Origin of the sequence: Metabacillus sp. Hm71 (genome assembly GCF_051842955.2) — a bacterium.
GTDB lineage: Bacteria > Bacillota > Bacilli > Bacillales > Bacillaceae > Metabacillus.
Genome location: NZ_CM200278.1, coordinates 5,532,767 through 5,590,437, shown reverse-complemented (window position 1 = coordinate 5,590,437; position 57,671 = coordinate 5,532,767). Strand labels below are relative to the sequence as shown.

Genomic DNA, 57,671 nt, shown 5'->3' with positions numbered 1-57,671 from the left:
GTAGAAGAAAGACAAAAATCGAATTCAAATGAAGCAAATGTGTAGTTTTACTTTAAAAAGGGAGCTGTTTTGCCTATGTAGGAACCAGACCGCTCCCCTTCTGTATTAAGCTATTAATAAAAGTTCCTCCACCGCATACCTCTTCAGGCTAGCATTCCGTATCCCAGTGTTACGGTAAACATTAAAGTTAAAACTTTCATTTATTATCCTTTCTTATAATCTGTTTTGATCCTTTTTATGTTCCCAAAAATTTTTATATGAATCAGTAATAAAAAGGGCTTCAACCGATCTCCTTTTAATTGCCGATAACATCGCTTGGGAACGAGTGTATACAGGATCTTTTTCAGCAATCAGGTGTGAACCAATTCCTGAAAAATGGGATAGATTACTTATTCCCTATTGACTAGTTATAATTCATATTGAACAATAACCTTTATGCAGCTAGTAGATAATCAACAACAGACTAGAAGGTGGGAATAGAACGTGGGGAGAATGGATAGAAGGCAACAACAAAAATCAATCAAGACGATTTGGAGCAATTTTAAGAATAAAAGTATGAAGGTAAAGGTTTTAGTAGCGAGTTCAGTATTTGTTTTATGCTCTTTTCTTATATTAAATATGTTAATTTGGACAAGCGACGTCAGCAAACTAGAAGATCCAGCTCCACAGCCAACGATTATTTATGATCAAAATGGAGATGTTGCTAGTAAGATTGCCGTTTCAAATATTGAAGGGGTAAGTATAAAACAGATTCCCGAGGACCTAATCAACGCAGTAATTGCAACAGAAGATCAGCGTTTTTACAAGCACGAAGGAATTAATTTTATAGCCATTGCTCGGGCATTGACCCAAAACATCATACACGGTGAAATTCTGGCGGGTGGAAGCACAATAACACAGCAATTGGCAAAAAATGCCTTTTTAACGCATGAACGTACCTATACACGAAAATTTAAAGAATTAATTTTAACAAAAAAAATTGAACAAACATATTCTAAAGATGAAATTATGGAACGGTACTTAAATCAGATTTATTTCGGGGAAGGTGCATGGGGAATTCAACGTGCTGCCCAAACCTACTATGGCAAAGATGTTAGCGAATTAACCTTAGCTGAGTCTGCTATGCTCGCGGGATTGATAAAAGCACCATCCATCCTGTCTCCATTTAAAGATATGAAAAAATCCATTGAACGGAGAGATCTTGTCTTAGCATTAATGGAAAAAGAAGGATATATCAGTCAACTTGATGTAGATAAGGCAAAGGAACAGACTATCGTATTAGAGGGCAAAAAGATTGATGATTATAAAGGAAAATACCCTTATTATGTCGATCATATTATAGAGGAAGCGATAAAAAAATATGATCTAACAGAAAATGAGGTTCTTTCGGGTGGACTTCATATTTATACAGAATTAAATCCTGCCATTCAACAAGCAGTCGAACAGGTGTACAGGGATGAAGAGATGTTTCCAGAAGGACAGCCTGATCAATTCGTTCAAAGTGCGGCCATATTTATCAACCCCTCAACAGGTGGAATCAGTGCACTTGTTGGCGGAAGAGGGGAACATACTTTTAGAGGATTTAATCGTGCGACTCAGCTTAAACGACAGCCTGGATCTACAATGAAACCGTTGGCTGTCTATACTCCGGCTCTAGAACAAGGATACGAGATTTATGATCAATTACAAGATTCGCCTATTAATATTGACGGTTATCAGCCAATGAACTATGACAAGCAATTCCGTGGAGAAGTTACAATGTATGAGGCCATAGTGAATTCATATAATGTTCCTCCAGTATGGTTATTACAGAGAATGGGATTGAAATATGGTGCGAATGCAGTTGAGCGCTTCGGTATTAAATTAAAGGAAGAAGATTATACTCCAGGATTAGCACTTGGCGGCTTGAGCGAGGGGGTATCGCCTTTATTAATGGCTCAAGCATTTTCGACCTTCCCTAATCAAGGCGTTAGGGTAGAAGCACACGCTATTCAAAAAGTTGAAGATGCAGATGGTGAAATCATTGGAAAATGGAACAGTCATTCTATAAAAGTCACGGATCCTTTAGTTACCGAGAAGATCACTTATATGCTTAAAGGTGTTGTTGAAGAAGGGACAGGAGCAATGGCTCAAGTGAAGGGCTGGGAATTAGCCGGTAAAACGGGAACAACCGACCTTCCTTTTGCTAATGAAGGAGGTTCAAAGGATCATTGGTTTGTCGGATATTCTCCAGAAATTGTTGGGGCAGTTTGGATGGGCTATGATCAAACAGATGAAAATCATTATTTGTTAGAATCCAGCGGCTCTACTGTCACAAAAGTTTTTAAAGAGATAATTTCTGAGTCTATTTCCGAATTTTCCCAACGTAAATTCAACTTAACTACATTAGAAAAACAGCTGTCAAAGGAAGAGGAAAACCAAAGAGTGAAAAAGGAAACAGAGGAAGAAGAGAAGAAAGAACGGGAAGAAGAGAAGAAAGAACGGGAAGAGGAGAAGAAAGAACGGGAAGAGGAGAAGAAAGAACGGGAAGAGGAGAAGAAGGAACAGGAAGAAGAGAAGAAGGAACAGGAAGAAGAGAAGAAGGAACAGGAAGAGGAGAAGAAGGAACAGGAAGAGGAGAAGAAAGAACAGGAAAAAGAGAAGAAAGAACGGGAAGAGAAGAAGAAAGATGATTAGAAGGAAAAAGTTAGAATAGAAAATGTGTAAGTTTCCTTGGTACCAGCTAATTTGAAAGGAACAGGTTAGGGAAGAAATAAGAGGTACAATATAATCCACATTACGTGAACGTATAAAAGGTGACAAAAGCTGATGAATAAGATTTTACCTACATATTCTTTATTCAAATGGCGCTATCCTGGAACAAGGATAAGCGCTCACTTTTCATTTTAGGGCCATCTTGTTAAAGATCGAAGTTCTAATAAGAAAGGAGTTGAAAAAGTGAATATCAAAATGTTGAAACAAAAAAGAAGGTCTGTTCCCAGGGTTTTATGTTAGGGATAGACCTTTTGTATTAGTAATAGGTGTTGATTAATTTTTGTATCCCTTCCCCAATTTTTTTCACCCCAATTGGAATTTTCCAATCCTCCACCTGAGATACGCTCAACCGGATTCGATTTTCCTTCCTATATACAGGAAGATACATATTGGTTGCATCCTGGACAAGAACATTCTTCTTTTTAAGATGATTGACAAGCTGCGTCGCTTTCATTCGCTTTGGAAGTTCTATGGTCGAATAGAAACCGGAGTTACCGCCAGTAAAGGAAGCCTCAGCTGGGAGATACTCGAGAAAAGCATTTTTCAGAATAGTGCCTTTCTTCTTGTATTGCCTTCTGAGCTTTTGGATATGGGCTTTATACATTCCGCTGTTCAAATAGATCTCAAGTGCACCTTGAGTGAGGACTGGCGTATGAACATCTGCAGCAAACTTTGCTTTCATGAAATCCTTCAGCAGAGCTTCTGGCAAAACGGCCATTCCTAATCTTAACCCTGGCAGCAAGACTTTCGAAAAGCTTTTTGTATAAATCACTCTGCCAGATGGATCATTAGCAAACATGGGATCAGCCTTTTTATTTGTATCCAGGTCTCCCATGTAGTCATCCTCAATGATGTACACATCATATTTCTGTGCAAGCTCTACCATTCTCTTTTTTTCATAATTGGAATAACTGTAGCCTGTGGGATTTTGGAATCTTGAAACCGTGTAAAAGAATTTGATGCTCCGTTCCTTAAATATTTTTTCTAAATAATCGAGGTCAATGCCATTTTGTGTCATTTCTATTCCAATTGCATTCAATCCACGGGAAGTAATGGAATCTATAAAACTGAAATGTGTTGGCTGCTCTAAGCAGATTTCTTCTTTTCTATTAGGGAAGGGAAGAGAGACCAAAAGATCTAGTGCCTGCTGGGATCCGGATACCACACAAATCCTTTCTGGGGGCGCAAATACTTGAAGGTCCTGAAGCTGCTTTGAAAGCTGATGACGTAGACTTGGCAAACCAAGAGGCTCGGAATATTGAAACATTTCCTCCCTGTAAATCTCTATCGCCTGATTCATGCAATGTTGATAGTCCCGATAAGGCATTTTACTCTTGTCAGGGCCTGCTGAAGAAAAATCAATGGTTGTAGGGGGTGTCTTGCTGCTTAATTGATCGCTTCCCACTAAAAAGTAGCCGCTTTTCGGAACAGAATAGATTCTATGTGCTTTTTCAAGCTCATTGTATGCCTTCAAAATAGTATTAATACTGTAGTTTAATTCTTTTGCAAAGTTACGGACCGAAGGGAGTTTATCCCCGGGCTGAAGACGTCCATCATCGATTCTCGACTGGATTTCTTCCATGATTTCTTCGTATTTATTCCTCAGAGTCTTTCTTCCTTTCTTAGAAACTGTATGGGTACAGACTGCTAAAATGATCCTTTTCTGTATCTCATAGGTTGCTTATAGTATAAGGGAACATGAGAGGAAATGAAACGTTATTGAGGGAGGAAGTAACATGAGAATGATGAGAAGTTTTGGCTTAGTTTTAATGTCTATTATTTTGCTATTGGCTGGTACGGGTGCATCCCCTATTGCTGGACAGCAAAAAACGAAGCAACTGCACATTGAAAAGGTTTTTAACGGGAAAGAGGGTACGATGGTGCTTAAAAATCTTAAGAATAACAAGGTATATGTGTATAACAAGGAGAGAAGCACTGAGAGATTCACCCCGGAATCCACCTTCAAAATAGCAAATGCTCTAATCGGATTAGAAACCTCAGCGGTAAGAGATGAGTATGAAGTGAAACGGTGGGACGGTGTGAAACGAGAATTCGAAAACTGGAATCGTGACCATACACTAGCATCTGCCATGAGAGAATCAGCAATTTGGTTCTACCAGGACCTGGCGAGAACCATTGGGGAAGACAAGATGAAAGAGTACGTTTCAAAGATGAGTTACGGAAACCAAGATCTTTCAGGAGGAATTGATATGTTTTGGCTTGACAGCAGCCTAAAAATTTCTGCTATCGAGCAAGTCGACTTTATGGAGAAGCTGGTTAGCGAAGAACTCCCGTTTACTGAGAAGTATCAAAAAACTGTCAAAAGGATGATGATCCAGGATGAACAGGACGATTACATCCTACATGGAAAAACAGGAACAAGGCTATCAGACCTCGGATTGGGCTGGTACGTTGGTTTTATTGAAAATGAAAAGGGAACTTGGGCTTTTGCCGTTAATATTAATGGGTCCGGAACAGAAGCTAAGACTATTGCGGTAGAAGTTTTGAGGGAAAAGAATATTATTCAGGAGTGAAATTCATTTAAATAAAAGAGCAGCCAATGGTCTTGGCTGCTCTTTTAAGACAAAAAGGAGAAGTGTATGCCATTTCTATCATATCATTCTATAATAAGAATCAGATAAGAAGCTGCTTACGTGATATTCCAGACTAGGGCGCAAGGATTGCGTAATTTTATACTTAACGTAAATTGCGGCATGAAAAAAGGACTCATCGATACGAAATAAAAAGGCAGATCACGAAAGTAGTCTGCCCGCCTAACTAGAACTAATTTTTAAAAAGTCCTGCTTCCACAGCTGCTTCAAAGCTTTCTCTAGCAAAATCAAACGGATCCATGCCAACATTCTCCCAATGCATATACATTAATCGTGGTTTATCAAACAGCCAATGGTTATGAACTGCTGTTACGATAATTCCTCTTTTTCTTAATGCAGACATTAATGGGTTAATTTCTTTCTGAAGTACAACAGATTCACCAAGATTAAGACCATTATTTTCAAAGGATAACATAAATGGAAGTGCTAGTGGAGATTGAGTGCGACGATTTAAAATCGTTGCTTTAATATCTCGAAGACGCATAACTACACAAACAGGAGTCGATTGAATAACTTCTCCTCCAATAATATTTGCAAGTTGTTGACAGTTTGAAGTGCTTATGTTTTTACCTTTACCACTATAAACCTTTTTCTTTTTATTTATATACACTTAAAATCATCTCCCTTCTACTATTCTTATAAATAGTTTATTCAGAGAGGGGAAAGATGAATGGGTGGACGATAGAGGAAATCCACCTATTTGAAAGAAAGAATGCTTTTTAAGATTATTATTTAATGTCGTACTTCGCTTAAATTTTGTAATAGTCTATTCAAGGAAAGAGCGTTCTTATCGAGTAATGTGCCTTTTAGTTAATTTATAAAATTTAACTTGAATAGCCTGTAATGCAAAAAAATGCAAATTAATATTCAAAATAAAAGGAAAGATCCATTTTAGAACGAATTATTTGGAAAAAGAGAACGGATAATGGCATTTTCGATGAGCTTTAAGGAAGGTCTATTTATGCTAAAAATAAAACCACAATTTGCAAATCTTTTTCCAATCTTTATAACTGGAGTAATCTTAGGAGCTTTCTTTACTGGACTAGTTTGTTTTATCCTTTTTCAGTTTGGCATTTATAAATTTTAAATGCTTAAATTCATCTTTTAGTTATTCAAGAAAAGGGCGGAATAAACCCCGACACATCAGGTATGCTTACATCATCAGCGAGACCATCCAATGTTAAATAAACGTTTGTTTAACATGAATTATGGCATGTGGAGGGATTTTAATGAGAAGTGAACAAGAAATGATGGACCTAATATGAAACACTGCCGAGAAAGATGAGCGAATTCGAGCTGTTTACATGAATGGTTCCAGAACGAATTCAAACGCACCGAAAGACATTTTTAGAGTAACGAAAAAAGCCCAATTTCTTAATTTTATTACTGAGAAACTGGTTATTTATCAAAAAAATTACGATATTTTAACGGGAATTCATAATTGAACTGAGGGCAGAGCCAATTGGCTGGAATCTAAGTTGTAGACTTAGAGATTGAAGCAGGAATTACTTATTTGGTTCCTATTTCTGTACATAATTTCGTGGGGAAGAAGGTAAAACTGTGAAAACAACAGAAAATTTCACCAACAAGGCCGATCTATATGCGAAATATCGCCCCAGTTACCCTAATGAATATATTGATTATTTATTTTCAGCTAACCAACTGAAAGAGGATCGGATCGTGGCCGATATTGGTTCAGGTACGGGGATATTTAGCCGCCAGCTGCTTGAAAGAGGTTTAAATGTTATTGGAGTTGAGCCAAATGATGACATGAGAAAGATGGCTGAGCAATCGTTAAAACTTTATTCTCGTTTTAAATCAATAAAAGCAACTGCTGAAAATACTACTTTAAATGGGAAAAGTGTGGATTTAGTAACTGTTGCCCAGGCATTTCATTGGTTTGATAAAGAAGCATTCAAAATCGAATGTCAACGGATTTTGAAACAAAAGGCAAATGTCGCTCTTGTTTGGAATAGCAGAGATTTAACTAGTCCGATTATTAAAGAGAATGCAGAAATTTGCCAAAAGACCTGTCCAAATTTCAAAGGATTTAGCGGTGGAATGGAGGAATCTCCAGAAATATTTAACGGCTTTTTTAAGAATGGAAAGTATGAGTTTAAAAAGTATCAAAATGATTTGCTTTTTGATTATGAAGGATTTTTAGGAAGGAATTTATCAGCGTCCTATGCTCCGAAAAAAAATGACGAAGAGTATGAACGTTTTGTTTTTCTCCTGTCAGAGTTATTCGAAAAATACAGTAAGAATGGAAAAATTGTTCTCCAAAACATAACGCGAAGCTATCTAGGCAATGTCTAGACAGCCGAACATAAGAGGGCTTTATTTGAAGTTCCATTTAGAATTTTAAATTATTATTTACTAATTTCGATCTTCAACAAACTGGCGCAATTCTGGGGCAGAGGCTACTGCAAAACACCATTTTTTAATTTTGACACACAATTTGCAGAGGGTAGCAATAGGGTGAAACACTACCAATGGTAAGTGATCACCTTTTTTCATATATTTAGTGATCACCTTTTTTCATATATTTTTGGAAGTTTTCAGTGCTTTCGGTGCAAGAATTGTGCTCTTTCTTCATGTTAAGGATCATTTAGAGGAGGAAGTATTTCAAAGGAATTTTTTTCATCAAAACTGTCTCCACACGGTGATAAAAATTGCAGAATCTATATTCCTAGTGATTCAACAAGCAATGACAATGCTTTCTTAAAGAAAAGTATGGTATAGTGATTTTAATATTAATTGATTGCTGCTGTGGAATGAAAGGTGGCGTACTGTGAAAAATAACATATTTACTAATATTAAATATGCAAGAGTATACGAACAAATTGTGGAGCAAATTAGAGTACTGATTCAAGAAGGAAAGTTACTTCCAGGTGAGCGGCTGCCTGGCGAGCGGGATCTTTCTACAATGCTTGGGTGCAGTAGAACTTCCCTGAGAGAAGCTCTTCGGGTATTGGAAGCTGAAGGAATTATTATTGCAAAACCAGGCGGCGGACGTTATGTACAGAATGTCGACCAACGTCTTGTTATGGAATACAGCTTTGATCCTGTAGATCTCATGAAAACAACATCCATTATTTATTTTTTAGAAGTACGTGAAATGATTGAACCTAATATTGCAGCGCTTGCTTGTGAGCGAGCTACTGAAGAAGACATTTTAAAAATGGAAAGAGCTTTGTTGAAAGTTGAAGCAGAACGAAAAGATATTGATGAAAAGCTGGTGCGAGATAGTATGTTTCATTTGGCTCTGGCAGAAGCAACTGATAATTTTGTGCTTGTAACTACACTAGAAACAAATTTAAATATGCTTCAGCAAATAAGGCTGAAAACATTGTTATCACCTGACAGGCTAGAACGCTCAAGTGCAGAACACCGAGCTATTTTTGATGCAGTGAAAAGCCGGAACCCAAGAGAAGCATCGGAAGCGATGGCTGCACATTTGCGTCGATTGCGAGAAAGTATTTTAAATAATCAATGATCTATTTCTTTGACCCTATCATTATTGATAGGTTTTTTTATATTAAAAATTGTTGACGTTTTCAAATGAGAAGGTATAATTAAAATTAATTAAACTGGTCAGACCAGCAAACCATAGGACCGATAGGTCAAGAAAAGATAAGAAAAGGTTTACTGAGTCTTTTCTTTTCTATCAGAATGAAAACGTTATCTAAAAAGAGGGGTGAAGAAATTGTTAACATTTTTAGGGTTTTTAATGATCGTCGTTTTTATGTATTTAATTATGAGTAATAAAATGAACGCTCTGAATGCTCTTATTTTCATTCCAGCATTATTTGCTCTTTTTGCAGGCTTCACAGATGTGGGCGACATGATTTTAAGCGGAGCTGAAACGGTAGCTTCAACTGCCATCATGGTGACTTTCGCCATCTTGTATTTTGGAACTTTGATTGATGCGGGAATGTTTGATCCATTAGTCAAAAAAGTGATTAAAATTTCAAAAGGTGACCCTCTGAAAATAACAATGGGAACGGCCCTTCTGTCTTTATTGGTAGGTTTAGACGGCGATGGAACGATTACGTATCTAATTGTTGTCACAGCATTTTTACCCCTTTATGAACGTTTAGGCATGAACAAACTAATCCTCGCTTGTTTACCTGCGATGTCGATGGGGATTATGAATGTTCTTCCTTGGGGCGGGCCGACTGCACGTGTTATGTCTGTTTTTAACTATGACGCGATGGCAGTACTTACTCCACTGATTCCTTCAATTATTGCAGCGGCTCTTTATGTATTAGGTCTCGGCGTTTTTTTTGGCTTGAAAGAAAGAAAAAGGCTGGGCATTCAAAATGTTTCTGTCGATCATCAGGTGGAAGAGGAAATGGCAGCAACTGTGGTGGATGTATCAGCTGAATCATTAAAAAGACCTAAACTATTTTGGTTTAATTTGCTTATAACCGCTTTATTGGTTGTAGGGTTATTAACAGCTGTCCTTCCATTACCTGCCTTGTTTATGCTCGGATTCGTTATCGTAACCATTGTTAATTATCCAAAGTTAAGCGATCAAAAAGCAAGAATAGAAGCACACGCTGGGAATGTTTTGACTGTTGTTTCACTTATATTTGCTGGCGGAGCATTCGCCGGGATATTAGAAGGGACTGGCATGGTAGATGCCATGGCAACCTCTATAGTCAATGTGATTCCTGATTTCCTTGCTCCTCAACTTCCATTACTTGTGGGTTTAACGAGTATGCCATTCACTTTCTTTATGGCAAATGATCCTTACTATTTTGGTATTGTTCCTATTCTAGCTGAAACAGCTTCACAAATTGGAATTAGTAAATTAGAAATTGCACAAGCATCACTTCTTGGACAGCCTCTCCATTTGTTAAGTCCGCTTGTTGGCTCTGTTTATGTATTAATTGGTCTTGTAGGTGTTAATTTTCAGGATCATATTAAATTTTCTACTAAATACGCAGTCGGCAGCGCTCTTGTCATGATAGTGGTTGGTATTATTACAGGTGCATTGTCCATTTAATTGAATACTGTTTTCTAAAAAAACTGAGCAGAACACATGGATTAACGAACTGTCCTGCTCAGTCTTTTATGTTTGAGGGAAAATTTGGCATCAATGCACACAAGAGCCATTTCGGAATTGTATGACTTGGTTTGTCCCAAAGGAATTTGGCCCATATTCTTGAGGAAGGTTTTCAAATATTTTTTTAGAATCATAATTGAGATTGAAGAGATTTTACCTGACTCACGAAGCAGTATAGCAATAAGAAAATTTACTTTGGTATTATAAGTAGACTAAATAGATGTTGTGAAATTAAAGGAGGTATGAAAAAATGCTTGGACCACCAAAAGGTAAAGTGTTTTTAGTTCCTTGGACAGATGAGTGGGAAAAGGCATTTAAATTAGGGGAAGAAAGATTACAAATTGAAACCTTGTTCCACTTACGGGCGCAACAATAGAACATTAATGGGCTGTTTTAGTAGACTTATTTTTTGCTATTTACAGTTAAAGGATAGTTTTAGGGAGTTGAAGAAGAAAGAGAAAAATAATCCTGATTAATGGTAAAATTGTACAGGTAGAACATTTATGTTCATTATAGTGAAATTTTAAAATAACAACACACAACTTATAAAAACAGGAGTTAATATGCAAACGATAACGGAATTATCTAAAAAGCCATGGTTTCTTGGGAGTCTAGTTCTAGTTTTTGTTGTCGTGGTCTTATGGAGCATCCCGATTGAAAAAAGAAAATATGGACTTTCTCAAAGTAATTTAGTAACAGACTATACAGGCCTTCTTCCTGAACGTGTTGAACGAGTAGTTAAAGCGGAAAATCGCACTAAATTACAAAAGATTGTAATGGAAGCAAACGAAAAAGGTCAGCAAATTTCAGTTGCTGGATTACAGCACTCACAAGGAGGCCATACTTATTACAAAGATGGTGTCGTTCTTGATATGCGATCATTCAATGATGTGTTAGAAATTGATGAACAGGATAAAACCATACGTGTAGAAGGTGGAGCAACATGGGAAGATGTTCAAGATGCCATAACACCTTATGGTTTAGCCTTAAAGGTGACCCAATCACAATCGATTTTTTCAATAGGAGGTTCCCTTTCAGTAAACGCTCACGGGCGAGATATTCAGTTTGGCCCAATGGCAGGAACGGTAAAGGAAATGACATTATTAACCCCTACAGGAGAAATTAAAAAAGTAACCCGAGAGAGCTCAGAGGAATGGATGCAGTATGTTTTTGGAGGATATGGATTATTTGGTGTGATTTTAGATGTGACATTGGAATTAACGGAAAATGACGTATACACCATCCATACAGAGGAATTAAAAACAGATGAGTATGAATCCTACTTTAAAAATTTATTAGATCATAATAATACAGCTATGCACTATGCAAGGGTTAGTGTTGCTCCAAGTTCCTTTTTAGACGAAATGTATGTGATTAATTACAACTACACAGGAAAACAGGATCATAAAACTCCGCTCAAAGGAGAACAAGGTGTTCGTCTAAGTAAGCTGGCGCTTGATCTAAGTAGACAAGGTGGATTCTTAGAGGAACTTTTCTGGGAAACTCAAAAACTATATATTGATTCAATCGACGGCAATACGATTACTCGAAATAACGCTATGCGCTCGGAATCCACATTCATGGAATTTACGACACCTGGTCGAGTCGAAGTCTTGCAAGAGTTTTTTATTCCAGTCCACTCTTACGAAGAATACATAAATGATTTAAAGCAATTGCTCTCATCAAACGACAAAAATGAAGATTTTAAAGTACATAATATTACGGTCCGCTATGCAGCAAAAGACAACCACACAAGTTTGAATTATGCCAAGGAAGATATGTTTGGTCTAGTTATTTTGATCCAACATGGATTAAAAGAAAAAGAGATTGCTAATGCTAAAGCAATTATCCAAGATTGGACCAGTTTAACCCTCGACCATGGAGGAACTTATTACCTCCCTTATTATCGTTATCAAACAAAAGAACAATTCATGAAGTCTTATCCTGAATGGGAAAGGTTCCGGGAAGAAAAATTACGAAGAGATCCAAACGAAGTCTTTCAAAACTTATTTTATGACTATTACATCAAGTGAAGAGGTAAACATGAAAAATAAAAGTAAACGGTATGTCCCCCTTGTTGTAACTGTTGGACAGGTCGCTATTTTTCCATATTATATTGTGTGGTTAAAAGAAATATCTTTGACCTTCACCTTATTTGCATGGTTATTTGCCGCTTTTTCTTTTGCAGCTGCTTGGGGCTATCGTGTCTTTCAGTCGCAAAAGAATAAAAATAATTCTAATATCCCTTTTATATATGCAGGGATGGGTTTTGTATATATAGTTGTAGGCTGTATAAAAAATTCGTTTGAATTTCTTCCCTATGCTGCACTTCTATTGCAAATCATCTTAGGATTTTTACAGGGTTACTTTCGTGCATGGCATATAGAGCAGAAGAACTATCGATTACATGCTGTTAATCACTATTTAATTGTCGGTGTTACTATGATTGGGTTTTCTTTTGTGAAAATAATTTCTCCTGCTGTCTTTATTACTTTTTTTGGGAACGTGTTGTGTGTTTGTGGCTTTTGGGACTATATTCGAAATAAGAAAGCTGAAGTTATTTAGGAACAGACTACGTGAAACTTATATCTCACTGGGGGTAAGAAAGGGTTAATCTCCCATACGTGCTATCCGTGCTATCCATATAGGGTGCTACAGTCAGTGGGCATCGTCGATCTTGTGCTGCATGGCTGACTAACGGGAGCGATTATCGAGCACGCGTCTTTTTGTATAGGGTTATATTCTTGAATAAAAGTTTGGATAAAACACATATTTTTTTACACATGAATTATGTAAATTAGAAGTCAGGTTAGAAGCTAGGATTACCCTACCAAGTAACGAATTTAATTAATATGGTTTTCTCATATTTTTTATTGGAGGATTTACCTATGAAACTATTCCATTTTAGTGAAGATCCAAAGATTCCTTTCTTCGAACCACATGTTCCCAAAACTGATTTCAAGGAACAGCCATTTGTCTGGGCAATCGATGAAGAGCATGCACCACATTATTATTTTCCTCGTGAATGCCCACGTGTGGCTTTCTGGTCATCTTCAGAAACTACACGTGAAGACCTAAATCGTTTCTTTGGCCATACTTCTGCCCATCGAATTATCGCTATAGAGACAACTTGGCTTAAACGAATTCGTGAAACACAACTATACGCTTACACGTTACCATCTGAAACTTTTGAGTGCATAGATGCAAATGCTGGTTACTATGTTTCTCGAAAAGCAGTTAACCCTAGTTCTGTTGAGCCCGTTGGAGATTTATTAGATAGACTTGTAGAGACAAACATAGAATTACGTATTACACCGTCTCTTTGGAAACTGCATGATGAAATCATAAGTTCATCAATAAGCTTTTCTATAATTAGAATGAGGAATGCATCCACTAATATTTAATTGAATTTAGATTCTTATAGAATGGGGGAGTAAAGGAATTTATCATGAGTGATTATCGATGGATAGGAAGCCAAAAACATTATATAGATGAAGTTTACACTGAATTGTTGATCAATAATATTGTAATAGGTCATTTTGGTGGTAACTCTTCAACTGGGCAATTTAAGAATGAAGATGGATGTTTAATTTGGATTAATCGAGAAGAGGAATGGGAGTTTGTCATTATTCTTGATGCTCATAATACAGCACAAAGTGCAGAATTAGTACTTAAAACCTTTGAAAAAGAAAGAGACTCAGTTCAACAAATCTTAAAAGTACAGACTGGAGAAGCTTTCGACAACATATCCACTTTCATTCTAAATATTTTTAAGGGTAAAAGCTTTCGAGAAAATTGTAAGAATGTCCAAGGAGAAACTGCTTGCCTTTTTGTTGTTAGGAAAGGTAAATTTCTTTGGTGGCTATCTATAGGAGATTGCATTCTTTATTTATTTCATCCTGAACTTAAAGCACTAGGAGAATTCCAACAGAATCATAGAAGTTTTTATGAGTGGGTTGGTCAAAGGAATACTTTTGATTTAGCAGTACCTTGTTACAGTTCTGGAAGGAAAGAATTACGGAAAGGAGAAAATCATATTTTCTTAACAACTGATGGACTTATTGAGTGTCCAAATACTAATTTTTACAACCCAATTGAAATATTTAATAATTTCGAAGGGATATCAAATCAAAATGGTGTTAAGAAATTATTAGAAGAAATTAAGGAAAATAATGTACGCGATAGTACAACAATAATTTCTTGGAAAGTAACTATCAACAATTCGGCTATGTTACCTAGTGATCTTTAGTCCCACAACTAAATTTTTATAAATACTTTGTATTTGATATTAAATAGTGATATTCAGCAATGGGGTGCTTATTCGTTAGGTTTATTTACTAGGGGGATTTTAATGGAGTATAGAGGTCCATCAGCTTATAATGATGATCAATTTTTCGAAAATTATATCACTAGGAGAAATCGAGAAGTAAGTCCAAACAATATTATTGAAAAACCAATATTGCTTGAAATGATTGGTGATGTTAAAAGGAAAAAGGTATTAGATCTAGGTTGTGGTGATGCTAAATTTGGAGTTGAGCTTTTAAAAAAAGGATGTATCTCTTATGACGGTGTAGAAGGCTCAGAAAATATGGTCAAAGAAGCGATTAAAAACCTAAGTGGAACAGTAGGGAACGTTCAATTTTCTTTTATAGAGACCTGGATTTTTAAAGAGAAACAATATGATCTAGTTGTTTCTAGATTAGCTCTTCATTATCTTTCCGATTTAAATAAAGTATTTCAAGGTGTATATAATACCCTAGAAGATAACGGAAAATTCATATTTAGTGTTCAGCACCCTGTTTTACTTTCATCAGTAAAAAGTGCATCTGTTTCTGCACTTAAATCAAATTGGATTGTTGATAATTATTTTAAAAGTGGTGAGCGAGTTGAACCGTGGATCAATAAAAAAGTGGTTAAATATCATCGAACAATTGAAGAATATTTTCAATTGTTAAAGCAAGCGGGGTTTAAGATTGTCGATATTAAAGAAGGTACTCCTAGAATTGAACAATTTAAGAGTGAAAGTGAATATGAACGTCGAATGAGGATTCCACTCTTTTTAATGTTTTCTTGTGAAAAGTAGAAAGTTTTCGTACTATTCACGTGCTTTAATTTAATAAAGAGCATAAATGGGTCTTCGATCGAAGGTCCTTTTTCATATATACCGATAACATCGTTTATTTTGATTCATACCCCTCTGTGGTTTTCTTTTACAAAAATCTGCTACTAGGTAATCAATTTTTCATTAAAGGGGCATTTCCAGATTAAGCCCGAATTATAAAAAATAAGCGCACCTTTCCGGTACGTATCACAAATAGCCGTATATCCTGATTTTTTTCAATCGAATAAACGGCTTATTTCATTTATTTACTACATTCTGCCTGAATCATTTTTGACCAGGGTATGTATGCCGTAATGTAAACTTAGTTGTTCTCCCAGATGTTGAACATTTCAAGATAATTGATCCTACTTCAACAGCTTGGGAATCAGTAATTGATGTCATTTAAGCCAGGCTTCTTTAGAAGTTAAAAACCTTGATAAATCAACGATGTATAAAATCATGCATAATTGATAAAAAACAGATAAGAGCCAAACCTTTGATATGACGGGGATTGGCTTTTTGGCTTACTTCCTATCATTACAATTATGTAAACAAAAAATGTATAAAGTATTCATAAGTTATCATTTATACAGAACAATTCGGTGAGTTTTAATTGTTCGTAAACATCGATTTCTGAATCAACCCTCGAACGAAGTTCGTAACCTTCCAATAAACTGATAAGCATATTGACCATGACACGAACGTCTATATCGGTACGGATTTGTCCTAACTCTTGTCCCCTACGAATAATCTTTGACATAAAGTCTACCCAAGCATGATATTGTTTTAGCATCCATTCACGAACGAATTGATTTTTCCTTGAAAGAACAACCATTTGATAATAAGCAGCAGTCCATAACTCTCGATCTACTCCACCTGTACCTACATGTACTAAATGCATTAATCGTTTTAATACCAATTGAACATTGCATGTTTCATCCGATAATTCTTTTAAAGTCTCTTCTACAATGTGATCAAAATTTCGATCTAATCGATTTTGTATAACTTCATATAGTAAATCTTCTTTATTCTTAAAATGAACATAGAATGAACCTTTTGTTTTTCCTGCTCCTTTCATAATTTCATCAATGCTCATTGCATCATACCCCTTATCTGCAAGAAGTTGAAATGCAGAATCTATAATTTTCTTTTTAGTTTCTTCACCTGTTGTGTACTTCATAAAAGCTCTCCTTTAACTTATGCTATAGGTTAATGACACGAACGAGTGTTTGTTAATTAACCCACATTAAAACTTATGGTATTTTATTGAATTAAATAAAATATTTAGGAGATTAGGTATTGACTTAATGGATAATTCTGTATATTATGAAATCATTATAACCGGTTAGTATGATTTTGTCTAATCCCGATTCTTGTTGTTGAGACAAATAAAGTGAAATTAATAAAGAGGGGAGGGTTATTATTAATAAAAGGATGACTGCTTTATATTTAAACTCTAATGTTGTTACACCCACATAATTTATAAACAAAAAACACTCAATCATTGTTAATGGTAGAGAAATAGGTAGCATTTTGATTGAAACATTTTTGAAACGGAGTGGAAATGTTGAAAAAAATCTTCTATTGGATCATCCCAATTTTATTAATTGTTTTTTTAGGAAATGCTGTGTATGCTACAGAACAACTCGAAACATCTAAAGTGAAAGAATCTTCTGTATTAAAGGGGCAATTCTACCTTGAAGACGTAGTGAAACTTTATGTACCATCTACATATAATGTTGATCAACCAATTGATAATACTCAATATGTTAACAAGTCGTTAGAAGAATTTTCTAGAATGTTTGGAGGAGCAACAGCTATCGATGGGACGGGATCATGGCTCTCTGATGAAAATCAGTTAGTTAAAGAGAAAGTAACAATTGTCTATAGTTATGCAGAAGATTTAGACAAGGAAAAAATTAATCAAGTAGTTGCCTATACCAAGTCTTTAAAAGAAGAGATGAAACAATCATCCGTATCACTTGAAGTAAACGGAAAGATGTATTTTATAGAATAATAGTATAGTAATTAGGTACTTGTTAAACAATAAATCTTAAGAAAAGCAACTTTTAGTGGGGTAATGTTAGGTGAGCTTTTTTACAACTAAGTAAATTTTCATTACGATTACCCCATCTATAGGGTTTAGATCAAAGTTTAAGTTTGATCGTTTAATAAATATTGCATAGAAGTTGTCTTATTATTCTTTCTTATTAGGTTCTTGTAATTGAAACAGTTCAATAATTACAGGTATTGCGTCTTGTATTTGAATTCGATTGTCAATAAAGTGTTGCACATTAAATCCATTAAAAAGAGCCATGCCTGCCGTTGCTAAAGTTCTGGCATCTAATGGGCTTCCAACAATACCTTCATTTTTCATTTCTTGAATAAAATGTGTAAGGAATGACCTCCATTCCTCCATTTGAACAGTAAGCATTTCTTTTATCTGTGGTAATTCATTCGAAATCATACATCCTTGAAGAAGCATAGGAGAAGACCCCTTTTCATAAGCTTCATTTAATAAACGCTTTGAGTATTGTAAAAGCTTATTAAGCAAATCACGATCTTTTTTATTAAGAACTGCCTGCAGATCCTCAAAATAAAAATCAATACCTTCTTTAATCAGTTTTAGCATGAATTCTTCTTTGCTTGAAAAATGAGCATAGAAAGCTCCTTTAGAGTAACCAGCGTGTTTTACAAGTTGATTAATGCTTGTACTAGAATAACCCTGTTTAGAAAATAATTCTATTCCTGACTGCATTAATCTGTTAATGGTGTCTTCTGATTGCTTTTGAAAATAATTCAACGTAAAAGCCCCTTTTTAGAAAATTTTGTATAAAATATGTATAATTTTTACATTTCGTATTCCAAAATATGGTGTTTGGAGTTATAATAAATACAAACCGGTTGGTATTTATTATAGCTATAATGTTACTAAATCAAAAGGAGAAAGGAACATGAAAAAATTAATGATATGTTTAGCTTTAATAATGAGCTTAACATTTTTTGGAGTTTCCAAGGTAACTTTTGCAGGCGCGATTGATACCACTCGTGTTGATTTAGATCGGGGTGAATCTCTTGTTAGTACGAAACTTTGGATAGCTTGGTATAATAATGTGAGTTTGAGGGGAAGAGTTAGTGAATATAGTAATCACTCGGTGATTGTTACGTTTAAAGACCCTTCTGGTAAGGTAATTAACTCAACTGTCGTCGGGCCAGGTGGAAGAGTTTTTCAAGATATTTGGTGGCCTAAAACTGGGTATTATTATGTAATTTTAGATTGCTATGGGACTAATAAGGATTGTTTAGCCTCGGGATATATATCCGAATATTAATACAGTCCCATAAGTCTCTATACTAAAAAGTCTTACTTTACAGGAGGAGAAAAAATGACAGTATCTCAAAAGATTGTAAAGAAATGGCTGTTACCGTTTGTTTTATGCTTTTCGATGATTTTTGCAATTTTCCCTCAATCTAAAGCAGATGCGGCTACTACAACATTCTATGGGACTATTCCTGCTGGTACAAGTAAGTATAGCTTTGCGTGTTCAACTTCTCACCGATATATAAGTCAGAGTGTGAACGTGAAAAACGTTAATGGAGCAGTTAAGATTTCTTACTGGCAGTACTATGACGGTGCATGGCATCTCAAAGATTATAGCGGTTGGGTGGCACCAAGTCAATTAACGTACTTTAATACACCTTATACTTATAGTAAATATAGTTCAAGTGGATATAAACATCGAATTAAAATTGAGGCTCTAAATACATCTACAGTGCAAGTTAACTGTTGGGGTAGCCCATCATAAGCTTGACTTAAACAAGTAGCATAAAAGGATCTTCCAAAATTGGGAAGTCTTTATGACCGCATAAAACAGTTGCCACAAAGTGACAAAACAAGAAAGACAATTGTTATTGATCGTACCATTGGTAAACGTTTAGATTCTTTACGAAGCTAAGTGTCAACTTTCGATTAGGCTGACACTTAGCTTTTTAAACATGAATGGTAATCTTTACTTTACAAGAGAGGTAAACCTTTTAATAAACCTTTTACATAAAATCTATCAAAACTTAAAATATCACCTTTACAATATAGCTAAAAAGGAAGGTGAAAGAACAACATGTACAAGTATACAATCAATGTAACATTCAAGGGGAAAATTTATCAAACGAATGTAATAGCCCCAAAAAACAAATCAGAAAAAGAAATTTATCAAATTGCAAAAGAACAAGTTCTGAAACAATGGGCAAGTTAAACAACTACATGTTCATTCAAATGATTAAAGGGAAGTTTTGCTTTTTTACTTATACATATTAGGTCTGCACCATTGTTTGAAAGATTAGTCAAACCCACTCGATACAACGGGTGGGTTTGACTTTATAGTTGAATATTATTAGCACACTTCAAAAGGATTCATAACATAGAAGATTAGTAAAATAAGACTATCCATAGGGAGAGAAATATAATACTATAAGAATAGATTTCCGGAAAATGTAAGGAGAGGAATTATTTTGACGGACCAGGGGGCAAGTGCATCCGAACAGCGTGTGCTAAAAAAATCAAGATTTATCCGAATTAATGTCTTATTCTTTTTTATCTTTTTATTGTTTGTTGCCATCATTATTCGTCTTGGAATTGTGCAAATCGTCCAGGGGGAGGATTTTTCTAAAGAAGTATCACGAACCGAATCAGATTTTGCCAGTCTTCCAGCTCCTCGTGGAAAAATGTACGACCGTTACAATCGGGTTGTTGTTGATAATAAAAGTGTACAAGCTATTACATACACCGTTGAAAAAACAACAAAAACGGAAGACAAGATAGAAACTGCAAATAAACTTGCGAAATACATTAGCTATCAGCCTGATTATTTTAAAAAAGAGTTAAAAGAACGTGATATTCGTGACTATTGGATCGCATCACATCCTGAAGAAGCAGAAAAGCTGCTTACAAAAAAAGAATTAGAGTTAAAACCAGCTGAAACGTACAAATTACAGGTAGATCGTGTACCGAAAGAAGCAATAGCAGCAATTAAACAAAATCCCGAACAACAAAAGCTTGCTTATATTTACACTCGTTTTTCATCAGGCTATCAATATGAGCCGCAAATCGTAAAATCATTAAATTTAACAGAAGAAGAAATTGCGACAGTCGCCGAAAATTTAGAGGATCTGCCCGGAGTCGATATTATTACCGATTGGGATCGCGCATACCCTTATGATTCTTTAAATACGATCTATGGCGGTATCACATCACCTGAACAAGGGATTCTCCAATCACGTGAGGAGTTTTATACGGCAAGAGGATATTCACGTAATGAGCGGGTAGGAAAAAGCTATCTTGAATATCAATATGAAGATTACCTGCATCCAAGAAAAGCAAAAATTGAATATATCACAGATAAAAATGGAACGATCGTTTCTAAAGAAGTCGTTGATCAAGGACAAAGAGGACATGATTTAAAGCTTTCGTTTGATATCGAACTGCAAATGGAAGTAGAGAAAATTATCGAAGAGGAATTACGTAGGGCAAGAAGCAGTTATGGAAACTACTTGTTGGATCGTGCATTTGTCGTGATAATGGATCCTTTCCAGGGCGATGTTTTGTCAATGGCAGGTAAACTAATAGATGAAGAGGGTGAAATGCTTGACTATGCATTTGGTGCCTTTACTTCCCAGTATGAAGCAGGCTCAACTGTAAAAGGAGCAACCGTTCTTTCAGGATATCAAGATGGTATGTCCCATGGTCACGGTGAATACGATACAACCCTTTATTTTAGAGGTACACCCCCAAAGGGATCTTACAGTAACCTGGGATATGTTAATGATTTAAGCGCTTTAGAGCGTTCTTCTAACGTTTATATGTTTTATGTCGCAATGCGAATCGCTGACATTACCTATGTGAAAAATGGGCCGATTAATGTAACACAAGAAGATTTTCAGAAGCTGCGAAACTATTTTGCGCAATTTGGTTTAGGGGTACCAACAGGTATAGATTTACCACAAGAATCTGCAGGTTTAATAAGCACCCCAGATACCGGCGGTAAACTCTTAGATATTGCAATCGGCCAATTCGACACCTATACGCCGCTCCAATTAGCTCAATATGTATCGGTTATTGCGAATGGTGGTTATCGTGTTCAGCCGCGAATTGTAACAAGTATTCATACCCCGTCTAATGACGGAGAACTTGGTCCAATCGCTGTAGATAAATCTCCTGCTATATTAAATAAAGTAAAAAACACATCAGAAGATATTGAACGAGTACAACAAGGATTTAAACGAGTTGTTTCTGGAAGTCGCGGGACAGCTAAGGCATACATTAAATATGATGTGGCAGGTAAAACAGGTACGTCACAAACACTTTATTATGGACCTAAACGCGCTTATTGGGGAAGAGAAACAAATAACTTAAACTTTGTTGGCTATTATCCCTCTGAAAATCCTGAAATTGCATTTAGCGTTGTTGTCCCTTGGGCTGGCTCAGACCAAGACCCCGTAAATAAAAAAATTGCAAATCGAATAGTTGGCGTTTATATGGATCTTCAGAAGAAATACGTAACAAGTACGGAAATTAAAGAAGAGAAATAAAGAAAAAATAAGTAGGAATTTATATTAAACAAGTAGTAATAATCTTGAACAAGCATTAAACAAGGATCTTCGTTTGAAGGTCTTTGTTTAATGTCAATAATGATTAGTGTGTGGCTTCATTCGTCTAATAGCTAAAATTATTTACACTCCCCATTTTTAATTAAATTCATTTAAGGTGCAGGTCGGAGGAATTCATCTATAAATTCCATTATTAGAAAATAAACTAAAAGACTGACCGGCAATGAATTTACAATTAAAGCAAAAATTCTAGAGGTTCATCTTCTTTTTTATTTGAAGAGGTATTTGTCAACAGCCCCATAATAGCTTTAACATTACTTTTTCTTCAGTGATTCCAAAATCCTTATTAATAAAGTAATTATGATAGACAATAACAAAAACAAAATAATCCCGACTGAAAAAGCACCTGATTGATCATTAAATAACCAAACGAGTAGGTAAAACAGTATCACACTACCAAAAAAAATTAACATAGATATTGAAATGGCTCTTCCCATATAAAAACCTCCTAATGTATATGTTCCATTTTATAACAATTTAAATTTTTAAAGGGCGAAATTTAAGAATATGGAAAATCCTTTTCTCAATCCTAGAACATCGCATTTATTGACTAGGTTTGTATGCATATTCCTTTGGGGATCTTCTTCAACGAAAGGAGCAGTTTACTTGAAGAAGGCTTTTTAATTATCTAAGGTGAATTAGTATAAATTATCTTTTTATTCATAATTCGCTGGGGGAAAGAATATGAATGTTAAATTAAATGAATTAAAAATAAGTGACGATAAATCACTTTTAAACATTGAAACAATTTACGATTTTATGCAACGTAGTTATTGGGCAAATAAGAGACCAAAGGAGAAAATTAAGAAATCTATTGAAAACTCTTTATGTTATGGGGTTTATTATGGTGGTAAACAAGTGGGCTTTGCCCGTGTTGTTACCGATTGGGCAACTATGTACTATCTATGTGATGTATTTATTGATGAAGAATACAGAGGACAGGGGATAGGAAAGAAATTGATTGAAGAAATATTAAATTGTGAAGACTTAAAGAATTTATTTGGTTATTTAGGTACTAAAGACGCACATACACTTTATGAACAATATGATTTTATTCGAGAACAAGAAAAAGTAATGACTCGGATACCTGACTTTTTAAGAAGAAAATAAGGGTATTCTTGTTCAACGTGAAGCGATTCTTAATAATGGAGGATCGTTTTTTCTTATTCGACTAACGTGGCAGTATAGTTGAAGAAAGAACTGAGAAATTCTCAAAGAATTAATACTTAATTTAACTATTGGAGTTGAAAAGTATGGATTTAGTAATAAGAGGAATTTCAATGAGTGAACTAGAAGAATTCTCTTCTATCCTTATAGAGGCTGCAGAATGGTTGATAAATAATCATAAAGAAATGTGGACCCCAAATCAGTTAACAATTGAAAACTTATTAAAAAACAATGTAATTGAGGAGATGTTTATGGGGTTTATCAATAACCAGTCAGCGACAGCTATGATCCTACAAGAAAAAGACCCTATTTTTTGGACTGATTCAACCCCATCTTTGTATTTACATAAGTTTGCTATCCGACGGAAGTATGCACAAAAAGGGTTATCCGAACAAATGATAAATTGGGCTAAATTAAGAGCAAAACAACATAATAAAAAATATTTAAGGCTTGATTGTGATGCTGATAGACCTAAGTTATGCAATTTTTATGAAAAACAGGGTTTTATAAAAGTAAGAGACGAAGTTATGTTTGGTAAGTATCCAACGTATTTTTATGAAATCGTGGTTATTTAATAATACAATTTGTTGTTCAGCTGACGGGTGCTAGTTCAAGAAGGGATTGTAAAAATATTAATAGAATAAATTGATATTAGCGAGATTTAAAAGAGAGTAGGTGTTAAAATGCTACAACAGATTAGAATAGCAAATTGGTTATTAGAAGTTGATATTGATAAGACACGAGAGTTTTATAATAAAGGTATAAATGTATGTAGTTGTCTAGACTGCGACAATTTTGTGGAGGCCTGTAAGCATTTAGATACTTCCGTAGCAAATTTATTCAACGATCTAGGAATCAATCCTGCTATGCCAGCACATCTTTCTCAATTTCCAACCGAAGAAACTATGACAAAATTATACATAGGGAATTATCATTTGGTAGGCAAAGTGTTAGAAGGAGAATTGAGTACAACATCCAACTGGAATGAAACTAATACTACTGAAATAAAGAATTTCATATTTGGGTTTTCAGACGACCTTGAGTTTGTTCCAGGAGGTTTTCCTAATCCTGTCCTTCAGTTAGATTTCGAGGCTGAAATTCCTTGGGTTCTTGATGAGAAGCCAGATAAAATTTAAATAAACGAGGATTCTTGTTCAACTCCCTCAGTTAGATACATTTATCTCTCGAATGCTCACTTATTCGCAGGATTTCAAACCACTTGATCGAACAATAACGGATGAATGGAATGAATTTTGATACTTTTGGCTACATGAAGGCATGCGGAAATAGAGGAGGTAGAAATAACTCCAATTATTACCATATGATGCACGCATTCTTCACGCCGCCCCTGGAGGCTATCCCTCCCATGTCTCAACGGGTCTAAGCCCTCTCATTCCTTCGTCATGCCTATCCAAGGGGTAGAGGCCGGTTTTGCTAACGGAACGGGTCGGTGCCCTTTGGTTGAACACATCCAGTACTCCGTGCTTTCTTTGAGATCCTACGAATAAGGCAACATTCGATAATATACTAATCTAAATATTAATTTGATAGGTATTTAATTTATAAAGGTTCAGTTATGCTGCTAATGGTGTTAAAGGTTGTACTTTTTGAGGACAATAAGATTCATTACGTCGGGCCATTCCTACTAATATTCTTGCAAACTTACCAATCAGTTTCATAATTGATTTCATTTTCTTCATTTTTTTCACTTTAACATTGTTGGAGTGAAGCTCCTTGAACTCGGGATTGTTCATGACAAGACTCATTGTCGCTAAATACAAGAAACGCCGCAGTCTGGATCTCCCACGTTTAGAGAGAACGATTTGTCCTTTCCATTTACCCGAGCTAGCCTCTGCTAGATGTAATCCTCCATGTCGTAATAGAGAGTTACCATGGGCGAAACCACTTAAATCTCCTGCTTCTCCTAAAATGCCTGCTAATGTAATTTCACTAATTCCTTTAATGGCAAGTAATTTCCTTGAGAAAGGAATTTGTTTAAGTACGTCAGTAACTTCTTTTTCGACTCTTTCGAGTTGGGCTGTAGCGAGATCAAATTCTTCAAGTAACTGTTCTAAGTGTAAAGCCCATTTCATTATTTTCGAAAGAGAGAGGATTACCAACCACAATACCACGATAATTTACAGCTCGAGCTACATGGACTTGTTGTGCAATATCAACTCCGACAACGAGATGACGGTTTGAGATTCTTTCAATAAGTTGATTTTGTTTGTCTTGCATTTTATACTTCATAGTAGAGCTTCCTCCTTAAGATTTGAGTTTAGAGTGGTGTCTATATTCAATCTTACTGAGGAGCTCTTTTTTTATCAAAGTCAATAATTAACTCTCTACAGGAATGCTAATGGGTGCAAGAGTTGAAGATCAGGGCTGTCGTTGCGGCAGCCTTTTCTTATTGTGCTAAACTGGGCAGCTCTGTTAACGAAGGAAAATAAATCCAAATGTCGAAGTTAGATAGTTATAAAGGAAATGACTTATGGAGGTTTATTTATGAGTACACCAAAGCATATTATTTCAGCAGCTACGATTGTATTGAATGGTCAAGGAGAAATTTTATTGATAAAAGGCCCACGTCGAGGATGGGAAATTCCTGGTGGACAAGTAGAAGAAGGGGAATCGCTTAAAGATGCAGCAATCAGGGAAGCAAAAGAAGAATCAGGAATCGATATTGAGATTACAAAATTTTGTGGAGTATTTCAAAATGTAGATCGTTCAATTTGTAATACATTATTTTTAGGAAAAGCAATTGGCGGGGTACCTACTACTAGTTCTGAGAGCCTAGAAGTAGGATTCTTCCCAATAAAAGAAGCATTAGAAATGGTAAACTGGAAAAATTTTAGAAAGAGGATTGAATATTGTTTAAATGAAAGTATTCAACCATTTTATTTAGAGTTTAATGGTAAAGATAACGAAGGAATTATTTATGAACTCTAAAAGTAGTCTAGCTTATTAAATGGGCAGATCTGTTTGGAGAGAGGGGACATTAAGAAGTGCAAAAATGGTTTGGTTCCTCAGGTGTTTGTATTAATGAAAATGGTCAATTGTTAATGGTCTTGCAAGGAAGACCCGAAGAGAAAAAAACGTGGTCTATTCCATCGGGAGGAAGAGACCACGATGAGACATTCGGAGAATGTTGTATTAGAGAAATTGAAGAAGAAACGGGATATACAGGCGAAATTGTTGAAGAAATTAAGATTAAAAGAATGACTTATGAACATCTTAATATATCTGCTGAAGCTCATTATTTTTTAGTGAAGATTGTGGGTGGAAAAAGAAATTTTCAAGACCCTGATCAACTTATTTATGATATTGCTTGGAAAACCTTGGACGAAATAAAAACTTTAGAATTAACCTTCCCTGAAGATAGAGATTTTCTTATTAGCTATATAACGGAGGTATTCCATTCCAAATCCTTATTCAAATAAAGGGTGGAATAATTTAAGAATCAAGTTTGTCTTTTCGGCAGCCTTTTTCTTATTGGACTAACGGGGTAGGTTAATTAAAGAAGGATTTTGTAGATCAAATATTGAATTTTACAAATTTGGTAATGGATAAAAATTGTATAGGGGGTACTAAATGGGACGTTCTATTAGCCATGTGCAAATTCCAGTCAAGAACCTTGAGAAAGCAATTGAATGGTATGTAAATAATTTAGATTGTGAGTTTCTAGCGAATTTTGACGATTTCGCAATAGTAAGATTTAAAAGCGATAACGTAAATATTTTTATGTGGAAGACATCTGATGAAACACATGCGACATTTAATGTTAGCGGACAGGCTTTTCCTACAATAGGTTTCCAAGTGGATGAAATGGATTCCCTTTACAATGTTTTATTAAAATCTGGAACAGAATTAGGGAATGTTGCTGAAGAAGATGGAAGGAAATTCCTAAAGTTTTTCGATTTATACGGAAATATGCTTGTGGCACATACAGAATAATAAAAAAATGTTAAACCGATAGATTGTTAAAGGAATTATCATAATAACTTTTTAATAAACAGGGGCATATTAATAAGATGTTTGTGAAGAAATGTACTTAAAGTAACGGGTAGCAAGAGTTCAAGATGGATCGCCGCGGCGGTCTTTTTTGCTTGTTGTGCTAACGATTCAGAATACTTGAAGAAGGAATTTCTAATTTCTTTATAGAAAATAGTGATTATTGTTAGCCGAGCTTAGTTAAGAAGAGAAAGGTGAGATGAGAATGGGTCAAATTAAGATTTATGGGGTAAAAGACAGGTTAAATCCAATTAAGGAAACACTATCGAATGTAATTCACTCTTGTATGGTGGAAGCACTTGAATTTCCTTCGGATAAGAGATTTCATCGTTTTTTCCCTATGGAAAAAGAAGATTTTTATTATGCAAGTGGGGAACCGAAGCATATACCGTAATTGAGATTAGTATGTTCGAAGGTCGAACAGTAGAAGCTAAAAACATTTAATTAAGCTACTATTCGAGCGTATAAATAGTGAGTTGGGTATATCTTCCAAAGATGTTGAGATTACAATCTTTGAAACACCAAAGTATAACTGGGGTATAAGAGGGTTACCTGGTGATGAGTTAGCATTGAATTATTAAGTAAATGTATGAGTAATGGGCGGTCGTTAGTGACTGCCTTTTTAGCTTATGAAGTAAAGGGTGCTTAAGTTCAACAAGAATGACCATATGTGAGAACCCTAATCCGCATTTTTCAGATTGATGGGAATTTTGGCGGTACTGCCGGTATTGATGAAATGCTCGTGCAAAGTCATACGGGATCAATACAGTTCCTTCCTGCTATTCTTAGAACATGGAATAAAGGATTTATAAAGGGAATAAGGGCACGAGGTGGATTTGAAATTGATTTATATTGGGAGAATGGTTCAGTAGTAACAGCAGCAGTACACTCATTATGTGGTAATGAGTGCAATATAAATTGGATAGGACCCTTTCAGTTAACTGATGAAAATAGTAGAGAAATAAATGAGTTTCTTTATGATAATGAAATTATATGTTTTCCTGCAAAAAGAGACGGAGTTTATACCCTTAATGTAAAATAAATCCCGAAAGAGGTGAGGGGAGTTAAAGGAAAATTTGTTTTAAAAATTATCACGATTAAATAGTTATCAAAGCCAAACAAAAGAAGATGTGTATGTACACATCGACGAGTTGTTTTCCTGAAATTGATTGGAAAACTGATAGTAGATCATTATGAAGATATGCTTCGAGTGGAGATGTCGATTAATGCAGGGAAAAAAGGGGGCATTATAAAAAAGTGCCTCCTTTTTCGGGTTTCTCCGTATTGAAAAACTACCCTTTAACACCTGTAAGAGTAATCCCTTCAATAAAATATCGTTGGGCGAATAAAAATATAATAATGATCGGAAGTAATGTAAATACGGATGCTGCCATTAATAAATCATAGTTCGTTGTGTATACTCCATTGAATGCAGATAAACCCAATTGAATGGTAAATTTGTCACTACTATTAATGTAAACAAGTGGCCCCATAAAATCATTGTATACCCCTTGAAATGTAAACACTGTTATAGTTGCAATAGCAGGCTTTGATAAAGGCAAGAACATTTGCCACCAGATTCGAAATCGACTACAACCGTCAATCATTGCTGCTTCTTCTATGTCAGCAGGAAGGGTTAGGAAAAATTGTCTGAGCAAAAAGATCGCAAAAGCGTTACCAAACAATCCTGGTATAATTAATGGTTTTAAAGAATCTAACCAGCTCAGTTTACTAAATATTATAAACTGTGGGATGAGTGTTACTGTCGCTGGAATCATTAATGAGGCGAGCAACATCATAAAAATGAGATTCCTTCCAAAAAACTGAATTCTGGCAAATGCATAGGCAGCAAGGGAGGATACAATGATTGTAAAAACTGTGACTGGAATCACTACAAGCATTGTGTTATAAAACATTAAGCCGAAATTTAATCCACCAGCATGCCAGGCCTCAACATAATTGTTCCAATCAAACGCTTCGGGTATCCAAACCGGAGGCATTACAAATATTTCATTCGGTTTTTTTAGAGATGTAGAAACCATCCAAATAAATGGCAATATACAAAGAACTGACATAATTGAGAGTATAATATAAGCGATCAGTTTCCTTACTTGACCCTTCTTTTTCATATTTATTCACATCCTATCCTACATATCATATTGAACTTTCCTGCCTAATAATCGATTTTGAACTAAAGTTGTAATTAAGATTAAGATAAACATAAGGACTGATATCGCACACGCATAGCCCATTTTGTTATACTTGAAAGCATTGGACCATAGATAATAGGTCAGCGTATGGGTAGAGAACCCTGGACCACCACTTGTCATCACATAAATTTCTCCAAAAACTTGGAAAGCACCGATAACAGACATAATGGTAATAAAAAATGTTGCAGGTGTTAAAAGAGGGAATGTAATCTTCCAAAACTTTTGCAGTTTGGTCGCTCCGTCTAGATCGGCCGCCTCATAAAGATGCTTTGGAATTCCTTGCAATGCCGCTAAATAAATGAGCATATTATAACCTGCACTTTTCCAAATAGCCATAAGGGCAATACTAGGTAACGCAAGTTTTTCACTCGTTAGCCAGCCTAACGGTTCAACACCTACTTTAGAGAGAATGTAATTGATTAGGCCGAAATCTGGATTGTATAACCAAACAAATAATAGAGCTACCGCTAGCAAGGGACTAATGACCGGTATATAAAGGAGTGTTCTGTAAATTGTAATACCTTTTAGAGGAAGATTCATAGCTAGAGCTAAAATTAGTGAAACAGCAATGGAAGCCGGCACGAAATAAATCACCCATAAAATTGTGTTTTTTAAACTGATCAAAAATATTTTGTCTTGAAACAACGTGATATAATTTTCTAATCCAACCCACTTCGCAGGTGATATGACATTCCATTCGGTACTGCCAATGATAAAGACCGCGATAACAGGAATAAGGGTAAACGATAAAAATCCAATAAGCGCAGGAGCGATAAATAGGTAACCTTCAATATTATCTCGTACTCTTTTTTTATTATTGATTTTTCTTCTCTGTTGTATCCTTACGGTCGTACTCTCTTGAGGAACTTGATTCACTTAAGACACCTCCGTCATACAAGGAGGAAATAGAACAATTCCCTCCTTGTATAAAATTATTTAAATAATACTGTGTTCGCTTGTTCGTCGATATTTTCAACCGCTTCTTCAATTGTTTGCTTGCCATTGAAAGCTGCATCCAATTCAGGTGTTACATATTTCTCCATATATTCAGAGAAATGACCGCTCCTTGCTGCCTCCAATTGAACTTCAGTGTCTAAATAATCGGCCATTGCTTTATAAGGTTCAACTTCAGGAGGAGCAGTTACAATATCAGGATCATCGAAAAATTGTGTATTAGTAGGCATGGCAAGACCTAGACCCAAAATGCCTTTAAGTCCATCTTTACTCAATACATGTCTTAGCAGTTTTACAGCTGCCTCCTTATGTTCACTTTCATTGCTCACGGCTAACTGCCCTGAACTAACCGGTGTAATCCTCGTTACTCCCTTTGGCATTTCAACAGCTGTCCATTCAAAATTTAATGCCTGTCGATAAGTGGGAACCATCCAGCGTCCAGTAGGGAACATAGCCACCTTACCGGTTTCGAACATTTGGGATTGTCCCATTCCAGCTTGTTTTGTTGCGGCGGGAGATGGTGCAGCTTTGTATGTTTGAAATAAATCATACATCCTTTTTAACCCTTTAATAACCGTTGGATCGTTGAAATTTGATTTTCCATTTTTAAACCATTTTCCGCCTTCATTTCCCACGAATATGCTCCAGGGCGCCCACCATGTTTCAAGAGCTGCACCATATTGTGTAATTTTTCCCTTCTCGGTGATCGTTAAATTTTGCGCTAAATCCATAAATTCTTCCATCGTCCAATCACTGGTTGGGATTGGAATTCCGGCTTCTTTAAATAAATCTTTGTTGATATACATAGCGTAAGGTGACCAGTCTTTTGGTATAGCGTATTGTTTGCCCTGATATTTTCCATACTCTAATAGACCAGGTACAAAATTTGCGACTAATTCTGGATACTTTTCGATATAAGGATCGAGTACTGCTAGTTTTCCACTTTTTGCATACTCAGTTGCTAGATTTTCACCAATATAAAATACATCGGGCATCGTATTACCTATGATCATTGTCTTTAATTTTGTATCATAGTCTTTTGGAACATAAATATAGTTCACTTTATAACCGGGATTCTTAGTCTCAAATTCTTTAAACACTTTTGTATATAGTTCCCGTTCTTGTTCATTTCCCCATCCCATGAAACTAATTTCAATTTTTCCTTCCTTAGAGGTCGTTTTCATATCATTACAACCTGCCATAGAGATAATTAGGGAAAGGCAAAACAACATGATTGTAGACGCTTTCAAAACCCTGAACAATATTTTCATCCTCCCTCCATATTTTGAATAATTGTTATAGCAATTTATAATACATGTTGTTTTTTGTAATATTATTTGAAATATTCAAAATTGTATATACACTTTATTATCCATTTTTCATACAATATTATCTTTTGGGAAAATCTTGTTATAGCCATTTTTGATTTGACTGTTTCTGACTTCTGTAGGGGAAGCACTTTTAATCTTTTTAAACACCCTTCCAAAGTACGTAATACTCTCAAATCCAACTTTCTCGGCAATTTCTGTAACTTGCCAATTTGTTTCGATGAGCATTCTTTCCGCCTCATTAATCCTTAGAAGATGAATATACTCAATCAACGTTTTTCCTGTTACTTTTTTAAATACTCTGCAAAAATAATTCGGACTGAGGTTCACCATTTGTGCGGCATCCTTCACACTGATTTCTTTTTCGTAATTCTCGCGCAAGTAATTAAGCAAAGTGGTAAGATTGTAATTTTGAAAACAGTTGATTTGCCTCTTTTCCATTTGACAATAATAACGGAAGATCAGCCCGAATATACGGAAAAGTTCTGCTTTAACCAACAATTCAAAGCCGGTTTCTTCCCGTTTGAATTCATCGATCAAATTGTAAATCGGAGTACTGATTTCTTTAGAGTAGGGTTCATCGTTATGCAAAAAATTCGGGAGTTTTAACTGCTGATTTAAATAAGGAGAGAAATATAGGTTTTCAGTGTTATCTAAACCGTTATTCCGAACTAGTGCTTCGTTAAACACAATTGCAATAAGCTCAGTGTTGTTATCAAGAGGCCATGCCGCATGAAGCTGTTTTGAATTTACAAATGCCAGTTCGTCCTTTTGCAATTGAACAAAGGTGTCATCAATTTGGATTCGTGCACTACCTTCTTTTACAATGATCCATTCCATATGGTCATGCCAATGAAGAGGAATATCTAAAGTGAAGAACACATTAATAGGAAACGACTTATCCGGAATATATGTTGATTCTTTCAACTTATTTACCATCATAATGCCCCTTTATTAATAGGATTTAACTTTATCTCCTAAACTATCAAGTTCTTATAACTACGTCAACGTCAAAAGAATAATATCGTACGATTTTTGTGTAATATCATGTATAGCCAACCACACTCTTTTCCATTACGATAGAGATGAGAAATTTAGAATGTACTACAGATTTTCTGAGATAAAAAGACTATATTGATTGATATGGAGGTACATAAGATGCAGCAAATTCGAATTGGGACTCTTGTTAATGGCCCGAATGCCATGCATACTCTCCCGCAAATTATTCCACACGGCTTCGAATCGTTCAGTCTTACCTTTTGGCAAACAACAAATCAAACTGATTTGTCTGAACTGGCGAAGCAGGTAAAAGACATTTTAGCAGGTAAGGATATTGCGATTTCTAGCCTTGGCATTTTTGGAAATCCTTTGACCGGGGAAGGTGCGAATGCTGATACTTTAGCTAGTTGGGAGAGGCTTATCGACCATGCCCATGATTTTGGGACAGATCTCATATCAGGTTTTACAGGGCGCATGCCTGGAGCAATCGATCAATCGATGTCACGCTTCAAAGAAGTTTTTGGCGAACTGGCAAGGAGAGCTGAAGATCGAGGAGTCAGAATTGCCTTTGAAAATTGTGATATGGGAGGAACCTGGAAGGATGGTGATTGGAACATTGCCCATAACCCTACAGCCTGGGAGATGATGTTTCATGCCGTTCCATTCGATCATATTGGGCTTCAATGGGAACCATGCCATCAAATGGTTAGTCTGATTGATCCCATTCCGCAGCTGAGAAAGTGGGTCGGAAAGATTTTCAATGTGCATGGAAAAGACGCCACAATTGCCTGGGATATTGTCCGAGAATACGGCATCCATGGGCCGAAAGAGTTTGTATGGCACCGTACACCGGGCTTTGGAGATTCCAATTGGACAGATATTATTTCTATTTTAAGACAAGGCGGTTATGAAGGAAGCATTGATATAGAGGGATTCCATGATCCCGTATATCGCGATGAATGGGAAATGACTGGACAAGTCCATGGGCTTAATTATTTAAAAAGATGCCGTGGCGGGAACTTCATCCCTAACCCTGTTTAAACAAATAATAAGAAGGAGAATTTTTATGAAGAAACATAGAATAATAGTAGCGGGATGCGGTGGTATGGCGAATACTTGGTTAGATTATGTCGCCGAGCGTGAAAATGCTGAAATTATTGCACTTGTCGATGTAAATCTCGAGGCTGCCCAATCCATGAATGAGCGGCGGGGATTAAATGTACCCGTATTCTCCGATTTATCTAAAGCGCTTTCAAAAACGGATGCAAATCTAGTATTTGATGTGACCATTCCTGCCAGTCATAAACAAATTACAACAACTGCACTAGAAGCAGGATGCAATGTATTAGGAGAAAAACCGATGGCCGAATCGATGAGTGATGCAGAAGATGTTTTAAAAATTGTGCAAAAAACAGGAAAGAAATATGCAGTCATGCAGAACCGCAGATATTTACAAGGGATTCGTGCATTTCGAGATTTATTGTCTAATGGAGCAATCGGAACTGTCGGTTCCATACATGCAGATTTCTTCCTTGGACCCCACTTTGGCGGTTTCCGTGATGTAATGGAAAGTCCGTTAATTGTCGACATGGCCATACATACCTTTGACCAAGCACGGTTTATTACCGGTGCCGACGCTGTATCCGTTTACTGTCATGAATTTAACCCACCAGGATCATGGTACAAAGGAAATGCATCAGCCATTTGTATTTTTGAGATGAGTAATGGGTCTGTTTTTTCTTACCGCGGCTCTTGGTGTGCCGAGGGATTAAATACTTCATGGGAGTCCGATTGGCGCGTAACAGGCAGTCGGGGAAGTGCTCTATGGGACGGAATAAATCAGCCTGTATGCGAAGTAGTCGATGATTCACAGCCCACAAAGTTTATGAGAGCATTGAATTCGTTGGAAGTACCAAACGGTTGGGACGGCAGGGAAGGACACTTTGGCTGTCTTGATGAAATGTTTGCATCCATCGAAGGAAACCGATTAGCTGAAACAGATTGCAGCGATAACATTAAAAGTTTAGCTATGGTATTCGGAGCGTTAGAAAGCGCAAAAACTGGGAAGAAGATTTCATTATAAGCTTTAGTTGTTAGAATAATATAAGAAATGCTGGTTGATAAGTCCCTCTTGTGGATCATTACCGCAGGAGGGACATCTTTATAAGCATAATAGACGCTCTTCAACCAAAGGCAAAGGGGCGCCAAATATTTTAGAGCGTGATTTCCAAGCAACCAAGCCTAATGAGAAGTGGGTAACAGATGTAACAGAATTCCATTTACACGGTGTTAAGCTATTTTTATAAGGCACAGCTTGATGCTGTTAGTAACAAAACTACCATCAAGCCTATAAAAGTAACAGTAACAGATTTTACTATTAAATTGTTAGCTTCAGATGTTTTAATAGCAACGTATCGCACATTTGTACATCACAATAGTAAACATGCATTACGAAGTTCTATTTGGAAAAAAAAACGAGGGTAAATGGCAAATGATATTCCATCAGGGAACTCCTACCAAATAAAGCAAAAAAGATTAGTATGTGAAGTATTGTACATAAAGTAATGGGTGCTTAAGTTCAACAAGAATGACCATATGTGAGAACCTTACTGAAGACTTTAATCAGGTTTAAACCTGATTTTAAACTTAAGTGTAAACAAAGCGACAGCGTAATTAATCCTTTTTGAAGTGAATAAAGAAATCAACCCAAGAATAAGAAGAAGAGCACCAATATAGAGGGAGTTTATTTCAATAAAGGCCAATAAGAATAAATAAAAACTAAAGGTTAAAAATAGCCACCCCACAATTAACAAGATGTTTGAATAAACCTCACGCATAGGGATTCAACCTTTCTATAAACTTTTATTATATTTTAATGTACTCCCCAAATTTTGGAAAGGTTTTTTGTGTGTTGTAATTGTTGTTCAACATATGTGTAAACCTTGTGCTTCGCTTCAATAAGGAGCAAGGTAGAATATGCTTAACAAAAAAGTGTGGGAATTTCAAAAACAAGAGGGCAGCGGCTATTTTTTCGAAAAAGATCATAAGACAATAATTGCTGGTACACAAATGTGGACAGGAAAATATGTTATTGTTCAAATTCCAAAGGAGTGGAAAGAGTAAATTTTTATTGTTTGTGAAGTATTGTACTTCAACAATTGAGTGCGATGCTTTAATAATGAAGGATCGCTTTTTCTTTATTCAAGTAACAAGGCAGGTTTTAATGGTTATAATTAAGGATGCAATTAAAAAAACTAGCAAGTAATTATGTTAGAAAAGAGGTTAACAATGAAAAATAGAGAGGAAGCTATCAGTTACTGTTTGGGGATAGGGAATACATATGAAGATTATCCATTTCGTGATAAGAATTGGACGTTAATGCGACATATAGATAACAAGAAAGTGTTTGCGTGGATATTTGAAAAAGATGGCCATATTTGGATTAATGTGAAATGTGAACCCGGTTTTTTGGATTATTGGCGTCAGATTTACAATTCTGTAGTTCCGGCATTTCATCTTAATAAAGACCATTGGAATTCGATAATTCTTGACGGCACTGTTCCTAAGGGAGACATTTACGAAATGATAAAACAAAGCTACATGTTAACTAAAAAAAATAATAGTAAAGTTAATTTCAAAAAGTGAAGGCATTGATTCAGCAGGAAGGATTAATGCCTTGCGCTTATGTTCAATAAGGCTTTCAACAATCTGGTGTCATTCATGATTAGGCTAGAGGACTTTTTGAATTGGACTATTTTAAAAAAGAAGGATCGCAATCCTTCTTTTATTATACACACTCTTTAGTTTAAATGAAGAAGAAAGAGTCGTTAATTAATCATCATAATCCTCATCTTCAGTTTCATCATAATTAATAATATATACATTTCCGGTAGCGTAGTCAGCTCTTATATCCCATTCCCATGAAGCGTTTAATCTTTTATAGATTGGTATCCATATTTCATGCTTCATCTTTTGGATGTTTTCCAACCTAGCAAAAAGTTTATCTAATTCCTCTAATGAGGAACATTCTATATTAATTGAATTTATTACTTCTTCCTTTATTTCTATATCAATTACTTTTTTAATTCATCATCAGTTAATTTTCCAATAATTGTTCCATCAGATGGTTTAAAATCTTTAATGTTTGGCATCTTTTTTACTCCTTTTATATATTCTTCAGGTATTTCAATATAATCGTTCAAATCAATAGCAACATATAGATCTCCATTGAAATCAGAAAGGCAGTTATACCCAAATAGGTAAGGTAAGTTACTCTTTTTGTATATAGGTAACCAATATTTATTACGTTCTTGCTCATACTCCTTTTCATAGAGTGAGAATAAATATGTCGTAAAGTCTTTATAATTTTTTGTTATTCTAATTAAACTTTTAAAAGCATAGTACTTGCATCTTAGACTTATAATTTTTTCGATTGTCGGGTTAATATCTTCAGGTTGAAGTTTTCCAATTATATCTCCGTACCTTAAGTAGCCTTTGATCATTTTTTTTCCTCCTTTCTTATGTCTTTGAATTTATTAAATATGATAAGTTTATTTAGAACTCCTATTATTTCTTTCCAATATGTGAAAATGGGAAGGAGCCATAGTTAACAATTATTTCCTATATAGATGCGTTTAACTAAAAGGATATTTAAAAATCTGATCATTTAATGAAAATAACGAAAAAAAGCCCGATTTCTAAGAAATTAGGCTTTTAAATATTGGAATTTCCTTAACGTTGTATATTTGCGCTTCCTGACGCTGCCGCTAAATATGTAGATAGCATTGTTTTAATAGGTTTTTTATCTTTAAATTTGCAGCACTTATGATCCATCATCGCGATAAATCCATTGATAAAAATGAGTAACTGTGGTAAATTTATATAGATGCACGCTGTTAATGGATTTTTGTATAAATTATCCCTATTTTAATTATACTTCATAAAATCCTTGTCAGTCAACCCCTATTTTTATTTTTTTTTGAAGGAGTGTTTGGTATGAACATGGAACTTCGCCAGGAGCAAGAACGAGTGAACACTGTCATGGAGACAATTACAGAGCAAATCAGTAGATTGGAGGGCGAAACTTCCAGACGTCGGAAGGAAGTTGTGAATATCCGCAAACACTTTTGGGATGAAGTAAAGGTTAATCTTGATACCTTTGACGATTATCTTGAGACGATCATCAATTTGAGACAAGAGGCTCAAGCTTTATCAGTAAGCCAAAGCACCCATAGACATGCATCTAAAAGATTATCTGCACTGCGCCGAATGAAAGAGATGCCCTATTTTGGCCGAATCGATGTCATTGAAGAAGGAACTTCAACTGCGGAACGAATCTATATCGGCATCTCAACGCTCACGGATACAAACGGAGAAAATTTCCTTGTTTACGACTGGAGGGCTCCGATTTCGAGTGTCTACTACGACTACCAGCCTGGTCCTGCCAAGTATACGACACCTGGTGGAGACATCCATGGCATGCTGGAGAAAAAGTGGCAATATCTCATCCGCGGCGGCATGATCCAATCGATGTTCGATACCAGTCTCACGATTGGTGACGAAATTTTGCAGCAGGTGCTTGGTAAAGGGACAGACAAACATATGCACAATATCGTAGCCACCATTCAACAGGAGCAAAATCGGATCATCCGGCACGATCGCGGGCGGATGCTTATTGTACACGGTGCTGCTGGAAGCGGTAAGACATCGGCTGCGCTGCAGCGGATTGCTTATTTGCTCTATAAATATCGAGATATGATGAATGCCGATCAAATCATTCTTTTTTCGCCTAATTCGATGTTTAATAGCTACGTTTCTAATGTGTTGCCAGAACTCGGCGAAGAGAATATGCAGCAGGTCACATTCCAGGAATACTTGGATCATCGGCTTAAGGCTGAGTTTCAAGTGGAGAATCCTTATGATCAATTGGAATATGTATTGACTGCAGTGGATAGTCCATCATACGAAACAAGGATTGCGAGCATCCGCTTCAAGGCTGCCAACTGTTTTTTTGAGGCGATCAAATCATACAGGGAATCGCTGGAATTATCCGGAATGGTATTCAATAGAATTACCTTCAGAGGAAAGACAATTGTTAGTGCTGAACAAATCGCAGAAACGTTTTATAGCAGCGATACCTCGCTTCGTTTTCATGGCAGACTTGAAAAATTGAAGGATTGGTTAATGAAGCAAATAGATGAAACCGAGAAACGCGAACGGACTAAGCCATGGGTACAGGAGGAAATCGAACTGCTCAGCAATGAGGAATACCATAAAGCACGTACCTACTTAGCGAAAAAACGCGGCTTTAAAGGAGAGGCGATTCATGATTATGAAATGGAGCCTAAAGCGTTAGCTCGCTTGATTGTTCGCCGGAAGTTAAAGCCGTTGCGCAAACGGATCAAGGCGTTTCATTTCATCGACATTAAAGGAATATACAAGCAGTTTTTTACCGATCCCATCAAGATCAAACAGTGGATGGACCAGGAAGCACCCGAGGAGTGGCCGGATATTTGCCTAGCGACTGTGAACATGCTGGACGAAGGTAAATTAAATTACGAAGATGCTACTCCGTTTTTACTTATGAAAGAGCTGATTCAAGGATTTCAGACGAACAGCTCGATCAAACACATCGTTGTTGATGAGGCGCAAGATTATTCTCCGTTTCAATTTGAGTTTTTGAAACGTTTGTTTCCTTCGGCAAGAATGACCGTGCTCGGCGACTTTAACCAAGCGATCTTCGCCCATGCCAGTGAAATGGTTGATTTCCACACGCTTACCAGCCTTTACGGTCCTGATCAAACGGAAGTGATCAACTTGACCCGCAGCTACCGATCGACAAGACCGATCGTCGAATTTACACGCGGACTCGTACCTAATAGTGAACGGATTACCCCTTTTGAACGCGATGGCGAGAGGCCAGTATTGACACAATTGTCCAATCGCGCTGAATTGCATCGCTCCATCGCATTCAAAGTTGCTGAATTGCGGAAACGGCAGTATCACACAATAGCGGTTATCTGCAAATCTGCAGCAGAAAGCATTGCTGCATATGAATCCTTGAGAGGCATCGAAGAACTTAAGCTTGTGAAGAGCGGATCGATTGAATACGAGCAAGGCGTTGTCGTCATACCGGCGTATTTGGCCAAAGGGATCGAATTCGACGCGGTGATTATTTATGACGCATCAGCTAAATGTTACGGAGATGAGAGCCTGCGCAGATTGTTTTACACCGCCTGCACCCGAGCTATGCATCACCTGCAGCTGTACAGTGTAGGTGAACCGAGCCCCTTCTTGCGCGACGTTGCGCCGGAGAGTTTCATTGTTGATTGAAATGAAAAATGAAACTCTCGATCGAAAAGAGAAATGCAGCATCAATTATTTGGGGGGGAAGGAAGTAAAATATGAACGGCAAGAGCAGAAAGTTGATGAACGTTCATTTCTTTTATTAACTTAAGTGTGAAATCATTTCACTACAGGTTGATAAACCATGAAAACACTATATTTTCATGGTTTATCCCTGTCTCAACATAAGCTAATCACATAGCAGAGGAAGATAAATATTTAGTACTCAAAAAAAGCGCTAGTTATTACCAGAGCTTTTAAGGGTTCATTTTCAATACGCTTTTCAATATTAAACAATCGTTTGTTTAATTGTGTTAATCTGTTGCATTTTCTTTTTAGTCTCTTTCAACATTCTCACCACATCCTCATTTTGGGATGCATCCATTCTGTTTACAGTTCCTTTCATTTCTTGGATATCAGTTTTTACTTGTTTCATATCCTTTGTAATGATAATAAGGTTTCTAAAATTTGTTTATCCAATCCGTTCACTATCCATTGTTATAATAATAACTCGTTTTGTAAATGATCACCATTTTTGTTACCTGCATACATTTTTAGTCTAAAATTTCACGCCTTTCTAACTTCTCTGGTCACTACCAAGCAAAGAAAGGTAACAGTTTACAAGAGTTTAATACTGCAGGTTGATAAACCATGAAAACATAAATTTTCATGGTTTATCGTTTTTTCCTTTATATAAATGCTACGTAATACTCAAAAACTCCTCACTAAAATGCTTTTTTAACTTAGCGATTGCATCCCTCCGCCAAGACTTCACGGCAGAAACGGAAACTCCTTCCTCCTTTGCAATGTCAGCTGGCATTTTCCCATGTAGACAATACGCTTTTAACCATTTGCTTTGATTTGCTGTTAAAAGGGAGGAAATGTCGTCAATAACGGAATTTATTAGCAGGGGGGTAAAATCGCTTTCTCCTGCGTCTTCAAGGTTTCCGTCCTGTTCAAGCTGGCATTCCCTATCCATTCTTCTCCTTTCTCTTGTAAGGGCTGTTTTCATTCGACCGCTGATATATGCATAAACATAAGACTGAAAATGTCCCTTTTCTTCATTAAACCGTTGGGCTGCCTCCCATAAGGCAATACACCCAATTTGATAAAACTCCTGTTCATTTTTATAAATGGCTAAATTCCTCATAATATAATAGATCATTGGTTTATATTGATCATGCAGTTCCTCAAATTTCTTATCTTCGACCATGTAAGAATCCTTTTTAAGAATGCATTCTTACTTTATTCCGCGGTAATTTGAGAATAGCAAGCTCTGTTTCTATGAGAAACTTTCCTTATGGCGCGTAAGGGAAGGGAAATTTGGCTGATATCTTCGTTTTTTCTTAGAGATAATGAGTTTATCTACCTAAAGGAATTGAAGAAAATGACGTTATTGTGTGATTTTCGGTTTACATGATGGAGGAGTATTCGTCATTGCTCAATAGCAGGTAATTTCCACCATTTATCGAAATCAATAAGAGAAGTGGTTAAAACTTGATTGGAGGGATGAGAATGCCAGAAAAATATCCAATAATAGAAGGGGCGGAACCTTTTTATTTTGAAGGAAGTAAAGTCGGGATTTTGTTATCGCATGGCTTCACAGGCTCCACTCAAAGCATGCGTCCCCTTGGAGTTGCTTATGCAAAGGCAGGCTATACGGTTTGTGGGCCGAGGCTAAAAGGACATGGGACTCATTATGAAGAGATGGAAACAACCACCTATCACGATTGGGTTGCTTCTGTTGAAGAGGGCTTGCAGTGGTTGGAAGAGCGCTGTGAGACAATCTTTGTTACCGGTCTTTCCATGGGGGGAACGCTGACATTGTATCTAGCTGAAAATCATCCTGAGATTAAAGGGATTATTCCGATCAACGCAGCGATTGAGATTCCTGATTTTGCAGAGCTTGAACAAACAGAAGCCAGATTTTTAGATGCAATCGGATCTGACCTTAAAAATAAGGACATAACCGAATTGGCATATGAAAAGACCCCTGTTCAGTCATTAAAGCAAATTGTAAAGTTGATGGAAGGTGTGAAAGCAAAGCTGTCGGCTGTTACATGTCCTGCATTAATCTTTGTTTCGACAGAGGATCATGTGGTGCCGCCAACAAATTCCCATTATATTTACAAGAATATTTCTTCGCAAAATAAGCAGCTCGTGGAATTAATTAACAGCTATCATGTTGCAACCCTTGATTATGATCAGCAGATCATTATTGATCGAACACTGGCCTTTGTTGAAAGCGTTTTAAATGGATCGCTTGATTAAAACCGTTCATTAAAGCTGAATCACTGTCATCATCACAAAGACATTGGTTCAGCTTCTTCATTTTTTTCTATGAATCCATAATAATATGAATTTCCCAAAAAAATTTAACTAAAACACTAGTATACTAGTGTGGAAGTGTGATATTATTTCTGTAAGGCACTTTTCAATTACAAGAAATGAAGGGGCTTACATGTAAAGTGGGGTGAAAACATTTATAGGGGTAAATTTTTTTGCGAGCAAAAGTAAACGGTTTCATTGATGTGAAATGCAAATGATATGAGGAGGTAAAGATATGTTTTCAAAAGGAAGAACGTCTGTATTACTTTTTCTTTTCTTGGCAGGTGTTGTCAACTATCTAGACCGATCAGCTCTCTCGATTGCCGCACCTTTTATAACCGAGGATTTGCAATTAACACCAACGCAATTAGGGATCATTTTTAGCAGCTTCTCTGTAGGGTATGCGATTTTTAATTTTGTCGGCGGAATCGCATCAGACCGTTATGGTGCAAAGCTGACCCTATTTGTTGCGATGATCGTTTGGTCCTTATTCAGCGGGGCTGTAGCGCTGGCAGCTGGTTTTATCAGCATGATTATTATTCGTGTTCTCTTTGGGATGGGGGAAGGTCCATTATCAGCAACCATTAATAAAATGGTGAATAACTGGTTCCCGGCCGATAAACGCGCGAGTGCAATCGGATTGGCCAATAGCGGTACACCGTTAGGAGGCGCCATTTCCGGACCAATCGTTGGGATCATTGCGTTGAATTATGGGTGGAAAATCTCTTTTGTTCTCATTATGGTCATTGGACTGCTATGGGCCATCGGCTGGTGGTTTCTTATTAAAGATAAGCCTTCAGAAGAAAGCAACCAAACAAAACGTAATGCCAAGCTGGATAATCATGAGGTAAAAGGGGAAAAAATCTCTTTAACCTTTTATTTAAAACAAAAAACGGTCCTATTTACCGCTTTTGCTTTCTTTGCCTATAACTATATTCTGTTTTTCTTCTTGACGTGGTTCCCAAGCTATTTAACAAATGCTCGCGGCTTAAGTATTGAAGAAATGAGTGTTGTGACAGTGATTCCTTGGGTATTAGGCTTCATTGGTCTCGCTTTAGGCGGAGTTGTTTCTGATTTTGTTTATAAGAAAGTAGGTAAGGCATTATTTGCACGTAAAGTCGTGTTAGTCACCTGCCTGTTTTTATCTGCGGTCTGTATCGGACTTGCCGGACTTGTTACGACCACGGTGTCGGCTGTTACATTAGTCGCTTTATCTGTGTTCTTCTTATATTTGACTGGTTCGATTTATTGGGCGATTGTCCAGGATGTTGTCGATCAAAATAATGTAGGATCTGTTGGGGGATTTATGCACTTCTTAGCTAATACAGCAGGAATTATTGGGCCGACATTAACAGGATATCTTGTCGAAGTAACGGGTACTTATACAATTGCCTTTCTATTGGCAGGTGGCCTTGCCATTTTCGCCTCATTGGCCGTAATAAAATTTGTTGGACCGATTCATAAACATAAAACAAATTTGTTAAAAGAGAACGTGATTTAAAGGTTTTTTCCTTGTTTTATCGAATTATATTGTTTAAGCGGTTTTCATAAACCGGTTTTTATTTAGCCTCACTAGTATATTAGTGTGGCAGGTTGTTTCTTTAAGAAGAAATCTGAGGAGGAGTACAAGTAATGAAAATGGTTTTTAGATGGTATGGGGAAAACAATGATACCGTTTCATTGGATCAAATAAAACAAATCCCTGGTACAGAAGGAATCGTCTGGGCCCTTCATGATCTCGCCGCGGGGGAGGTATGGCCGCTCGAACGTATCCAAGAGGTGAAAGAGCAAGCTGACCAATACGGCTTACACATTGAGGTGGTAGAAAGCGTCAATGTCCATGAAGACATCAAGCTTGGGCTGCCTAGTCGTGATCAATATATCGAAAACTATAAAAAAACGATTGAAAATCTCGCACAAATTGGGGTAAAGGTGATTTGTTATAACTTTATGCCGGTTTTTGATTGGACACGGACAGACCTGTACAAACCATTAGAGGATGGTTCAACGGCCTTGTTTTATGAAAAGAGCAAGGTCGATCAGATGGATCCGTATGAGCTTGTTGAGAAAATAGCCGGCAGTGATGTAACGATGCCGGGCTGGGAGCCAGAGAGATTAAAAAATTTATCAGCATTATTTGATGCCTATAAACATGTGACAGAAGAAGATTTATGGGATAACCTGAAATACTTCTTAGAGCAAATTATTCCCGTTGCAGAAATTCATGATATTAAGATGGCGATTCATCCTGATGATCCGCCATGGCCAGTATTCGGGCTGCCGCGGATTATGACATGCCAGGAAAATTTTCGAAGATTATTAACGCTTGTCGACAGCCCGTCTAATGGGATAACGCTATGCAGCGGATCATTAGGAGCAAACCCTGATAACCATATTGTTAACATGATCAATGAATTTGCAGACCGGATTCCTTTTGCCCATATTCGCAATGTCCGAATCTATGAAAATGGTGATTTTATTGAGACCTCTCACCGCACTCAAGATGGTTCAGTCGATATAACTGGTATTGTTGAGGCTTATCATCAAAATGGGTTTACAGGTTACGCCAGACCAGACCATGGAAGACATATTTGGAATGAAGAATGCCGGCCAGGCTATGGGTTGTATGATCGGGCGCTTGGCATCATGTATCTTTGGGGCTTATGGGATGCGTTTGAGAGAAGAAAACAAAACGAATTGGCGCAGACAACAACAAAGAGCGTAAGTACTATATGAGGAATGTGAAGGAATAGGAAGGATGTAGAATTATGAAAGCAGCTGTCATGACAAAACCTTTCACAATCGAATTTCAAGATGTGGCAAAACCGGAAGTAGGACCAAACGATGTCCTCGTTCGCATAAAAGCAGCAGGGATTTGCGGCAGTGATGTTCATTTTTATGATGGATCCAATCCCTATGCCAACTATCCGCAAATCTTTGGCCATGAGTTATCAGGAATTATTGAGGAAATCGGGTCTGAAGTCAAAGATCGGGGAGTGGGGGAGCGGGTTGTCATTGAACCGGCCGTCCCATGTGGTGATTGTTATCCATGCCGAATTGGGAAAACAAATGTATGTGTCAACATAAGGATGATTGGCTCTGTCAAAAAAGGAGGCTTTGCCGATTATCTTGCGCTGCCGGAAAATTATGTTCATGTGATGCCGGATGACATGAGCTTTGAAGTCGGCGCCTTATGTGAACCCTTTACAATTGGTGCTCAAGCGATCGATCGGACGAAACTTAAAGATGGGCAAACTGTCACGATCTTAGGCATGGGTCCCATCGGCTTAAACATATTAGCACAAATTAAAAGACAGTATCATGTCACAGTGTATGCAGTTGATGTTGTCCCGGAAAGATTAACCCGTGCAAAAGAATATGGTGCTGATGTTGTAGTCAATTCAAAGGAAACAGACGTGATTCAAGCGATTGACGAAATGACAAATGGGGAAGGCTCAAATATTGTAATTGAGTCGGCTGGTATTCCGTTAACGATTGAACAAACCGTGCATCTTGTTAGCGCCGGAGGGAGAATCGTAATTGTTGGATTAACAGGAGAGGAGATCACATTACCCGGCTTATTATTAACGAAAAAAGATATTGAATTACATGGGACAAAGCATAGTGTTAACAAGTATCAGCAGGTGCTGAACTTCTTGCAGAACAACAAGGATATAGCTGAAAATTTTATCAGCAGCGTCTTACCATTTGAACAAATTGAAGAAGCAATTTTAATCGCTAAAAATCACCCAAATACGGTTACGAAGGTGATATTAACTTACTAAAAGACTGCTGGATATGTCCTTCAACCAAGGAATCTTAGTTTGATAGCTTTTGTTATGAAGGGCAGAGCTGAGCTTTGAAGGCTTGAGTCTTGTCTTTCATCACGGGAATAAATGCAGATTTGAGCTTGATAGTTTGAGTTATGTCCTTCATCACGGGAATGAATGCCAGATTTGAGTTTGATAGTTTAAGTTATGTCTTTCATCACGGGAATGAATGCCAGATTTGAGCTTGATAGTTTGAATTATGTCCTTCATCCAAGTATGAAGGACAAAACGGGAGACGAACGACTAAATTATTGTCTGTCATCCAACGTATAAGGTCAAATCCAATCGGAACTGCATGCAATTTGTCTTCTGGAGGTAAGGATAGAATAACAAATAAGCCTATTTCACTGTTTGGTGGAATAGGCTTATTCTTATTTGAAATACTCTGGATACATGTCTATGACCTTTGGTACTTCGTCTTTTTTATGATGAAAATGGTGCCTTACTACTTTTTCTGTTTCCGCCTCATCTTTAGAGGAAATGGCTTGAAGAATTTCTTGGTGCTGCTTGATCACATTTGACATATGGTTAGGAGTTTCTAACTCTAAATATCTCATACGGTGTAAATGACCTTTCATTTGGGAAACGGTCGAAAGTAATGTCGGATTATCCAAAAGATCTAAAAACAGTTGATGGAAAGCCTCATCTAATTGCATGAATAGGACATGGTCTTGTTTTAAAACAGCATGTTGATGTTCCTCAATCAGATGAATCGCTTTTTCATACATTTCTTTATAACGTAAGTCAGCGGGATTCCAGGCTCTCGCTACTGATTTAAACGCACTTATTTCCAAGCTTTCTCTAACAAACCTGGTGTCTTCTACTTTTTTCAATGAAATATAAGCAACACGTGCACCTCGCTGGGGAAGGATTTCAAGCAACTCTTCATGTGAGAGCCTTAAAAAAGCCTCTCGAATGGGTGTGCGGCTTACTCCTAGAGTCGTAGCAAGTTCGCTTTCCGACAGCATTTGTCCCGGTTTAAAGTTTAGATTGATAATTTCCTCCCGGATTTTCTCATAGGCAGCCCTTCCAAGTGTGTTTCTATTTTGAGATGAGAGATGATTAAGACTCATGTTTACACCTTTTTCGTTTTTGATCTTCATATCCTTGTTTAAAATTTTAAGTTTATACATTACATAAGTCAATAGGACTATTAAGGATAAAAACTACTAATATAACAGGAATGGAAGCGTTTAAAAATATGTTAATAAATATTGACGAACAATTTAATTTGTCTTACTATATAAAAGTATTAATATTCAAAAAATTAAACAGAGGGAGGTTACCAATCAAAAGTAAGGAACTTAATTTGTAAGAATCCACTAAGTTTAAGTCACACTAATTATTTTTTTCTTCTTTGATTATTGAAATTTCCTACTACAAAGCAGTAAAAACCGGACTGCAAAGATGTCCTTCCATCATGTTGTTTCAGAATCCATTAAAGCCTATTTGTGGAACCACCCCCCATGAACTTTTTTACTTGGTGACATCAATATCAAAGTGATGCTCGTTAAAAAGCTCAGCTAGCAAGACTAAAGGTGTTTTGTTCACTAAAAATGAAAGCGAATACATTGTTATTTGAATGGAGGAAGGCCTGTGAAAAACGAATCAAACCTTGCTGAATCTACTGTAACCACCCCTGAGATTAGGGAAAAGAAAAGTAATATCATAACGAAGTTTAAAAGTACGTATGGCCCAGGTATTCTCGCTGTTTTAACGTGGCTTGGTGCAGGGGATTTAGTGACCTCATCGGTAGCAGGAGCGGATTATGGCTATAGTTTAATGTGGATCCTCGCTTTATCCTTATTACTTCGTTATCTCATTGTGAATGTCATTGCTCGGTTTCAACTATGTAATACAGAAGGTTTGACGTTGCTGGAAGGATATGGACGACTCCATCCTTTTTTTGGCTACTTTCTATTTGGCTATGCCTTAATAATGGGACATCTATTTAATTCCTACATGATTAAGGGAGCTGGAGAAGTATTATCGATTTTGCTGCATATCAATCAACCTTTTCTAGGTTCGGTTATTGTTGTTGGATTAGTTTTATTATTAATTGGTCGAAATATTTACAATACAATCGAAAATGTGATGAAGATTATCCTGGCACTAATGACCATTGCTTTCCTCGTTTTAGCCTTTCAATCCACACCGGATGTAGGGCAAATCGTTAAAGGAACGATCGGCTTTAGTATTCCAAGTGATACAGGTGTCCATGGAGCGCTTTTGGTGGCGGTTTCAATTATTGGTGCAGTGGCAGGCTCTATCTCTAACTTTGTGCATCCGTATTTCATGAAAGAGAAAGGATGGGTAAATCCTAATCATTTAAAAGTACAACGAAATGATTTGTTATTTGCGATCGGTGTTTGTATTGTTATAAATTTGGCTATTTGGATTGTAGGGGCGGAAATTTTAAGGCCAAATAATATTCATGTAGAAACCATTACCGATTTGGGTCAAGCTCTTCAACTAGCATTAGGTCAAACAGGCTGGCTGATTTTTTATTTAGGTGTTTTTGCGGTCTTATTTGCTAGTATTGTTGGGAAGTCAACTGGTTATCCGCGGTTAGTCACAGATGCTTATTATGTTATTAATAAAAAGCGACGTGACAAATATGAAGGTCAATATAATAAAGATCCGATGTCGAAGTGGATCATGATTTTTGTCCTCGTGACTCCGATTATTTGGTCCATTCCTGGTATGCCCGGGTTTATTACTCTTACCATTGTGGTGAATGCGTTAAATGTTGTCGGATTTCCGGTCATTGCCATCGGAATGCTGATCCTCTCTAACAAAAAAAGTTTGATGGGGAACTATCGAAACAACTGGTTTGAAAATGTGTGTCTATTTCTATCGTCGGGCTTAGCCATATGGTCAGCCGTACAATTAGCAATCAGCTTTTTCTAAATGAGCTAAGAAGGGAGGAATAAAGAATGAAACCAAAGGTAATTGTTTATAAGAAAGTAGATCAGAAGGTAATAGAGTTTATTCAACATACCTGTGACGTTGTTTACTTTGGAAAACTAGATGCAGAAACCTATCCTGAATTTCTCCAAGAGTTGAAGGAAGCCCAAGGAATATTGGGTTCAGGGTTAAAAGTGGATAAGAAGTTATTAGATCAGGCTCCACATTTAAAAATAGTTTGTAACACCTCTGTCGGCTACGATAATCTCGACCTTGCAGAACTGACAGAACGGGGGATTATGGCTACCAATACTCCTGAGGTTTTGAATGACACAGTGGCAGACACCATTTTCGGCTTGCTTTTATCTGCGGCAAGAAGGATGCCGGAATTGGACGATTGGGTGAAGAACGGCCACTGGAAGTCGAATTTAGGGGAAGAGTGGTTTGGGGTAGATGTCCACCATAAAGTATTAGGCATTATTGGGATGGGGGGAATTGGAACGGCGCTTGCGAAAAGAGCCCATTTAGGGTTTGACATGCAAATTTTGTATCATAACCGTTCTAGGAATGAAAAAGCGGAACAAGATTATCAGGCTATTTACTGTTCGTTGGAGGAACTTTTAAAACAAGCGGATTTCGTTTGTTTAATGACACCGTTAACACCTTTGACTGAAAAGATGATGGGAAAAAGAGAGTTTGAGTTAATGAAAGAAACGGCCATTTTTGTAAATGGCTCAAGAGGGAAAACTGTCGATGAGGAAGCCCTTATCCATGCACTAAAAACGGGCAAAATTCTTGCTGCCGGACTGGATGTCTATGTTCAAGAGCCGGTGCAACCAGAAAACCCATTGCTTTCAATGAAAAATGTCGTGACTTTGCCGCATATTGGATCTGCCACCTATGAAACTCGTTTAAAAATGGCAATGGTAGGAGCAGCCAATTTAATTGCCGGATTACAGGGGGAAACTCCACCCAACTTAATTAAAAGTGGAGTAAGGGTTAAGTATTCACGTTCTATTTCATGATAAGAAGCTGTCAGAAAGTCAGAAAAGATTCCTTTCTGACAGCCTCATTAATTTTATCCAAATTATTTCATTATCTATTGCTGGTAATTTCCCATAAAGACCGTACGCTTTTAACCATTTGCTTTGATTGGCCGGAAATGTCGTCAATAACGGACTCTGATAGAAAGTGGATAACATCACTTTCTCCCGATTCTTCAAGGTTTCCTTCGTTCTCAAGTTTACATTTCCTCTCTATTTTTCTCCTTTCTCGTAAGAGCTGATTTCATCCGGCCGCTGATATACGAAAAAACATATGACCAAAACTCTCCCTTTTCTTCATTAAACCGTTGCGCAGCCTCCCATAAAGCAATACACCGATTTGATAAACTACTGTTCATTTTTATAAATCGCTAATTTTCTCATAATGTAATAGATCATTTGTTTAAATGGATCATGCAGTTTTTGCCCTTAATGCTTCTTCAACCGTTCTCTGTTGATCCATCGTTCATCACAATGATCTTCATATTGCCGTCGTAGTGTGGGTTTGATGTCAAGTTGGTGGTCCCTATTTGAATTTATTCCGTATAGGTATAAATTACCTTACATAAAACAAAGATAATAAAAGATGGTGTTTTTATTGGAATATGGGAAAGGATGACCATCATGAATCATATATGGCGAAAGCTGCTGCACTCTAAAACGGCAATAAAAACACCAACAGCGGAACAGTTCACGCAAGAACAGGATCTCCTATCTGATAACTTGGCTGATAACGAAAACAAGTTCCGCTCCGTTTACAAAGATTGCTCTGATGTGATCTTTCGTCCTTTTTTTATAGGTGGAAAAGATAAGGCCATTCTTATTTACATTGATGGTTTGTCAAATATTGAAGAAATAGATGACAACGTACTTTCACCGCTTATGCAGAACACAGAGGAGCAATTTCACGATGTTAATAGTCTGATCGAAAAAAGAATTTCCGTTTCCGATGTGAAAGAAATCAAGACATTTTTCGAGTGCATACATGAGATCTCTTTGGGAAATCCAGTGATACTTGTAGATAAAAGGAAAACGGGGTTTTCGTTAGGGCTCTCAAAATGGGAGAAACGTTCAGTTGAGGAACCGTCAGCTGAAATGGTTGTCAGGGGACCACGTGAAGCATTTGTGGAAACCCTGCGTGTAAACACTTCCTTGCTTCGAAGAAAAATAAGAAGTCCCAAATTAAAAATGCAATCTATGGAAGTAGGTCGTTACACTAAAACAAAGGTTGTCATCTCGTATATGGAAGGAATTGCAGACAAGACGTTAATAGAAGAGACCAAAAACCGGCTAAGCCGAATTGAGATTGACGGAATATTGGAAAGCGGAATGATAGAAGAATTCATCGAAGATAACCCGTATTCCCCTTTTCCGCAGGTTTTAGAGACTGAACGACCAGATGTAGTTACCTCAAACCTGCTTGAGGGACGTGTGGCCATACTAGTTGATGGTACTCCTTTTTCTCTCGTTGTGCCTACGACTCTTTATTCGTTGTTGCAATCTGCAGAGGATTATTATGGACGATTTCTGATCGGGACAGCTATCCGCTGGCTTCGATACCTTTTCCTTGTGATTTCACTGCTTTTACCTTCCTTGTATGTAGCGGTGATCACCTTTCACCATGAGATGGTTCCGACGACTCTTTTGATTAGTATGGCGGCCTCTCGTGAGCAGGTCCCTTTTCCCGCTCTTATTGAAGTTTTAATTATGGAAGTCACATTTGAAGCGTTGCGTGAAGCTGGACTAAGACTCCCAAAACAAGTCGGAGCAGCAGTAAGTATCGTCGGGGCCCTCGTTATTGGAGAAGCAGCCGTTTCCGCTGGAATTGTCTCTGCACCGATGGTTATGGTCGTTGCGATTACAGGGATTGCCTCTTTTACAATTCCGCGGTATTCGGCATCAATCGCCATTCGTATGCTTCGCTTTCCGATGATTCTTCTTGCTGGGACGCTCGGGTTGCTTGGAATTATGCTTGGGATCATTACAATTATCGTCCACCTATGTACACTTCGTTCTTTTGGTGTACCGTATTTAAGCCCGATGGCTCCAATGAAATTCCGCGATATGAAAGATGTACTTATTCGTGCTCCATGGTGGAAACTGAACACAAGGCCTCACTTTACAGGGAGTTATAACAAATATCGGCAATCCACTGGGCAGAAACCAGATCCGACAAATGGGGATGAATAGTAATGAAACATGTCTTTTATGTAGAGAGGTGAGTCGATATGATTGAGAAAGGCAAAATTAATGCCCTGCAAATGGCGATCATGATTTATCCGACAATTATGGCAACCGCCATTCTCTTAGTGCCGGCTATTACTGGAACATTCTCAAAACAAGACATGTGGCTGTCACCAATATGGGCTTCGTCTATCGGTTTTTTTTCGGTTTACTTAGTATACCAATTGAATAATCGCTTTCCGAAGCAAACGGTCATCCAATATAGTGTCGAAATTCTTGGTTTCATTCCAGGAAAAGTAATCGGATTTGTTTACTTATTCTTTTATTTACATATAAACGGAATTGTATTAAGAGAGTACGGAGAATTTGTCATTGGGAATTTTCTTTTTAAAACTCCAATGATTGTTGTAATTGGAACCATGGTACTAGTATGTGCCTTAGCCGTACACGGCGGCCTTGAAGTAATGGCTAGAAGTGCACAAATTTTTGTTCCGGTCGTTATTTTATTGATTCTGTTCATCCTTATATTACTTATCCCAGATTTAGAACCTAAAAATATATTTCCAGTTATGGAGAAAGGGATTATGCCTTCTATAATGGGAGCAGTGGTACCATCTAGCTGGTTCTCAGAATTCTTTCTTCTCTCTTTCTTACTCCCATTTGTAGGCGAGAGGGAAAAAGGAATGAAATGGGGCATAATCTCGGTGTTTGCGGTGATGGTTACATTGGTGATAACAAATTTGTTCTCTCTTTTCTTATTTGGGGGTATCACAGCCACCTTTACATATCCGGTTATGAATGCTGCACGGTATATAAGTATAGCTGATTTTCTCCAACACCTTGAGTCGATTGTGATGGCGATTTGGGTAGCGGGTACGTTTGTGAAAATTTCAGTATTCTATTATGCCAGTGTTATTGGTACTGCAGAATGGCTGCATTTATCTGACTACAGGCCGATTGTTTTTCCGCTTGGATTTCTATTAACGCTCGTCAGCATTTGGTCTGCACCGAATTTAGAAGAGCTGGCTCATTTTCTTGGTACTACTTCACCATTTTATTTAATCTCGATCCAAACGCTTCTACCAATGTTACTGTTGTTACTTTCTATTTTTTGTAAAAAAACTTCTAAAAGCCTTACAAACCATGCAGGGGAAAAAGGATGAAGACTATTTCTTTTAAAGCAGTAAAACGAATGCTCACTATTTCCGTATGTTCTTTTACACTCTTCCTTACAGGCTGCTGGGATCGAGTAGAACTCAATGACTTAGCACTTGTTATGGCAGCAGGACTTGATATAACCGATGACGATATGATAGAGCTTACAGTGCAATTGGCTGTTCCGCAAGCTATGGGAGGTGGACAAGGAATGGGCAGTGGTCAAGGCGGAGGAGGTAATCCGACGACTGTTGAAAAGGCAACTGGAAATACAATCTTCGATGCCGTGTCCCGGCTTCAAGAACAAGTGTCCCGCCGCATTTTTTGGGGACATAATCGGGTGATCATTTTCGGTGAGAAGCTGGCCGAAGAAGGGATTCAGAAGCACATTGATTTTTTCGCTCGTCACTCAGATCCCAGGCTCCGGGCTTTTACATTTGTCACTGACGGTAAGGCCGCTGATGCTTTGAAAGTTATTCCTGATTTAGAGAAAAGTTCAGCAGAAATTGCAAGAGAACTAGCAAAATTCAAAGTTGGAATGAGTGTCACCGTGAAAGACTTGCTGCAGGGGTTAAGCGGCGAGGCGGGAGCGACAGCACTGCCATGGATAGAGGCAGAAGAAACTGGAGGTAAAGGTGGTTTACGCATGAACGGAACGGCTGTTTTTAAGAAGGATAAAATGGCAGGACGAATCGATGATCGTGTAACTAGGGGAGTGTTATGGTTAAGAGATGAAATCGAATTAGCATCCGTAACGGTGGAGCCAAAAGACGCTGATGGCCAGATTTCCTTCAGTCTCCTCCGTTCTAGAACGAAGCTGATCCCAAAAATAAATAATGGAAAATGGAAAATGATCGTTAAAATTGTCACGGAAGATGATGCGGTAGAAAATGAAACAAAATTAAACTTGATGAATCCTAAGATTGCGCAAAAACTTGAAAAGCAATTAGAACAAGATATTGATAAGCGAATTCGCATGACGCTTGATCAAGTTCAAAAAGAGATGGAAACAGACATTTTTGGTTTTGCCGAAGTGTTTCACCATCACTATCCAAAACAGTGGTCAAAAGTAAAGCATCAGTGGGACGAGAAATTTCCGGAAATAGAAGTTGAAATAAAAACGAAAGCGTATATAAGAAGACCAGGAATGTCCACTTCACCGCAAGGAGTACCGGAAAAAGAGGTAAAAGGAAAATGAATTTGGCATCTGTGTTCGGGATAACAGTCGTTGCTATTCTTATTACACTATATGAATGGCCGAAAATGAATAAGAATCAGAAAAAGGAAAAATGTGCATTCGTGTCATTAACGATTTCAGGATGGCTGCTGGCTGTTCTTCTTGTTTATTTTCCGGATATGCCAGGACCGACTGATTTAATTGATATGATTTTTAAACCTTTTGGTAAGCTGCTTCAAAAATAAGGAATAGAAAAGGCATGTATACATCATGATGAGGTGAATGAAAATGATTGAGAAAGGGAAGATTTCGGCTAAACAGATGGCAATCATGATGTACCCTGTAATCGTGGGGACTGGAATTATTTCTGTTCCGGCAGTGACAGCGAAATATGCCAAGAACGACTTGTGGGTCTCGCCGATATGGGCTTCCCTCTTAGGTTTTATTGCAGTTTATATCGCCTTTCAATTACATAAGTTGTATCCAAGACAGACAATTATACAATACAGCGAACTTATTATGGGTCGAATCCTTGGTAAGATCCTCGGCTTTATTTATTTGGTCTTTTATATCCAAATGAATGGTGGAGGGATTCGAATTTATGGAGATTTCGTTACGGGAGCTTTTTTAACAAACACTCCGATTATTGTCGTTATCTCAACAATGGTCCTGGTTTGTACCTTTGCTGTAAGAGGAGGGATAGAAGTAATGGCAAGGACTGCTCAGTTTTTTATTCCTCTTTATGTTTTATCTACGGTAATCATTATTATACTGCTTCTTCCTGAATTGGATTATAAAAATATGCTCCCTATTTTGGAGCATGGTCTTATGCCTTCAATGAAGGGAGCGATTGCACCAGGCGGCTGGTTTGCTGAATTTATACTAGTGTCATTTCTATTTCCTTATTTAACTGACGTTGAAAAAGGAGGGAAATGGGGCATGATCTCTGTGTTTTCAGTCATGATCACGTTTATCGCAACGAACTTTGTTATTCTTTTTCTATTTGGGGGAAATACAGCCAGGTATTTATATCCGCTATTCGCAGCTTCCCAGTACATTAGCATCGCTGATTTTTTGGAACATCTTGAGTCGGTCATCATGGCGATGTGGGTAGCGGGAAATTTCATCAAATTTTCAGTCGTTTTCTATGCTATTGTATTATGTACGGCTCAATGGCTGAATCTATCCGATTACCGGCCGCTCGTATTTCCGTTAGGTTTTTTGACCTTATTGTTCTCCATTTGGGGAGTCCCCAGCAAAATGGTGGAAAGCGAGTATAACTTTATCGTTTTCCCTGTTTATTCCTTTTTTGTGCAAATCCTTATTCCTCTATTGCTGTTTATGGTCGCTGTCTTACGGAAAAGAAATCGAACAAAAAGGATGAAGACTACGTAGCGGTAGAGGCTGTAAAGAGAAGTGTTCGCTCACTTCTCTTTTTGATTATATAGGTTTTGTAAACTAGGACGAATAGGCTTGTAAATAAAGCTCCTTGAGTGCTTTTCTAGCAGCGCCCCTTACCGTTTGATCCTTCGCTTCAGCAAAGTAATCTTTATAGGGAGGTTTCTCCTGGCAAATGGTTGCCACCGCACGGCAGTGATCATAATATCGAATTGTTTCCAGCTCAATTTCATCCCCGTATTCATTTACTTGTTGTGAAACCTTGCGGGAAATATAGTCTTGAAGGTAATCTTCTCTATCATTCAATGAAATCGCCTCCTGAAGTGGTTCATTTTACCTATTTATAGTATAAACGATCTTATTGTAAATGAATGTAAAAGTATGGCTAAATCTCTGTAAATCATAATGGTGCTGGTGTCTTGGTAGGAGGGGCGTAAAAGAATCAGTTATTTTTAGTGATTCTTTTACGCATGTCCTTTTTACACGTTCCGCGCTACTGCTTTTGCAACTGAGAAGGAAGCATCTGGATCGACTGATTCAAAGTATCCAGCTTGCTTTCAATCCTATTTAACAAATATAAAGTTACGATAATAGGAAAGCCAACCTCGCTTATAACAGATAACCACTGTTCCATGTCTTTCACCTCTTTTTTAAGTAGATTAGCAGCTGTGAATTTTATCGCTGATAAGATCGGGAAAACGTCGATAAAAATGAAATTCCACTGATAAAATTGGAAAATCGCCGAAAAAAATGGAATTCCGCTGATAAAATTGGAAAATCGCCGAAAAAAATGGAATTCCGCCGATAAAATCGAGAAAACGCCGAAAAAAATGGAATTCCGCTGATAAAATCGAGAAAACGCCGAAAAAAATGGAATTCCGCCGATAAATCGTGAAAACGCCGAAAAAAAGTAAATTCCGCCGATAAAATCGAGAAAACGCCGAAAAAAATGGAATTCCGCCGATAAAATCGAGAAAACGCCGAAAAAAATGGAATTCCGCCGAGAAAACGCCGATAAAAAGTAAATTCCGCCGATAAAAATGCGAGGTTACTCCAAATAATGAATGTTAGAACGATAGGGCTGACAACATCCAACCTGTCAGCCCCACCCCCACTTATCCAAGCGAAATATCCGTCACATTACGATCAATGATTCTAGCACCTTTCTTAGCAACAAAGTCCCCATCTGTTGAGATAAAAATATTAGCGGCTAAAATTTGATCCATCGCCGCGTTTAGCGCAGTTTGATCAACGGGTTCGACTGGTGAATCAATGCTGATTTTCACTGTTTTCCCGGCTGTATTTAAAAATTGCAGCTCAAGTGTTTTCGCCATGTCCTTACCTCCTTTCTATTGTTTTTTCCTAAAAACCTTACGCCGTGATTTGGTTCGTGTCGTTACGCTCAACGTATAATAGAGTTTCAGTTTGTAAGCTT

The 57,671-nt window shown here is 37.1% G+C and carries 59 protein-coding genes and 3 pseudogenes (2 of these 62 running past the window's edge); 43 read left to right on the top strand and 19 right to left on the bottom strand.

Annotated features, from left to right (window positions below; genetic code table 11):
* Together sipW and ACSVDH_RS27405 are read left to right on the top strand one after the other, a co-directional pair.
* On the top strand, window positions 1-45 hold the end of the coding sequence (gene sipW / locus ACSVDH_RS27410; RefSeq protein WP_439250686.1) for a signal peptidase I SipW. 531 nt of this gene lie to the left of the window's left edge; only the last 45 of its 576 coding nucleotides appear in the window; its start codon lies off the left edge, out of view; the stop codon is at window positions 43-45.
* 447 nt (window positions 46-492) lie between these two features.
* A complete protein-coding gene (locus tag ACSVDH_RS27405) occupies window positions 493-2,676 on the top strand; it encodes a transglycosylase domain-containing protein (RefSeq protein ID WP_439250926.1) in 2,184 nt (727 codons plus the stop codon).
* Between the two features lie 334 nt (window positions 2,677-3,010).
* Here ACSVDH_RS27405 and ACSVDH_RS27400 read toward each other — a convergent pair whose 3' ends face one another.
* A complete protein-coding gene (locus tag ACSVDH_RS27400; RefSeq protein WP_439250925.1) occupies window positions 3,011-4,360 on the bottom strand; it encodes an aminotransferase-like domain-containing protein in 1,350 nt (449 codons plus the stop codon).
* Window positions 4,361-4,490: 130 nt separating this feature from the next.
* Between ACSVDH_RS27400 and blaOXA the strand changes: the two genes are divergently transcribed.
* Window positions 4,491-5,288, top strand: a complete 798-nt coding sequence (blaOXA, locus tag ACSVDH_RS27395) for a class D beta-lactamase (protein WP_439250685.1) — start codon at window positions 4,491-4,493, stop codon at window positions 5,286-5,288.
* 250 nt (window positions 5,289-5,538) lie between these two features.
* On the opposite strand, the gene ACSVDH_RS27390 is transcribed toward blaOXA, so the two are convergent.
* On the bottom strand, window positions 5,539-5,970 hold the full coding sequence (locus tag ACSVDH_RS27390) for a DUF1259 domain-containing protein (protein WP_439250924.1): 432 nt from the start codon (window positions 5,968-5,970) through the stop codon (window positions 5,539-5,541).
* 625 nt (window positions 5,971-6,595) lie between these two features.
* Between ACSVDH_RS27390 and ACSVDH_RS27385 the strand changes: the two are divergent.
* The 10 genes and pseudogenes from ACSVDH_RS27385 to ACSVDH_RS27340 form a co-directional block, all read left to right on the top strand.
* Window positions 6,596-6,718: pseudogene (locus ACSVDH_RS27385) on the top strand (aminoglycoside 6-adenylyltransferase); the annotation flags it as partial.
* Between the two features lie 208 nt (window positions 6,719-6,926).
* A complete protein-coding gene (locus tag ACSVDH_RS27380) occupies window positions 6,927-7,682 on the top strand; it encodes a class I SAM-dependent methyltransferase (RefSeq protein ID WP_439250683.1) in 756 nt (251 codons plus the stop codon).
* A 475-nt stretch (window positions 7,683-8,157) separates the two neighbouring features.
* Entirely contained in the window at window positions 8,158-8,862 is a 705-nt protein-coding gene (locus tag ACSVDH_RS27375; protein WP_439250682.1) for a FadR/GntR family transcriptional regulator, read from the top strand.
* 210 nt (window positions 8,863-9,072) lie between these two features.
* Entirely contained in the window at window positions 9,073-10,377 is a 1,305-nt protein-coding gene (locus ACSVDH_RS27370; protein ID WP_439250680.1) for a CitMHS family transporter, read from the top strand.
* A 310-nt stretch (window positions 10,378-10,687) separates the two neighbouring features.
* Complete coding sequence (locus ACSVDH_RS27365) at window positions 10,688-10,813, top strand: hypothetical protein (protein ID WP_439250679.1); 126 nt, start codon at window positions 10,688-10,690, stop codon at window positions 10,811-10,813.
* Window positions 10,814-11,000: 187 nt separating this feature from the next.
* Window positions 11,001-12,470 carry an FAD-binding oxidoreductase gene (locus tag ACSVDH_RS27360; protein WP_439250678.1) on the top strand — a complete coding sequence of 490 codons (1,470 nt, stop codon included), beginning with the start codon at window positions 11,001-11,003 and terminating at the stop codon, window positions 12,468-12,470.
* A 10-nt stretch (window positions 12,471-12,480) separates the two neighbouring features.
* Window positions 12,481-13,002, top strand: a complete 522-nt coding sequence (locus ACSVDH_RS27355) for a hypothetical protein (protein ID WP_439250677.1) — start codon at window positions 12,481-12,483, stop codon at window positions 13,000-13,002.
* Between the two features lie 323 nt (window positions 13,003-13,325).
* Window positions 13,326-13,841: a DUF6886 family protein gene (locus tag ACSVDH_RS27350; RefSeq protein ID WP_439250676.1), complete on the top strand. Its 516-nt coding sequence runs from the start codon at window positions 13,326-13,328 to the stop codon at window positions 13,839-13,841.
* Between the two features lie 44 nt (window positions 13,842-13,885).
* The gene (locus ACSVDH_RS27345; protein WP_439250675.1) at window positions 13,886-14,686 is read left to right on the top strand and encodes a PP2C family serine/threonine-protein phosphatase; all 801 of its coding nucleotides are present in this window, start codon (window positions 13,886-13,888) and stop codon (window positions 14,684-14,686) included.
* Window positions 14,687-14,788: 102 nt separating this feature from the next.
* Window positions 14,789-15,520, top strand: coding sequence for a class I SAM-dependent DNA methyltransferase (locus ACSVDH_RS27340; protein ID WP_439250674.1), 732 nt, complete (start codon window positions 14,789-14,791; stop codon window positions 15,518-15,520).
* Window positions 15,521-16,109: 589 nt separating this feature from the next.
* On the opposite strand, the gene ACSVDH_RS27335 is transcribed toward ACSVDH_RS27340, so the two are convergent.
* The gene (locus tag ACSVDH_RS27335; RefSeq protein ID WP_439250673.1) at window positions 16,110-16,718 is read right to left on the bottom strand and encodes a TetR/AcrR family transcriptional regulator; all 609 of its coding nucleotides are present in this window, start codon (window positions 16,716-16,718) and stop codon (window positions 16,110-16,112) included.
* Between the two features lie 387 nt (window positions 16,719-17,105).
* On the opposite strand from ACSVDH_RS27335, the gene ACSVDH_RS27330 reads away from it, so the two are divergent.
* Window positions 17,106-17,555, top strand: coding sequence for a DUF3574 domain-containing protein (locus ACSVDH_RS27330; protein ID WP_439250672.1), 450 nt, complete (start codon window positions 17,106-17,108; stop codon window positions 17,553-17,555).
* A gap of 180 nt (window positions 17,556-17,735) precedes the next feature.
* Here ACSVDH_RS27330 and ACSVDH_RS27325 read toward each other — a convergent pair whose 3' ends face one another.
* Window positions 17,736-18,341, bottom strand: a complete 606-nt coding sequence (locus tag ACSVDH_RS27325) for a TetR/AcrR family transcriptional regulator (RefSeq protein ID WP_439250670.1) — start codon at window positions 18,339-18,341, stop codon at window positions 17,736-17,738.
* Between the two features lie 151 nt (window positions 18,342-18,492).
* On the opposite strand from ACSVDH_RS27325, the gene ACSVDH_RS27320 reads away from it, so the two are divergent.
* From ACSVDH_RS27320 to ACSVDH_RS27290, 7 genes are all read left to right on the top strand, one after another.
* Window positions 18,493-18,870, top strand: a complete 378-nt coding sequence (locus tag ACSVDH_RS27320) for a hypothetical protein (protein WP_439250669.1) — start codon at window positions 18,493-18,495, stop codon at window positions 18,868-18,870.
* A gap of 54 nt (window positions 18,871-18,924) precedes the next feature.
* The gene (locus tag ACSVDH_RS27315) at window positions 18,925-19,344 is read left to right on the top strand and encodes a hypothetical protein (protein ID WP_439250667.1); all 420 of its coding nucleotides are present in this window, start codon (window positions 18,925-18,927) and stop codon (window positions 19,342-19,344) included.
* A gap of 312 nt (window positions 19,345-19,656) precedes the next feature.
* Window positions 19,657-19,791 carry a BA3454 family stress response protein gene (locus ACSVDH_RS27310; protein WP_299094238.1) on the top strand — a complete coding sequence of 45 codons (135 nt, stop codon included), beginning with the start codon at window positions 19,657-19,659 and terminating at the stop codon, window positions 19,789-19,791.
* 256 nt (window positions 19,792-20,047) lie between these two features.
* Window positions 20,048-22,123, top strand: a complete 2,076-nt coding sequence (locus ACSVDH_RS27305; RefSeq protein WP_439250664.1) for a peptidoglycan D,D-transpeptidase FtsI family protein — start codon at window positions 20,048-20,050, stop codon at window positions 22,121-22,123.
* Between the two features lie 762 nt (window positions 22,124-22,885).
* On the top strand, window positions 22,886-23,311 hold the full coding sequence (locus tag ACSVDH_RS27300) for a GNAT family N-acetyltransferase (protein ID WP_439250663.1): 426 nt from the start codon (window positions 22,886-22,888) through the stop codon (window positions 23,309-23,311).
* 143 nt (window positions 23,312-23,454) lie between these two features.
* A complete protein-coding gene (locus ACSVDH_RS27295) occupies window positions 23,455-23,943 on the top strand; it encodes a GNAT family N-acetyltransferase (RefSeq protein ID WP_439250662.1) in 489 nt (162 codons plus the stop codon).
* A 108-nt stretch (window positions 23,944-24,051) separates the two neighbouring features.
* On the top strand, window positions 24,052-24,504 hold the full coding sequence (locus ACSVDH_RS27290) for a hypothetical protein (RefSeq protein ID WP_439250661.1): 453 nt from the start codon (window positions 24,052-24,054) through the stop codon (window positions 24,502-24,504).
* A 438-nt stretch (window positions 24,505-24,942) separates the two neighbouring features.
* Here ACSVDH_RS27290 and ACSVDH_RS27285 read toward each other — a convergent pair.
* Both ACSVDH_RS27285 and ACSVDH_RS27280 read right to left on the bottom strand, forming a co-directional pair.
* Window positions 24,943-25,455 (bottom strand): annotated as a pseudogene (locus ACSVDH_RS27285) (transposase); the annotation flags it as partial.
* Entirely contained in the window at window positions 25,427-25,618 is a 192-nt protein-coding gene (locus ACSVDH_RS27280; RefSeq protein ID WP_439250660.1) for a hypothetical protein, read from the bottom strand. The gene ACSVDH_RS27280 and the pseudogene ACSVDH_RS27285, both read right to left, overlap by 29 nt.
* Before the next feature lie 255 nt (window positions 25,619-25,873).
* On the opposite strand from ACSVDH_RS27280, the gene ACSVDH_RS27275 reads away from it, so the two are divergent.
* From ACSVDH_RS27275 to ACSVDH_RS27255, 5 genes and pseudogenes are all read left to right on the top strand, one after another.
* A complete protein-coding gene (locus ACSVDH_RS27275; protein WP_439250659.1) occupies window positions 25,874-26,317 on the top strand; it encodes an NUDIX hydrolase in 444 nt (147 codons plus the stop codon).
* A gap of 56 nt (window positions 26,318-26,373) precedes the next feature.
* Window positions 26,374-26,808, top strand: coding sequence for an NUDIX hydrolase (locus ACSVDH_RS27270; RefSeq protein ID WP_439250658.1), 435 nt, complete (start codon window positions 26,374-26,376; stop codon window positions 26,806-26,808).
* A 151-nt stretch (window positions 26,809-26,959) separates the two neighbouring features.
* The gene (locus tag ACSVDH_RS27265) at window positions 26,960-27,322 is read left to right on the top strand and encodes a VOC family protein (protein WP_439250657.1); all 363 of its coding nucleotides are present in this window, start codon (window positions 26,960-26,962) and stop codon (window positions 27,320-27,322) included.
* Window positions 27,323-27,584: 262 nt separating this feature from the next.
* A pseudogene (locus tag ACSVDH_RS27260) lies at window positions 27,585-27,960 on the top strand (tautomerase family protein).
* 89 nt (window positions 27,961-28,049) lie between these two features.
* Window positions 28,050-28,421 (top strand): glycoside hydrolase family 95-like protein, encoded by a 372-nt coding sequence (locus ACSVDH_RS27255; RefSeq protein ID WP_439250656.1) that lies wholly within the window; start codon window positions 28,050-28,052, stop codon window positions 28,419-28,421.
* Between the two features lie 250 nt (window positions 28,422-28,671).
* On the opposite strand, the gene ACSVDH_RS27250 is transcribed toward ACSVDH_RS27255, so the two are convergent.
* The 4 genes from ACSVDH_RS27250 to ACSVDH_RS27235 all read right to left on the bottom strand — a co-directional run bounded on the left by ACSVDH_RS27250 (window position 28,672) and on the right by ACSVDH_RS27235 (window position 32,810).
* Window positions 28,672-29,508, bottom strand: a complete 837-nt coding sequence (locus ACSVDH_RS27250) for a carbohydrate ABC transporter permease (protein ID WP_439250654.1) — start codon at window positions 29,506-29,508, stop codon at window positions 28,672-28,674.
* An 18-nt stretch (window positions 29,509-29,526) separates the two neighbouring features.
* Window positions 29,527-30,465 carry a carbohydrate ABC transporter permease gene (locus tag ACSVDH_RS27245; RefSeq protein WP_439250652.1) on the bottom strand — a complete coding sequence of 313 codons (939 nt, stop codon included), beginning with the start codon at window positions 30,463-30,465 and terminating at the stop codon, window positions 29,527-29,529.
* A 56-nt stretch (window positions 30,466-30,521) separates the two neighbouring features.
* A complete protein-coding gene (locus ACSVDH_RS27240) occupies window positions 30,522-31,727 on the bottom strand; it encodes an ABC transporter substrate-binding protein (RefSeq protein ID WP_439250650.1) in 1,206 nt (401 codons plus the stop codon).
* A gap of 195 nt (window positions 31,728-31,922) precedes the next feature.
* Entirely contained in the window at window positions 31,923-32,810 is an 888-nt protein-coding gene (locus ACSVDH_RS27235; RefSeq protein WP_439250648.1) for an AraC family transcriptional regulator, read from the bottom strand.
* Between the two features lie 219 nt (window positions 32,811-33,029).
* Here ACSVDH_RS27235 and ACSVDH_RS27230 point away from each other — a divergent pair, with 219 nt between their 5' ends.
* The 4 genes from ACSVDH_RS27230 to ACSVDH_RS27215 all read left to right on the top strand — a co-directional run bounded on the left by ACSVDH_RS27230 (window position 33,030) and on the right by ACSVDH_RS27215 (window position 36,515).
* Window positions 33,030-33,911, top strand: a complete 882-nt coding sequence (locus tag ACSVDH_RS27230) for a sugar phosphate isomerase/epimerase family protein (protein WP_439250646.1) — start codon at window positions 33,030-33,032, stop codon at window positions 33,909-33,911.
* A gap of 25 nt (window positions 33,912-33,936) precedes the next feature.
* Window positions 33,937-34,953 carry a Gfo/Idh/MocA family protein gene (locus ACSVDH_RS27225; RefSeq protein ID WP_439250644.1) on the top strand — a complete coding sequence of 339 codons (1,017 nt, stop codon included), beginning with the start codon at window positions 33,937-33,939 and terminating at the stop codon, window positions 34,951-34,953.
* Between the two features lie 893 nt (window positions 34,954-35,846).
* Window positions 35,847-35,993: a hypothetical protein gene (locus ACSVDH_RS27220; RefSeq protein WP_439250642.1), complete on the top strand. Its 147-nt coding sequence runs from the start codon at window positions 35,847-35,849 to the stop codon at window positions 35,991-35,993.
* A gap of 165 nt (window positions 35,994-36,158) precedes the next feature.
* Entirely contained in the window at window positions 36,159-36,515 is a 357-nt protein-coding gene (locus tag ACSVDH_RS27215; RefSeq protein ID WP_439250640.1) for an MmcQ/YjbR family DNA-binding protein, read from the top strand.
* Between the two features lie 186 nt (window positions 36,516-36,701).
* Here the strand turns inward: ACSVDH_RS27215 and ACSVDH_RS27210 are convergent, their stop codons facing one another.
* The gene (locus ACSVDH_RS27210) at window positions 36,702-36,839 is read right to left on the bottom strand and encodes a hypothetical protein (protein WP_439250638.1); all 138 of its coding nucleotides are present in this window, start codon (window positions 36,837-36,839) and stop codon (window positions 36,702-36,704) included.
* 104 nt (window positions 36,840-36,943) lie between these two features.
* On the bottom strand, window positions 36,944-37,372 hold the full coding sequence (locus ACSVDH_RS27205; RefSeq protein ID WP_439250637.1) for a hypothetical protein: 429 nt from the start codon (window positions 37,370-37,372) through the stop codon (window positions 36,944-36,946).
* Window positions 37,373-37,865: 493 nt separating this feature from the next.
* Here ACSVDH_RS27205 and helD point away from each other — a divergent pair, with 493 nt between their 5' ends.
* Together helD and ACSVDH_RS27195 are read left to right on the top strand one after the other, a co-directional pair.
* Window positions 37,866-40,202 carry an RNA polymerase recycling motor HelD gene (helD, locus tag ACSVDH_RS27200; protein WP_439250635.1) on the top strand — a complete coding sequence of 779 codons (2,337 nt, stop codon included), beginning with the start codon at window positions 37,866-37,868 and terminating at the stop codon, window positions 40,200-40,202.
* Window positions 40,195-40,326 (top strand): hypothetical protein, encoded by a 132-nt coding sequence (locus ACSVDH_RS27195; protein ID WP_439250634.1) that lies wholly within the window; start codon window positions 40,195-40,197, stop codon window positions 40,324-40,326. The genes helD and ACSVDH_RS27195 overlap by 8 nt, the downstream gene beginning before the upstream one ends.
* Window positions 40,327-40,914: 588 nt before the next feature.
* On the opposite strand, the gene ACSVDH_RS27190 is transcribed toward ACSVDH_RS27195, so the two are convergent.
* On the bottom strand, window positions 40,915-41,427 hold the full coding sequence (locus ACSVDH_RS27190; protein WP_439250632.1) for a sigma-70 family RNA polymerase sigma factor: 513 nt from the start codon (window positions 41,425-41,427) through the stop codon (window positions 40,915-40,917).
* Window positions 41,428-41,729: 302 nt separating this feature from the next.
* On the opposite strand from ACSVDH_RS27190, the gene ACSVDH_RS27185 reads away from it, so the two are divergent.
* The 4 genes from ACSVDH_RS27185 (at window position 41,730) to ACSVDH_RS27170 (ending at window position 46,327) form a co-directional block, all read left to right on the top strand.
* Complete coding sequence (locus ACSVDH_RS27185; RefSeq protein WP_439250631.1) at window positions 41,730-42,485, top strand: alpha/beta hydrolase; 756 nt, start codon at window positions 41,730-41,732, stop codon at window positions 42,483-42,485.
* Window positions 42,486-42,777: 292 nt separating this feature from the next.
* Window positions 42,778-44,043, top strand: a complete 1,266-nt coding sequence (locus ACSVDH_RS27180; protein WP_439250629.1) for an MFS transporter — start codon at window positions 42,778-42,780, stop codon at window positions 44,041-44,043.
* A gap of 131 nt (window positions 44,044-44,174) precedes the next feature.
* Window positions 44,175-45,278, top strand: a complete 1,104-nt coding sequence (gene uxuA, locus ACSVDH_RS27175) for a mannonate dehydratase (protein ID WP_439250627.1) — start codon at window positions 44,175-44,177, stop codon at window positions 45,276-45,278.
* Between the two features lie 32 nt (window positions 45,279-45,310).
* On the top strand, window positions 45,311-46,327 hold the full coding sequence (locus tag ACSVDH_RS27170) for a zinc-binding alcohol dehydrogenase family protein (protein WP_439250626.1): 1,017 nt from the start codon (window positions 45,311-45,313) through the stop codon (window positions 46,325-46,327).
* A 416-nt stretch (window positions 46,328-46,743) separates the two neighbouring features.
* Here the strand turns inward: ACSVDH_RS27170 and ACSVDH_RS27165 are convergent, their stop codons facing one another.
* Window positions 46,744-47,445 carry a GntR family transcriptional regulator gene (locus ACSVDH_RS27165; protein WP_439250625.1) on the bottom strand — a complete coding sequence of 234 codons (702 nt, stop codon included), beginning with the start codon at window positions 47,443-47,445 and terminating at the stop codon, window positions 46,744-46,746.
* Window positions 47,446-47,968: 523 nt separating this feature from the next.
* Here ACSVDH_RS27165 and ACSVDH_RS27160 point away from each other — a divergent pair.
* Window positions 47,969-49,282, top strand: a complete 1,314-nt coding sequence (locus tag ACSVDH_RS27160) for an Nramp family divalent metal transporter (RefSeq protein WP_439250624.1) — start codon at window positions 47,969-47,971, stop codon at window positions 49,280-49,282.
* 26 nt (window positions 49,283-49,308) lie between these two features.
* Window positions 49,309-50,304, top strand: a complete 996-nt coding sequence (locus tag ACSVDH_RS27155; RefSeq protein ID WP_439250622.1) for a 2-hydroxyacid dehydrogenase — start codon at window positions 49,309-49,311, stop codon at window positions 50,302-50,304.
* A gap of 218 nt (window positions 50,305-50,522) precedes the next feature.
* Here ACSVDH_RS27155 and ACSVDH_RS27150 read toward each other — a convergent pair whose 3' ends face one another.
* Entirely contained in the window at window positions 50,523-50,681 is a 159-nt protein-coding gene (locus ACSVDH_RS27150; protein ID WP_439250621.1) for a sigma factor, read from the bottom strand.
* A 265-nt stretch (window positions 50,682-50,946) separates the two neighbouring features.
* On the opposite strand from ACSVDH_RS27150, the gene ACSVDH_RS27145 reads away from it, so the two are divergent.
* The 5 genes from ACSVDH_RS27145 to ACSVDH_RS27125 are packed head-to-tail and all read left to right on the top strand — an operon-like array spanning window position 50,947 to window position 56,233.
* Window positions 50,947-52,512, top strand: a complete 1,566-nt coding sequence (locus tag ACSVDH_RS27145; protein WP_439250619.1) for a spore germination protein — start codon at window positions 50,947-50,949, stop codon at window positions 52,510-52,512.
* Window positions 52,513-52,550: 38 nt separating this feature from the next.
* Window positions 52,551-53,669, top strand: a complete 1,119-nt coding sequence (locus tag ACSVDH_RS27140; protein ID WP_439250618.1) for a GerAB/ArcD/ProY family transporter — start codon at window positions 52,551-52,553, stop codon at window positions 53,667-53,669.
* Window positions 53,666-54,859: a Ger(x)C family spore germination protein gene (locus tag ACSVDH_RS27135; RefSeq protein ID WP_439250616.1), complete on the top strand. Its 1,194-nt coding sequence runs from the start codon at window positions 53,666-53,668 to the stop codon at window positions 54,857-54,859. Before ACSVDH_RS27140 ends, ACSVDH_RS27135 begins: the two co-directional genes overlap by 4 nt.
* Window positions 54,856-55,083: a hypothetical protein gene (locus tag ACSVDH_RS27130; protein WP_439250615.1), complete on the top strand. Its 228-nt coding sequence runs from the start codon at window positions 54,856-54,858 to the stop codon at window positions 55,081-55,083. The genes ACSVDH_RS27135 and ACSVDH_RS27130 overlap by 4 nt, the downstream gene beginning before the upstream one ends.
* Window positions 55,084-55,126: 43 nt before the next feature.
* A complete protein-coding gene (locus ACSVDH_RS27125) occupies window positions 55,127-56,233 on the top strand; it encodes a GerAB/ArcD/ProY family transporter (RefSeq protein ID WP_439250614.1) in 1,107 nt (368 codons plus the stop codon).
* A gap of 63 nt (window positions 56,234-56,296) precedes the next feature.
* On the opposite strand, the gene ACSVDH_RS27120 is transcribed toward ACSVDH_RS27125, so the two are convergent.
* The 4 genes from ACSVDH_RS27120 to ACSVDH_RS27105 form a co-directional block, all read right to left on the bottom strand.
* A complete protein-coding gene (locus ACSVDH_RS27120) occupies window positions 56,297-56,542 on the bottom strand; it encodes a hypothetical protein (RefSeq protein ID WP_439250613.1) in 246 nt (81 codons plus the stop codon).
* 187 nt (window positions 56,543-56,729) lie between these two features.
* Window positions 56,730-56,870 (bottom strand): YvrJ family protein, encoded by a 141-nt coding sequence (locus ACSVDH_RS27115; RefSeq protein ID WP_439250612.1) that lies wholly within the window; start codon window positions 56,868-56,870, stop codon window positions 56,730-56,732.
* Between the two features lie 481 nt (window positions 56,871-57,351).
* A complete protein-coding gene (locus ACSVDH_RS27110) occupies window positions 57,352-57,570 on the bottom strand; it encodes a DUF2922 domain-containing protein (RefSeq protein WP_439250611.1) in 219 nt (72 codons plus the stop codon).
* 37 nt (window positions 57,571-57,607) lie between these two features.
* Window positions 57,608-57,671 carry the final stretch of a DUF1659 domain-containing protein gene (locus ACSVDH_RS27105; protein WP_439250610.1) on the bottom strand. Its footprint extends 155 nt past the window's final position, so only the last 64 of its 219 coding nucleotides appear in the window; the start codon falls outside the window, past its right edge; the stop codon is at window positions 57,608-57,610.

Bases quoted from the DNA above. Each gene is read 5' to 3' on its own strand.
- ACSVDH_RS27405 (WP_439250926.1), top strand. From the start codon at position 493: ATGGATAGAAGGCAACAACAAAAATCAATCAAGACGATTTGGAGCAAT.
- blaOXA (WP_439250685.1), top strand. From the start codon at position 4,491: ATGAGAATGATGAGAAGTTTTGGCTTAGTTTTAATGTCTATTATTTTG.
- ACSVDH_RS27365 (WP_439250679.1), top strand. From the start codon at position 10,688: ATGCTTGGACCACCAAAAGGTAAAGTGTTTTTAGTTCCTTGGACAGAT.
- ACSVDH_RS27360 (WP_439250678.1), top strand. From the start codon at position 11,001: ATGCAAACGATAACGGAATTATCTAAAAAGCCATGGTTTCTTGGGAGT.
- ACSVDH_RS27355 (WP_439250677.1), top strand. From the start codon at position 12,481: ATGAAAAATAAAAGTAAACGGTATGTCCCCCTTGTTGTAACTGTTGGA.
- ACSVDH_RS27350 (WP_439250676.1), top strand. From the start codon at position 13,326: ATGAAACTATTCCATTTTAGTGAAGATCCAAAGATTCCTTTCTTCGAA.
- ACSVDH_RS27345 (WP_439250675.1), top strand. From the start codon at position 13,886: ATGAGTGATTATCGATGGATAGGAAGCCAAAAACATTATATAGATGAA.
- ACSVDH_RS27340 (WP_439250674.1), top strand. From the start codon at position 14,789: ATGGAGTATAGAGGTCCATCAGCTTATAATGATGATCAATTTTTCGAA.
- ACSVDH_RS27335 (WP_439250673.1), bottom strand. From the start codon at position 16,718: ATGAAGTACACAACAGGTGAAGAAACTAAAAAGAAAATTATAGATTCT.
- ACSVDH_RS27320 (WP_439250669.1), top strand. From the start codon at position 18,493: ATGAAAAAATTAATGATATGTTTAGCTTTAATAATGAGCTTAACATTT.
- ACSVDH_RS27315 (WP_439250667.1), top strand. From the start codon at position 18,925: ATGACAGTATCTCAAAAGATTGTAAAGAAATGGCTGTTACCGTTTGTT.
- ACSVDH_RS27310 (WP_299094238.1), top strand. From the start codon at position 19,657: ATGTACAAGTATACAATCAATGTAACATTCAAGGGGAAAATTTATCAA.
- ACSVDH_RS27300 (WP_439250663.1), top strand. From the start codon at position 22,886: ATGAATGTTAAATTAAATGAATTAAAAATAAGTGACGATAAATCACTT.
- ACSVDH_RS27295 (WP_439250662.1), top strand. From the start codon at position 23,455: ATGGATTTAGTAATAAGAGGAATTTCAATGAGTGAACTAGAAGAATTC.
- ACSVDH_RS27290 (WP_439250661.1), top strand. From the start codon at position 24,052: ATGCTACAACAGATTAGAATAGCAAATTGGTTATTAGAAGTTGATATT.
- ACSVDH_RS27280 (WP_439250660.1), bottom strand. From the start codon at position 25,618: ATGAAGTATAAAATGCAAGACAAACAAAATCAACTTATTGAAAGAATC.
- ACSVDH_RS27275 (WP_439250659.1), top strand. From the start codon at position 25,874: ATGAGTACACCAAAGCATATTATTTCAGCAGCTACGATTGTATTGAAT.
- ACSVDH_RS27265 (WP_439250657.1), top strand. From the start codon at position 26,960: ATGGGACGTTCTATTAGCCATGTGCAAATTCCAGTCAAGAACCTTGAG.
- ACSVDH_RS27250 (WP_439250654.1), bottom strand. From the start codon at position 29,508: ATGAAAAAGAAGGGTCAAGTAAGGAAACTGATCGCTTATATTATACTC.
- ACSVDH_RS27240 (WP_439250650.1), bottom strand. From the start codon at position 31,727: ATGAAAACGACCTCTAAGGAAGGAAAAATTGAAATTAGTTTCATGGGA.
- ACSVDH_RS27235 (WP_439250648.1), bottom strand. From the start codon at position 32,810: ATGGTAAATAAGTTGAAAGAATCAACATATATTCCGGATAAGTCGTTT.
- ACSVDH_RS27230 (WP_439250646.1), top strand. From the start codon at position 33,030: ATGCAGCAAATTCGAATTGGGACTCTTGTTAATGGCCCGAATGCCATG.
- ACSVDH_RS27225 (WP_439250644.1), top strand. From the start codon at position 33,937: ATGAAGAAACATAGAATAATAGTAGCGGGATGCGGTGGTATGGCGAAT.
- ACSVDH_RS27220 (WP_439250642.1), top strand. From the start codon at position 35,847: ATGCTTAACAAAAAAGTGTGGGAATTTCAAAAACAAGAGGGCAGCGGC.
- ACSVDH_RS27215 (WP_439250640.1), top strand. From the start codon at position 36,159: ATGAAAAATAGAGAGGAAGCTATCAGTTACTGTTTGGGGATAGGGAAT.
- ACSVDH_RS27210 (WP_439250638.1), bottom strand. From the start codon at position 36,839: ATGAAGCATGAAATATGGATACCAATCTATAAAAGATTAAACGCTTCA.
- ACSVDH_RS27205 (WP_439250637.1), bottom strand. From the start codon at position 37,372: ATGATCAAAGGCTACTTAAGGTACGGAGATATAATTGGAAAACTTCAA.
- helD (WP_439250635.1), top strand. From the start codon at position 37,866: ATGAACATGGAACTTCGCCAGGAGCAAGAACGAGTGAACACTGTCATG.
- ACSVDH_RS27190 (WP_439250632.1), bottom strand. From the start codon at position 41,427: ATGGTCGAAGATAAGAAATTTGAGGAACTGCATGATCAATATAAACCA.
- ACSVDH_RS27185 (WP_439250631.1), top strand. From the start codon at position 41,730: ATGCCAGAAAAATATCCAATAATAGAAGGGGCGGAACCTTTTTATTTT.
- ACSVDH_RS27180 (WP_439250629.1), top strand. From the start codon at position 42,778: ATGTTTTCAAAAGGAAGAACGTCTGTATTACTTTTTCTTTTCTTGGCA.
- uxuA (WP_439250627.1), top strand. From the start codon at position 44,175: ATGAAAATGGTTTTTAGATGGTATGGGGAAAACAATGATACCGTTTCA.
- ACSVDH_RS27170 (WP_439250626.1), top strand. From the start codon at position 45,311: ATGAAAGCAGCTGTCATGACAAAACCTTTCACAATCGAATTTCAAGAT.
- ACSVDH_RS27165 (WP_439250625.1), bottom strand. From the start codon at position 47,445: ATGAGTCTTAATCATCTCTCATCTCAAAATAGAAACACACTTGGAAGG.
- ACSVDH_RS27155 (WP_439250622.1), top strand. From the start codon at position 49,309: ATGAAACCAAAGGTAATTGTTTATAAGAAAGTAGATCAGAAGGTAATA.
- ACSVDH_RS27150 (WP_439250621.1), bottom strand. From the start codon at position 50,681: ATGAACAGTAGTTTATCAAATCGGTGTATTGCTTTATGGGAGGCTGCG.
- ACSVDH_RS27145 (WP_439250619.1), top strand. From the start codon at position 50,947: ATGAATCATATATGGCGAAAGCTGCTGCACTCTAAAACGGCAATAAAA.
- ACSVDH_RS27140 (WP_439250618.1), top strand. From the start codon at position 52,551: ATGATTGAGAAAGGCAAAATTAATGCCCTGCAAATGGCGATCATGATT.
- ACSVDH_RS27135 (WP_439250616.1), top strand. From the start codon at position 53,666: ATGAAGACTATTTCTTTTAAAGCAGTAAAACGAATGCTCACTATTTCC.
- ACSVDH_RS27130 (WP_439250615.1), top strand. From the start codon at position 54,856: ATGAATTTGGCATCTGTGTTCGGGATAACAGTCGTTGCTATTCTTATT.
- ACSVDH_RS27125 (WP_439250614.1), top strand. From the start codon at position 55,127: ATGATTGAGAAAGGGAAGATTTCGGCTAAACAGATGGCAATCATGATG.
- ACSVDH_RS27115 (WP_439250612.1), bottom strand. From the start codon at position 56,870: ATGGAACAGTGGTTATCTGTTATAAGCGAGGTTGGCTTTCCTATTATC.
- ACSVDH_RS27110 (WP_439250611.1), bottom strand. From the start codon at position 57,570: ATGGCGAAAACACTTGAGCTGCAATTTTTAAATACAGCCGGGAAAACA.